The organism is Brevundimonas sp. SGAir0440, from assembly GCF_005484585.1.
Taxonomy (GTDB): domain Bacteria; phylum Pseudomonadota; class Alphaproteobacteria; order Caulobacterales; family Caulobacteraceae; genus Brevundimonas.
On record NZ_CP039435.1, the window covers coordinates 1,234,735 to 1,289,468 of the forward strand.

Consider the following 54,734-nt stretch of genomic DNA (forward strand, 5'->3'; position numbering starts at 1 on the left):
CGCGCGCCCAAATCCGGACGCGACGCATAGTAGCCGCCCTTGGGATCGTGCAGGCAGCGGGTGACGTAGTCGGCGACCGTCATCGGACCCGTCAGGGCGATCTCGCGCGCCAGACGGGCCTTCAGGGTTTCGGCCTCGCTCATGCCTCAGCAGCAGCTGGCGGACGCTTCCACGCCCGCCAGATCAGCCAGGCGCCGACCAGGATCATCGGGATTGACAGCATCATTCCCATGGTCAGGCCGAACGGGAAATCCGGCATGCCGATATCCGGCTCGCGCACATTCTCCAGCGCCGCACGGCAGACGCCATAGCCCACCAGGAACAGGCCGGTGATATAGCCGGGCTTCTTCAGCAGGCCGAACTTCCAGATCGCAACGGAAAGGACGGAGAAGAGGACGATCCCCTCAAGACCCGCCTCATAGAGCTGGCTGGGGTGGCGGGGCGCATCGCCGGCGGGGCAGAAGCCGTACATCTGTTCGATGCGGGCATTGCAGAAGCGCACGGCCCAGGGGACGGTCGTCTCGCGGCCCCACAGCTCGCCATTGATGAAGTTGGCCAGGCGGCCGAACATCAGGCCGATCGGCACGACGGGCGCCACCAGATCACCAAGGCGCAGCATGTCGATCTTCTGCGACCGGGCATAAAGGACGATGGCCAGGCAGACGCCAAGGAAGCCGCCGTGGAAGCTCATGCCGCCGGTCCAAAGCTGGAACAGTTCAAACCGCTCGCCCAGCGTCTTGCCGGTGAACAGTTGGCCATACATGGCCGGCTTGTAGAAGAGGGCATAGCCGAGGCGACCGCCCAGGATGATGCCCAGCACGATCCACAGCACCAGGTCGTCCAGTTGCGTCGTGGTGACGGGCGGCTTGCCCGGCGCCCACAGCCGCTGGGTCTTGGCCAGGCGCGCGGCGTACCACCAGCCCAGAACGATGCCGGCGACATAGGCCAGGGCGTACCAGCGGATCGGAAGCGGTCCGAGGTGGATCAGGACCGGATCGAATTCGGGAAAGGGCAAGGGGCGTTCCTGTGCGGGACTGTCTTTGACAGCGGTTTAGCAAGCGTCGCCGCCGTCGTCGCCTGTGAAGACGCATCACGACGCCTTGATGGCGCCCGCGAAGCAGCAGAAAGAAAGGTTTCGTTCACCATAGTCGGTGAACCTTCGTTAACGACGTTGAGGTCGGAGCCGCCATGCAGACCCGCAATCCCATTCTGGACGAGTTCGCCAAGCTGACGACCGGCGCCATGGGCCTGGCCCAGGCCGCAGGCGAAGAGGCCAAGACCGCCTGGCGCGCCCAGGCCGACCGGATCGCCGCCGAAATGGACCTGGTCCGTCGCGACGAATTCGACGTTCTGAAGGACGAGATCGCCGCATTGCGGGCCGAGATCGCAGAGCTGAAGGTCGCCCAAAAACCGGCTGCAAAGCCCGGGAAGGGAACGTCCACAGATGGAACTCAACCCGGGGACGCAGCCGGTTGAGCCGAATCTGCGAACAGGCTTACCGTTCTGTTAACGCCCGCGATTCTCGCGGACGCAGCGTGAAAGACACTTGATGGACATCGCCCGGCCCGAGGAAGTGGACGTGCCCTTCGACCCGCTTGAGGTCGTCGAGCATGTGCTCACGGCCGAGAACCTTCCCTTCGACCGCACCGACGACGGCGACCTTGCCTTTGCGCTGGCCGGCGACTGGAAGGACTATGAGCTGTGGTTCGCCTGGCGTCCCGAGGGCGACTGTCTTCAGCTGTGCTGCGCGCTGGATTTGAAGGTGGCCAAGAGCCGCAAGACGGCCGCCTATGAACTGGTCGGCCTGATCAACCAGCGCACCTGGATGGGCCATTTCGAGGTCTGGGCCGAGGACGGCGAGATCGTCTTCCGCCATTCGCTGGCCTTGCCGATGGGCGAGCGCCCGACCTTGGCCCAGGCGGCGTCGATGATCGACGCGGCCATCGAGGCTTCGGATCGCTACTATCCCGCCTTCGACTTCATGGTGCGCGGGAACAAGAAGCCGCAGGAGGCGATCGACGCCTGCCTGTTCGAGACCGTCGGCACCGCCTGATGCCAAGCGCGGCATCTGTGCCGGGTCCCGTCGTTCTGGTCGGCTGCGGCCGGCTGGGCTCCGCCATTCTGGAAGGCTGGCTGCTGACCGAGACGGTGGCGGCGCCCGACCTGATCATTCTCAGCCCGTCGGAAAAGCCGGCTGCCGAAACGGCGCGGGCCAAGGGCGCGCGGATCAATCCGCCGCTGGAGGTCCTGACTGAGGCGGGGGTGATCGTTCTGGCGGTGAAACCGGCCATGTGGCGTGACGTGATGGCTCCGCTGGCGCCGTTCCTGAACGATCGAGCCGTCATCCTGTCGGTCATGGCGGGCGTGACGGCGCCGACCCTAGCGGAAGGCCTGGGAGGCTGGCCCATCGTGCGGGTGATGCCGACGACCGGCGTGTCGCGTGGGCGCGGCGTGGCCTCGGTCTGGTCGGCGGACCCGCGCGCCGAGGGCATTGGGCGGGCGTTGTTCGAACCGATGGCCGAGACGGTCGTGCTGGCCGACGAGGCGCTGATGGATGCGGCGACGGCGGTGGCCGGCTCGGGCGCGGCCTATTTCTACGCCTTTACCGAAGCGCTGGCCCGGGCCGGGGAGACGGCGGGTCTGGATGCAGCGACAGCGGATGTGCTGGCGCGCGCGACGCTGAGGTCCGCAGCCGACTCCATGGGTGACGACGCGCTGGAAGCCCTGATCGGGCGCATCGCCTCGCCGGGGGGCTCGACCCGCGCCGGGCTTGACGCCATGGCGAAGGACGGCCGCCTGACGGCGATGCTGGACGAGACGGTCGCGGCGGCGGTCAGACGCAACCGCGAGATGGGCGCCTAGAAGCGTCCGCGCTCGATCTGATCGCCGAAACGCTCGAACGCGCGGTTGGCGTCACGCCAGACGCTGTAGCCCCAGACGTCGTTGATGCTGGGCGTGAAGTAGGAATAGTCCACGGGCCGCGTCACGCCGTCCGCCATCACGATCTCACCCTTGATGGCCGCGCCGCCGACCGACACGCTGCGGATCGGGTCGAGGCCGGGCGTCTGACGGACCTGTTCGAACGTCGGCCGGTTGGGCTTCAGATCGACCAACACCAGATTGGCGGTCGCGCCCGGATAACGCTGGGCCAAGGCCTTGCCGACCTCGGCCTGAAGGCCGGCGATCTGTTCGTTGACCTCGCGGTCGCCGAGCTTTTCGACCTCGCGCTGAAGCTGCGGCCCGACCGTGACGTTCACCGTCGGCGCTTGAGCCTGAGCCATGGCGGCGACGGCGACGGTCGCGGCCAGCGGTGCAAAGAAGGCGAGTTTACGCATCGAAATCATCTCCAAGCCCTGTCGCCTTCAAGATGACCCTTGCAGCGTCGTTTCGCCAGACCCTGCTGACGAAAGGTTCAAAGCCTTAGGCGGACTCGGCGACGGTGACCGCGCCGGGGATGCGGATCGTCGCTTTCAACCCGCCCAGTTCGCTGCGATCCAGGGTGACGTCGCCGCCGTGGCCGCGCGCCACATCGCGCGCGATGGCGAGGCCCAGACCGACGCCCTTGCGGTTCTGATTGCGGGACTCGTCCAGGCGCGAGAAGGGCCGGAAGGCCTCGTCATACATGGCTTCGGGAATGCCGGGTCCGTCGTCCTCGACGATGATCTCCAGCCCGCCTGACGCCAAGGCGCGGCCCGACAGGCGCACGTGCTCGCCGTGGGATGCGGCATTGCCGGCCAGGTTCACCAGGGCGCGCTTGAAGGCGAGGGGGCGAACCGAGGCGGTCAGGCCCTCGGCGACCACCACCTCGACCTCGGCGCCGGCGCGTTTCGCATCTTCGCCGGCCGCCTTCAGCAGGTCGGAGATCGAGACAGGCTTCGGCGGTTCGCCCGCCTCGCCACGGGCGAAGTCGAGGTATTCGTCGATCATATGTTCCATCTCGTCCAGGTCGCCCCGCATGGCGGACTGGCGCTTGAACGGTGGAGCCAGAGCCAGTTCGAGACGCAGACGGGTCAAGGGGGTGCGCAGGTCGTGGCTGACCGAGGCGAGCAGGGCGGTGCGTTGATCGATGTGGCGCTGAATGCGGTCGCGCATGGCCATGAAGGCGACGGCGGCGGCGCGGACCTCGCGCGCGCCATGCGGCTTGAACCGGGGCACGGTTTCGCCGCGCCCGAAGGCCTCTGCTGCGTCGGCCAGACGCTCGATGGCGCGGACCTGATTGCGGATGAACAGGATGGCCACGCCCATCAACAGGACGGTCGCCACCGCCAGCCACAGGACGAAGATATGGGCCTGGGTCGCCACCGCGCGCTCGCGCGGGGCGATGATGCGCAGCACCCCTTGCGGCTCTTGGACCTGGATGTCGACGTAGGCGGGATAGCGGGTGGTGTCGAACCAGTAGGGGCGGTCCAGACGCGCATCCAGGGCCTTGTCCAGCACCCGGTCCACCACGCCGATGGCGCCGCGGCGTTCTTCCGTCGGAAGGGTGCGCCCATCCTGAAGCACGATGGACAGGGACATCGACCGCTCGGCGCGATTGGCCAGCTTGTCCAGGTTCGCCGGGCTGGGGTCGTCCTCATAGCTCTCGACAGCCCAGGCGATGTCGCCGGCCAGGCCTTCGGAAAGGCGTGCGGTCACCGTCTGCCAGTGGGCGTCGAAGAAGACCCAGGTCACCGCCATCTGCATGACCAGCACCGGCAGGACGATGATCAGCAGTGACCGGCCCCACAGCGAGGTCGGCAGACGCCGCTTCAGGAAACGCGGCCACAGATAGGCGGGCAGAAGCCGCATCGGTTCAGTCGGGGGCCAGCATATAGCCGACGCCGCGCACCGTCTGGAGATAGCGCGGATTCTTGGGATCGACCTCCAGCTTGCGGCGCAGGCGCGTCACCTGAACGTCCACGGCGCGGCCGGTGATATCGGCGGTGTCGGGCGACAGGCTCATCCGCTCGACCGGGGCATGGGCGTGGAGCGCCAGGGTCTTGAGCAACTGAGCTTCGGCCTCGGTCAGGCGCTGGGGCGCGCCGTCACGGCTCAACTCCAGCCGTTCCATGTCGAAGACGGCGGTCCCCAACTTGATCTCCTTGGGCCCGATCGGCTTGCCGCCGGTGCGGCGCAGGATGGCGTCGATACGCAGCACCAGTTCGCGCGGCTCGAAGGGCTTGGACATATAGTCATCGGCGCCGCGCGACAGACCCTCGATCCGGTCCTCGGCGTCTCCGCGCGCGGTCAGCAGAAGCACCGGCGTCTTGGACAGCTCGGCCTTGTTGCGGACCCAGCTGGTCAGGTCCAGGCCGCTTTCGCCCGGCATCATGACATCCAGCACGACCAGATCGAACTCGATCAGCTCCATCATCCGCTTGGCGGCGGCCGCGTGCGCGGCGCCGGTCACGCGATAGCCTTCGCGCGCCAGAAATTCCTTCAGCAGTTCGCGGATGCGATCGTCGTCGTCGACAATCAGCAGATGGCGGCCGACGCCGGGGCCGGCGATGGGGCCTGAGCGGCCGTGCGAACGCGATTCCGTCATGCTCATGCGACGTTTCCCCCGCTTGCGGCGTTGACCTGAGCGATTCGTGCGGCTCTAAGACCGTCAGTTTCGCGGGAGACGTATTTCAATGGCCTTCGTTCCTTTCGACGATCGTGACGGCTTCATCTGGGTGAATGGCGATTTCGTCCCTTGGAGGGAAGCGAAAACGCACGTTCTGACCCATGCCCTTCACTATGGCTCGTCGGTCTTTGAGGGTGAGCGTATGTACGGCGGCGAAATCTTCAAGCTGACGCAACATTCCGAGCGCCTGAAGCGGTCCGCCAACCTGCTCGATTTCGAGATACCCTACAGCGTCGCTGAAATCGACGCCTTCTGTAAGGAAACCTGCGCCAAGAACGGTCTGACGGACTGCTATGTGCGTCCCGTCGCCTACCTCGGCCCGGAGCAGACCAGCGTTTCGGCCCTGAACAACAAGGTCCATCTGGCGATCGCCGTCTGGGACTGGCCCAGCTATTTCGACCCCGAGGTCAAGGCGCGCGGCCTGCGTCTGGAGTGGTCCAAGTGGCGTCGTCCCGATCCGGCGACGGCCCCGACGACGGCCAAGGCGGCGGGTCTGTATATGATCTGCACCATGTCCAAGAACGCCGCCGAGCGTCGCGGTTTCGCCGACGCCTTGATGCTGGACTGGCGCGGCTATGTCGCCGAGGCGACCGGCGCCAACGTCTTCTTCGTCAAGGACGGCGTCATCCACACGCCGAATGTCGAGCACATTCTGGACGGCATCACCCGCCAGACCGTGATCGAGATCGCTCGCGAAAAGGGCATCGAGGTGGTGGTGCGCGAGATCAAGCCGGAAGAACTGTCGGACTTCACCGAATGCTTCCTGACCGGCACGGCCGTCGAGGTGACCCCGGTCGCCGAGGTGGGCGAATACCGCTTTACCCCCGGCGCCCTGTCGCTGGACCTGATGGATCACTACGGCAAGCTGGTGCGCGGCCAACTGTAAGCCGAGGCGCGACGACAGGATGGGGGCGGTCCCTTAAGGGGCCGCCCTTTTTCGTTTCGCTTGCCAGCCGCGTCACTTTGTCCTTGAAGCGAATAGAGACCGGCAGACGCGCCGGATGCGGGGATCGTTTTTCATGTTCAGCCTCCTGAACCTCCAGAGCCTTTTGGGTCTGGTCGTCATCGTCGCGGTCTGCTGGGCGATCTCGGAGAACCGCAAGGCCTTTCCCTGGCGGCTGACGATCGGCGCGATCCTGGTGCAGGCCGGGCTGGTGCTGGCCCTGTTCGCCATTCCGGGCTCGCAGGCGGTGCTGGCGGCGGTGACGGGTGCGGTGGATGGTCTGGCGGTCGCCACGACCGAGGGGACCAAGTTCGTCTTCGGCTATCTGGCGGGCGGGGACCAACCCTATACGGTCTCGAACCAGGGCGCGCTGTTCACCTTCGCCTTCCAGGTTCTGCCGCTGATCCTGGTGATTTCCGCCCTGTCGGCCCTGCTTTGGCACTGGAAGATTCTGAAGTGGATCACCCTGGGCTTCGGCTTCCTGTTTCAGAAGACGATGGGTCTGGGCGGCGCCTCGGCCCTGGCGGTCGCGGCCAATATCTTCTTGGGCATGATTGAAAGCCCGATCGTGATCCGCGCCTATCTGGACAAGCTGACGCGGTCCGAGATCTTCCTGATGATGGTGGTGGGCCTGGCGACGGTCGCCGGTTCGACCATGGTGGCCTATGCGACGATCCTGTCGCCGGTGCTGCCCAATGCGGCGGGCCACGTGCTGGTGGCGTCGATCGTGTCGGCGCCGGCCGGCGTGCTGCTGGCGCGGATCATCATCCCCGAGAAAGAAGGGATGGGCGGCGCGGTCGCCGACTATGACTCGGCCCTGAAATACGACAGCGCCATCGACGCCATCGTCAAGGGCACGTCCGACGGCCTGATGGTCGTGCTGAACATCTCGGCCGTGCTGATCGTGTTCGTGGCCCTGGTCGCCCTGGTCAACGTCATGCTGGGCGGGTTCGTCGTGTTCGATGCGCCCCTGACCGTCGAGCGGATGCTGGGCTGGATTTTCGCGCCGGTGGCCTGGCTGATCGGGGTCGAGTGGAAGGACGCCGACGTCGCCGGCTGGCTGCTGGGCGTCAAACTGACCCTGACCGAGTTCGTCGCCTTCATCGACCTGGGCAAGGTGCCGGCCGCCGAGATGACCGAGCGTACGCGCATGCTGATGACCTACGCCCTGTGCGGCTTCGCCAATATCGGCTCGGTCGGCATCACCGTCACCGGCCTGTCGGTCCTGATGCCCGAACGCCGCGAAGAGGTGCTGGGCATGGTCTGGAAGGGCCTGTTTGCCGGTTTCCTGGCCACACTGATGACCGCGGCCATCGTCGGCGCCATGCCCAGCGTCGTCTTCGGCTAGGACACGATCAGCGCGGCGTGAATTTGCGGATGACGCCGGAGAAGGTCATCAGCAGGCGCTCGCCGGTATTGATCTGACCTCGCACGAAGATCAGGCTCTTGCCCGCCTTGGTGACCTGGCCGGTGGCCTCGATCAGTTCGCCGACATAGCCCCCGTCGATGAAGGTGGAGTCCAGTTGGACCGTGACGCCCGAGGCGCCCTCCATCTCCTGATAAGCGATCTGGAACATGGCGATGTCGGCGAAGGTCATCAGGCAGCCGCCATGCATCCGCCCGCCTGCGTTCATATGCTTCTGCTCGGCGCGGAAGGCGCAGCGCATATGTCCATCGGGGTCTGGCTTGCCGTAAAAGGGGCCGACCACCGTGTCGAAGGTGTCGTGCAGATCATAGGTCTGCCAGCCGGCGAACTCGCCTTCGGTGATGGTGATTTTCTTGGGCATGCAGACTCGGCCTTACTTATGGGCGTGCGTTGCAGCATATAGGCGCAATGAGCGACCCGATCGAAACCGCAATCCTGAACAAAATCGCCGCGCTTGAGCCCGGCAAGAGCATTGAGCCGGCGGAAGTGGCCAAAGAGCTACAGCCCGAGCAGTGGCAGCGCATGCTGCCCAAGGTTCGCGCCACCGCTCTGGGCCTGATGCGCCAGGGCAAGCTGACCATCACCAAGAAGGGCAAGGCGGTCGATCCGGACAATTTCCGCGGCGTCACGCGCCTGCGCCAGGCGACCGAGGAAGAAACGGCCCTGGCGTTGAGCCGCCGTCCGCCGGTCGCCGAGGGCGATGACGACTGATCTCCAGGATATCCTGAACGACATCCGCGCCTGTCGCGCCTGCGCGGGCGTCTTTCCGCACACCCCGCGCCCGGTGGTGCGGGTCTTTCCAGAGACGCGGCTGCTGATCTGCGGCCAGGCGCCGGGACGACGGGTCCATGAGAGTGGCCTGCCGTTCACCGATCCCTCAGGTGATCGTCTGCGTGACTGGATGGGCGTGGACTACGAGACCTTCTACGCCGACCCGCGCATCGGGGTGGCGGCTCAGGCCTTCTGCTATCCGGGCACCGCGCCGAAAGGCGGCGACTATCCGCCGCCGACACGCTGCGCGAAACTGTGGCGACCGCAGTTGCTGGATGCCCTGCCGCAGATGGAGCTGACCTTGCTGGTCGGCGGCTATGCGCAGGCGTGGGCTCTGGGCGACAGGGCCAAACGGACCATGACCGAGACGGTGCGGGCGTGGCGTGAGTATGCGCCGGATTTGCTGGTGCTGCCGCATCCGTCGTGGCGCAATACGGCCTGGCTGAAAAAGAATCCGTGGTTCGAGGCGGAGGTGCTTCCCTATCTGCGGGAACGCGTTCGGCGCATTCTGACTTCTGCAAATCCGGCGGCCGTTCGCTCCTGCGAGAAGGGCTTGCCGGTCATATTGTGAGCGCTGCTTGGGACACACGGCCTTGATCGCTTCCAGACTTATGCCGCTGGCCGCCGCGCTCGTTCTCTCCGCCTGCGCCGCACCCCACATTCAGCCGCCGTTGACGCCGCCGCCGGGCTTTGTCGGCGCCCATGTCGAGGATCGCGCCCTGGTCATGTCGGATGGCGCGCGCCTGCCGTATCTGCATTGGGGGCCAAAGGATGGGGCACCCTGGGCGGTGATCGTGGCCCTGCACGGCATGAACGATCACGACGCCAGCTTCCGTCTGGCCGGACCCTGGTGGGCCGAGCAGGGGATCGAGACCTGGTCCTACGACCAGCGTGGCTTCGGCGGGGCGCCGGGGCGGGGCGAATGGGCGGGGCAGCAGCGGATGACCGATGATCTGCGCGAGATCACCGCGATGGCGCGCGCCCGCTATCCCCATGCCGTCATCGCCGTGGTGGGCGAGAGTATGGGAGGGTCGGTGACGGCGGCGGCGTTCGGCTCCGACAATCCGCCGGATGCGGACCGGATCGTCCTGCTGGCGCCCGGCGTCTGGGGCTGGTCGACGCAAGGACCGTTGAACAGCACGGCGCTGAACATCGCAGCGCGGGCGCTGGGCGACGTGGCGCTGGAGCCGCCGGAGTTCATCACGCGCGACATCCACGCCTCTTCGAATACGTTGGAGCTGATCCGCAACGGGCGCGATCCGATGAGCATCCTGGCGACCCGGTTCGACACGGTCTATGGGCTGGTCGATCTGATGGAGACCTCGTCGCGCAGCCTGGGCCGCATCCGGGGCGACGCCATCCTGATGTACGGCGCCCACGACGAGGTGGTGAAGAAGGGGCCGATGAAGGCGGCGCTTGAGCGGGCCGAGCGGGAGGGCGGAACGCTGCGGACCGCCTGGTATCCCAACGGCTGGCATCTGCTGAACCGCGATCTGGACGCCGAGATCGTCTATCGCGACGTCGTCTCGTGGTTGAGAGACCCGAAAGCCCCTCTGCCGTCCGGTGCGCCGGCGGTCTTGCCGCAGCTTCAGGCGGGCGGGGCGCGCCCTTAAGCGGGTCTTAACGCGACGTTTACCATCCAGGCGGCATTTTCTGCCTAGCGGGGCGTTCGTGTCTCCCGCGAGTAGGGGGCGGGGACGCGTGGGCGGCTTCACAGCGGCGTTGCAGAAGTTCGGGATCGGCCGTCTGGCTGCGGTCCTCGGCGTCGCCGCAGGCGTGGCGGCCGTGCTGGTCGCCGTCATGCTGCGCATGGGCCAGGCGCCCGACGCCTTGCTCTACTCCAACCTGGATTTGCGCGAAGCCAGCGAGATCACCGCCGCCCTGGACCAGGCTGGCATCAAATATTCCTCCAAGGGCGATGGCTCGACCATCATGGTTAACCGCGACGAGGTCGGCACGGCGCGGATGCTGGTCGCGGGCAAGGGTTTGGTCACGTCGGGATCGGTCGGCTACGAGCTGTTCGACAGCCAGTCGGTGCTGGGCCAGACCGAGTTCCAGCAGCAGTTGAACGAACAGCGCGCCCTGCAGGGCGAACTGTCGCGCACCATCATGTCCATGCGCGGCATCACGGCCGCCCGCGTCCACATCACCATGCCGCGCCGCGAGATGTTCACCTCGGCCGCCGGCGAACCGACCGCCGCCGTTCTGGTAGGGCTGGGCGGGCGTGACCTGACGAGCGATCAGGTGCGGGCGATCCGCAACCTGGTGGCCTCGTCCGTGCCGAACCTGAAGCCCGACCGCGTCACCGTGGCGGACCAGACGAACCGCACCCTAGCGGCCGGCAGCGACGACGGAACCTTCACCTCTGCGTCCGCCGCCGAGGCCAAGGGCAATACCGAGAGCCAGCTTCAAGCGCGCATCAAGGACATCGTTGAAGGCGTCGTGGGCGCCGGCGCCGCCCGCGTGCAGGTCACAGCCGACATCGACCAAAGCCGCGCCACGACCCAGGAAGAGAAGTTCGATCCCGACGGTCAGGTCGTCCGCTCGACCACGACCAACGGCTCACAATCGGCAGACAACAGCGCCCAGCCCGACGGCGGCGTGACCGCGACGAATAACATTCCTGGCGGGGCTGCGCCTGGCGCGACGCCGGCTGGTTCGACCAACTCGGAAAACGCCGAGACGACCAACTACGAAATCTCCAAGACCACCACGACCACGACCAAGGAGCCGGGCGAGGTGAAGAAATTGGCCGTCGCCGTCGCGGTCGACGGCAAGTGGACGCCGGCCAAGGACGGCAAGGGCGAGCCGACCTATGCGCCGCGCACCGCCGAGGAGATCGCCCAGATCAAATCACTGGTCGCGGCCGCCGCCGGCATCGACGAGGCACGCGGCGACAAGATCGAGGTCATCAACGTCCGCTTCAACCACGACACCGGCATCGAGGGCGGTCTGGACGGCAAGTCGTCGCTGCTGGACTTCTCCAAAAACGACATCATGCGTTTCGTCGAACTGGGCATTCTGACGGTCGTCGCCCTGCTGCTGATATTCTTCGTGCTGCGTCCTCTGCTGAAGACGGCGGCGGGCGGCGGGGGCAATCTGCCGGCGCTGGCGGGCGCCAACGGCGTGCCGGTCACCACCGTGGCGACCACGGTGATCGGCCCGGACGGCCAGCCTCAGCTGGTCCAGCTGCCGGCGCCCAGCGAGATGGAACAGAAGATCGACATCGCCCGCATCGAGGGCCAGGTGAAGGCGTCGTCGGTCAAGAAGGTCGCCGACTTCGTTCAGTCGCATCCCGATGACGCGGCCGGCATTCTGCGATCCTGGGTGGCCGAAGGCTGATGGCGAAGCTGGTTAACAAGAAGGCCTCGATCGACGATCCCAACAAGCTGTCGGGACCGGAGAAGGCCGCCGTCATCCTGCTGGCGCTGGGCGAAGAGCATACCGCCCTGTGGGAGCGGCTAGACGACGACGAGGTCAAGGAAATTTCCCAAGCCATGGCGACCCTGGGCAACGTCAGCGCCGAGGCGGTCGAGGCCCTGATGATCGAGTTCGTGTCGGGCCTGTCCGGCTCGGGCTCGGTCATGGGCAGCTACGAGCAGACGCAAAAGCTGCTGGCCGCCTTCCTGCCCAAGGATCGCGTCGACGGCCTGATGGAAGAGATCCGGGGTCCGGCTGGTCGCACCATGTGGGACAAGCTGGGCAATGTGAACGAGGCCGTTCTCGCCAACTATCTGAAAAACGAATACCCCCAGACCGTCGCTGTCATCCTGTCCAAGGTGCGCTCGGATCACGCCGCCCGCGTCCTGACCAGCCTGCCGGAAGACTTCGCCTTGGAATGCGTCCAGCGGATGCTGCGGATGGAGCCGGTGCAGCGCGAGATCCTGGACAAGATCGAGGCGACGCTGCGCACCGAATTCATGTCGAACCTGGCGCGCACCTCCAAGCGCGACAGCCACGAGATGATGGCCGACATCTTCAACAGCTTTGACCGGCAGACCGAGGCCCGCTTCATCGGTGCCCTGGAAGAGCGCAATCGCGAGTCGGCCGAACGCATCCGCGCCCTGATGTTCGTCTTCGAAGACCTGTCCAAGCTGGATCCGGGCGGGGTGCAGACCCTGCTGCGGGCCGTGGATAAGGATTCGCTGGGTCTGGCGATGAAGGGCGCATCCGAAGGTCTGCGCGAGATGTTCTTCTCCAACATGTCCGAGCGTGCGTCCAAGATCATGCGCGAGGACATGGAGTCGATGGGTCCGGTGCGTCTGAAGGACGTGGACGCCGCTCAGATGGCCATGGTCCAAGTCGCCAAGGATCTGGCCGCCAAGGGCGACATCATGCTGGCCGGTCAGGGCGCCGACGACGAGTTGATCTACTGACATGACCCAGTCCCCTGAAATCCGACGCCTCTTCGCCTTCGACACCGAGTTCGACGCGGACGGCGCGGTCGTGCGCCCTGGCGCCTGGACGCCGGCCAAACGCTCCTATCTGCCGGCGGAGGTTGACGCCCTGGTCGCGCAAGGGCGTCTGGAAGCGCGCGAGCAGGCGCTCAGCGAGGTCGAAAACATCCGCGCCATGGCCCTGAGCAACATCGCCCAGGCTGTGACCTCGGCCATGCCGACCCTGAAGGCTGTGGCCCAAGCGCACCGCGAACAGGCCGCTGACCTAGCCCTGGCTGCTGCGCGCACCATCGCCGGGGCCGCTCTAGACCGGTTTCCGCATGCGCCGCTGAAAGCTGCTTTGGAACTGTTGGCGCAGGAGATCGACGCCTCGCCGCGTCTGGTCGTTCGCGCCTCGGGTCTGGATGACGAGGCGCGCGGCCTGATCGAGCGCGCCTGCGCCGACAGCGGCTTTACCGGCGTGGTCGCCTTCCGCGATGAACCGGGCATGGCTCAGGCCGCCTTCCAGTTGGAATGGGCCGACGGGCGCGCCGATCACGATCCGCAAGGTTCGGCCGACCGTGTCGCCGAGGCCCTGACCGCCGCCCTGGCCGCCGAGGCCGGACACGCCGAAACCCTTCCCGTCGAAAGGAGCATGTTCTGATGGCATCCGACGACCTGGCGCTGGAGGAATTCTCCGGCCTTTCGGGCCTGCCGCCCCTGGACGACAGCGGCGAAAAGAGCGCCGCCGACCTGGCGACCGTCTTCGACGTGCCGGTCAACATCTCGGCCGTTCTGGGCAAGTCGCACATGTCGGTGGCCCAGCTGCTGAAGCTGAACAAGGGCTCGGTGCTGGAGCTGGACCGTAAGGTCGGAGAGGCGATCGACATCTTCGTCAACAACCGCCTGATCGCGCGCGGCGAGGTCGTGGTCGTTGACGACCGGCTGGGCGTGACCATGACGGAAATCATCAAGACCGAGGACTCGGGCGCCTGATTGGCGACCGGCTTTAGAGATTAGAGGAGAAGAACGATGCGTCTTCTGGTGGTAGGCAGACTGAGCGGCCAGCTCGCTTCGGCGGTGAAGATGGCCATGGCGCACGGCGCCAAGGTCAATCACGTCGAGCGCGCCGACCAGGCGACCGAGCAACTGCGCCGGGGGCAGGGCGCCGACCTGCTGATGGTCGACTATCAGCTGGACATCGCCGCCCTGATCGCCGCCAACGAGGCCGAGCGGATCACCATTCCGGTCGTGGCCTTCGGCGTCGACGCCGATGCGCGAGAGGCGGCCGCCGCCATCAAGGCCGGCGCCAAGGAGTTCATTCCGCTTCCGCCCGACGCCGAACTGATCGCCGCTGTCCTGTCGGCCGTCGCCGACGACGAAAAGCCGATGATCTCGGCCGACCCCTCGATGAAGGCGGTGCTGCAGCTGGCCGACCAGGTCGCGCGCTCGGAAGCCTCGATCCTGATCACCGGCGAAAGCGGCGTCGGCAAGGAGGTGATGGCGCGCTATCTGCACGAGCATTCGCGCCGGTCCGAGCGCCCCTTCATCAGCGTCAACTGCGCCGCCATTCCCGACAATCTGCTGGAATCCGAACTGTTCGGTCACGAGAAGGGCGCCTTCACCGGCGCCGTCGCGCGCCGCATCGGCAAGTTTGAAGAGGCCGACGGCGGCACGCTTCTGCTGGACGAAATCTCCGAAATGGACGCCCGGCTTCAGGCCAAGCTGCTGCGCGCCATCCAGGAGCGCGTCATCGATCGCGTCGGCGGCTCCAAGCCGGTCTCGGTCAACATCCGCATCATCGCGACCTCGAACCGCGATCTGGCCAAGGCCGTGGCGGAGAGCGCCTTCCGCGAAGACCTGCTGTATCGCCTGAATGTGGTGAACCTGCGCCTGCCGTCGTTGCGCGAGCGGCCCGGCGACATCGTGGTGCTGGCCGACCACTTCATCAAGAAATACGCCGCCGCCAACGGCGTGCCGGTGCGTCCGATCTCGGCCGCCGCGCGTCAGGCTATTTCGGCCCATCGCTGGCCGGGCAACGTCCGCGAGCTGGAAAACGCCATGCACCGCGCGGTGTTGCTGGCCACCGGCCCGGAGATCGACGTCGACGCCATCCGCCTGCCGGACGGTCAGCCGCTGGGCGGCATGGGCGCGGGCATGATGGCGGGACAGGCCTATGAGGCGCCGCAAGCCGGAGTGGCTGCGCGTGCCGCCCAGGCGGCCGACGCCGTGACCCGCAGCTTCGTGGGTCAGACCGTGGCGGCGATGGAAAAGACGCTGATCCTGGACACCCTGACGCACTGCCTGGGCAATCGCACGCATGCGGCGAACATCCTGGGCATCTCGATCCGGACCCTGCGCAACAAGCTGAACGAATACGCCGATGAGGGCACGGCCATTCCGGCGCCGATGAGCGGCGTCTCCGCCTCGGGCTACGCGGCCTGAACCCATGCGCGCACCCGTGGAGCGCCGACGCGTCCTGACGGGGCTGGCCGCCCTGAGCGCGGTCGGCTGTTCGCCGCGCGCGCAATCACGCCCTGCGGCGCCCGCCCCTGTGTCAGACGAGGTCATTGACCTGTCCGACCTGGAAACGCGCAATGGCGGCCGTCTCGGCTTCGTCGTTCAGGACGCGGCGACGGGCCGTAAACTGGGCTGGCGCGGCGACGAACGCTTCGTCTATTGCTCGACCTTCAAGATGTATCTGGCCGCCGCCACCCTGTTGCGGGCGCAGGCCGGGCAGGAGCGACTGGACCGCCGCATCTCCATAACGGCTGCGGACATGATCAACCACGCGCCGGTCACCGAGCCCGCCGTCGGCGCCAGCCTGACGGTTGAGCAGTTGATGAAGGGCGCGGTGGAGGTCAGCGACAACCCCGCCGCCAATCTGTTGCTGAAGGCCATGGGCGGCCCGTCGGCGATGCAGACCTTCTATCGCGGCATCGGCGACGACAGCACCCGCTCGGACCGTTTCGAGCCGGAGATGAATCGTCTGGACGGCGACAAGGACACCATCCTTCCCAACCAATCGGTCGCCAATCTCCAACGTCTTTTTCTGGATCCCGCCTCGCCCCTGACCGCAGCGTCACGCGCCCTGTTGCTGCAGTGGATGACCGATACGCCTACGGGTCAGAATCGTCTTAGGGCTGGGACGCCTGCGGACTGGCGGGTGGCGCACAAGACGGGGACGGGGGGCTATGGGCCGACTAATGACATCGGCCTGCTGTATCCGTCGAACGGCCAACCCGTGATCGTCGCCGCCTATTACCACGCCAACCGGGCGACGTCTGACGACGCCAATGCGGCCGTGATCGCCGAGGCGACGCGTCGCGCACTGAAGGTCTTGGGTCGTGGCTGATGCGCCGATCCTGATGAGGGACGGCATGGCGCGCCCGACGGGACGCGACGTGATCGGGTGGCTGAACCGCGGCGAAGTCCTGATGGCGGTGGGCGTGATCGGCGTGATCATGCTGCTGATCCTGCCTGTGCCCAAGTTCCTGCTGGACCTGCTGCTGGCCTTCTCGCTGGTGTCCAGCGTGCTGATCCTGATGACCGCCGTGATGATGAAGCGGCCGCTGGACTTCGCCATCTTCCCAACGGTGCTGCTAGTCTCGACCCTGTTCCGGCTGGGCCTGAACCTGGCCTCCACGCGCCTGATCCTGACCCACGGCCAGGAAGGTCACGACGCGGCGGGTCAGGTCATCAACGCCTTCGGTCAGCTGATGATGGGCGGCAACTTCATCATCGGGGTGATCATCTTTGCGATCATTCTGGTGGTGAACTTCGTCGTCATCACCAAGGGTTCGACCCGGATCGCCGAAGTGTCCGCCCGCTTCACCCTGGACTCCATGCCGGGCAAGCAGATGGCCATCGACGCCGATCTGTCGTCGGGTCTGATCACCGAGGATCAGGCCAAGCTGCGCCGCAAGGAGCTGGAGCAGGAATCAACCTTCTTCGGCGCCATGGACGGCGCCTCCAAATTCGTGCGCGGCGACGCCGTCGCCGGTCTGATCATCACCTTCATCAACGCCATCGGCGGCATCCTGATCGGCACGCTGCAACACGGCATGCCGGCGATGGAGGCCGCCAATACCTATGTCCAACTGACCATCGGCGATGGTCTGGTGACGCAGGTGCCAGCCATCATCATCTCGATCGCCGCCGGCTTCCTGGTGTCCAAGGCGGGCGTCGAAGGCACGGCGGACAAGGCGATGGTGACGCAGCTGGCGACCAATCCGGTGTCGCTGGGCGTGGTCTCGGGCGCGGCCGGTCTGATCGGCCTGATCCCCGGCATGCCGCTGATCCCGTTCGCGGCCCTCGCCATCGGCTCGGGCTTCATGGCTTGGCGACTGGGCCGCAATCGCTTGAAGCCTCAGCCGACAGAGGCGGAGATCGCGGCGGCGGCAGCGGCCGCAAAACCCAAGGAAGACGTCGAAGAGCCGATCGCCAACGTCCTCACCATCGACGAGGTCAAGATCGAACTCGGCTATTCGCTGCTCAGCTTGATCAACGATCTTGAGGGACGGCGCCTGACCGACCAAATCCGCGCCCTGCGCCGATCGCTGGCCCAGGAATACGGATTCGTCATTCCCCAGGTGCGCATCCTCGACAACATGCGCCTGCCGACCCAAGGCTACGCCATCCGCATCAAGGAGATGGAGACGGGGGCGGGCGAGGTGCGGCTGGGCCACCTGATGGCGATGGATCCGGCGGGGCGCCAGGTCGAACTTCCGGGCGAGCATATGCGCGAGCCCGCCTTCGGCCTGCCGGCGACCTGGATCGAGGAAGGCCTGCGCGAAGAGGCGACGTTCCGGGGCTATACGCTTGTCGATCCGTCAACGGTCCTGACGACCCATCTGACCGAGATCCTGAAAGACAACATGGCCGATCTGCTGTCCTATGCGGAGGTGCAGAAGCTGCTGAAGGAACTGGGCGCCGAAGAGAAGAAGCTGGTCGAGGAACTGGTGCCCAGCGTGGTCACCGTCACGACGCTGCAGCGGGTGTTGCAGTCGCTGTTGCGGGAAAAGGTGTCGATCCGCGACCTGCCGGCGATCCTGGAAGGCTTGGCCGAGGCCGCGCCGCACAGTTCCAGCGTCACGACCCTGGTCGAACACGTCCGCGCGCGCCTGGGCCGCCAACTGTGCTGGCAGAACAAGGACGGCGAAGGGGCCCTGCCCATCGTCACCCTGTCGCCGGAATGGGAAAACGCTTTCGCCGAAAGCCTGATAGGCAATGGCGAGGACAAGCAACTGGCCATGGCGCCGTCGCGCCTTCAGGACTTCATCCGCGCCGTGCGCGACACCTTCGAGCGGATCGCCATGACGGGCGAGAACCCGGTGCTGCTCACCGGCCCGATGACGCGGCCCTATGTGCGATCGATCATCGAGCGCTTCCGAGGACAGACGGTGGTGATGAGCCAAAACGAGATCCATCCCAAGGCCCGGTTGCGGACCCTGGGCCAAGTCTGATCCCGCCGGCTGGGCAGTTTGACATTTGACGCGGCGACGCGCCCCGCTAAAGCTCCGCCGTCATGAGTCCGAACCCCCGATCCCAATGGTCGCGCCTGCGCGACTTCATGCGTACGCCGTCGTTGGCCCGGTCCATGTCGGCGATGCTGGTCCTGGTGTTCGGGCTGCTGATCCTGGTCAATGCGACGACGTTCGTGATGATCCAGCGCACGGCGTCAGTGAACCAGAGCATTGAACACGCTCAGCAGATGCGCCGGGCGGCGCGCACCACCTTGATCGCCATGCTGAACGCCGAGACGGCCCAGCGGGGTTTTCTGCTGACCGGACGCAGCGACTTTCTCGAACCCTATCGAAACGCGCGGGCGGATATGGCGCCGGCGTTGGCCTTCCTGGACGAGGGGGCGGCGCTGGACCCGACGCTGAAGTCGACCGTCGAACCTATTCATCGACTGGCCGATCGCAAATGGGCCGAGATGGAGCGCACCGTTTCGCTGGCTCAGCAGGGACGGATCGGTCAGTCGATTCAGGCCGTGCGCTCAGGCGAGGGCAAGCGCTACATGGACGAACTGCGCGCGGCCGTGGACACATTCGACGCGCTCAAGTCGAAGCGGATCGAAGATCGACGCGTCGCGTCGGAACGGTTCGGCGTCCTGACCGTGGTCATGAACGCCATCGCAGGACTTCTAGTCATCGTCTTGGCGCTGCTGTCAGCCTGGCTGGTGCGGCGCTACGTGGCCGAGATCCAATCCGCCCGTGCGACCCTGGACGCCGCCAACGCCAGCCTTGAGGACAAGGTCCGCGAGCGCACCGGCGATCTGATGCGCGCCAACGAGGAGATTCAGCGCTTCGCCTACATCGTCAGTCACGACCTGCGTGCGCCGCTGGTCAATGTGATGGGCTACACCTCCGAACTGGAGCAGGCGGGCAAGATCGTCGACAAGGCGATCTATGAGGCCGAGAAGACTCGCGTGGTCGATGCCGAGATCGTCACCGCCGTGCGCGAGGAAATGCCCGAGGCCATCGGCTTTATCCGCGCCTCGACCGAGAAGATGGACCGGCTGATCAACGCCATCCTGAAGCTGTCGCGTGAAGGTCGTCGCAACCTGCTCCCGGAGCCGCTCGATATGACGACGATGGCTCAGAATATCGCCAACAGCGTCCACCACCAGACCGAAGCCTCTGGTGCGCGCATCGAAGTGCAGTCGCTGCCCGAGATTGAAAGCGACCGCATTTCGATGGAGCAGATCGTCGGCAATCTGATCGACAACGCCGTCAAATATCTGGATCACGACCGGCCTGGCGAGATCGTCGTATCGGGCGAGGACGTACCGGGCGGCTGGGTCGTCTACCGGATCGCGGACAACGGCCGGGGCATCGCCCCGCGAGACCACGAGCGGATCTTCGAACTCTTCCGCCGCTCCGGAAAACAGGACCGATCCGGCGAAGGTCTGGGGCTGGCGTTCGTCAGAAACAGCGTGCGCCGCCTGGGCGGCACCATCGACGTGGAGTCCGAGCTCGGTAAAGGCTCGACTTTCCTGCTCAAATTCCCCAAACGACTGATCCTGTCTGAACCCGGAGGCGCGCTGTGACGCAACCCGTCAAAATCATCATGGTCGAAGACGACCACGGCCACGCCAAGCTGATCGAAAAGAACATCCGCCGGGCCAACATCAACAACGAGATCAAGCATTTCGACGACGGCGGTTCGGCGCTCGATTATCTGTTCAGCGATGAAATCCTCACCAATGGTCCGCTGCTGATCCTGCTGGACCTCAACCTGCCGGATATGTCGGGTACGGATATTCTGGAAAAGGTGAAGGCCAACGAGCGCCTTCGCCGCGCGCCGGTGGTGGTGCTGACGACGACCGACGACAAGGTCGAGATCCAGCGCTGCTATGACCTGGGCTGCAACGTCTACATCACCAAGCCGGTGGATTATGAATCCTTCGCCGGCGCCATCCGTCAGCTCGGCTTGTTCCTGTCGGTGATCCAGGCGCCGGAGATCTGACGATCGACGCGTCCCAGCCCATCCGCCTGCTCTACATCGACGACGATCGGGGTCTGTCCCGGCTGGTCGAAAAGGAGCTAGGGCGTCACGGCTACGCCGTCACCTGCGCGCCAGACGGCGATGCGGGTCTGGAGCTGTTGCAGCAGGGCGAGTACGACATCTGTGCGCTGGATCACTACATGCCGACGCGAGACGGGCTGGACGTCCTGCCGGATATCCTCGCCCTGACCACGCCGCCTCCGGTCGTCTATGTGACGGGCGCGCAGGATGGTCGGATCGCCGTCGCGGCCCTTCGCGCGGGCGCGGCGGACTATGTCATCAAGGATGTGACGGAGGACTTCACCTCCCTGTTGCGTTCGGCGCTCGAGGACGCCCTGTCGCGCCGTCGACTAGAGCGCGAGAACCAACTGGCGCAGGAAGAAATCCGCCTGGCGCGGGATCGGGCCGAGGCGATGCTGCGCGAGGTCAACCACCGGGTCGGCAACTCGCTGCAACTGGTGTCCAGCTTCATGTCCTTGCAGATGCGCCACGTCACCGATCAGGGGGCCAAGGACGCGTTGCGCGAATCGCAGGCGAGGATCGAGGCCGTCGCCCATGTTCACCGCCGCCTCTACACGTCCGGCGACATGAGCCACGTGGCGATGGACGAATATCTGGTCGGGCTGATGGACGAACTGTCCAAGTCCATCGGACCGGACGAAGGATCGCCCAAACTGACGCTGGACGCCGAGCCGTTGTCGGTCACGACGGACCAGGCCGTGTCGATCGGCGTCATCGTCACCGAGCTGGTCACCAACGCGGTCAAATATGCCTATGCCCCCGGGCAGGGGGGCGAGATTCGCATTCATATGCGCCGCGAGAGCGAGCATCGCGTGATGCTGACGGTCGAGGACGACGGTCCCGGTATGGGCGACGGCACGCCGAAGGGCACCGGTCTGGGCGCCAAGATCATTTCCGCCATGGCGTCGGGTCTGCGGTCGGCGGTCGAGTTCGACGACGCCCACAAGGGCGTGCGCGCCAGGCTGTCGTTCGACCTTTAGGGTCGGTTTTCATCATGTTGCAGTTCGGCGTTCGCAAACCCGCTTCGGATTATCGTCACCGCGCCACCGCGTTTGGCATCGTCGAGCGCGACGGCCTGATCGCCTGTGTGCGCGTAGAGCGCGAGACCGGTCCCTATTTCGATCTGCCCGGAGGCGGCGTGGATATGGAGGAGACCGAGGTTCAGGCCCTGATCCGCGAATTCGTTGAGGAAACCGGCCTGACGGTCACGCCTCTGAACCGCATCGCTGAGGCCAGCCAGTACTTCGTGCGTTCGACCCGCGAGCCGGTGAACAATGTCGGCGGCTTCTGGACGGCGACCGTGGCGGCCGAAAATCCCGATGCGAAATGCGAGGATGATCACACGCTGGTGTGGCTGGATCCGACCTTCGCCATCTCGCGCTTGCGTCACGATTCCCACGCCTGGGCTGTCGCCGTGTGGCTGCGCCGTCCAAGCTGAGCCGTACGGAACAGCCACTTGGGGAAATCGTTTATTTTGCGAACCGCAACGGCCTGTCGCGGCGAAGAAAACAGGAGATTTCCATGGCTGATCATGACCGTATCGAAGGCGCCGCCAAGAACATCGGCGGCAAGATCAAGGAAGGCGTCGGCAAGATGACCGGCGACACCAAGCTGCAAGCCGAAGGCAAGGCCGATCAGGTCGAAGGCAAGGTTCAGAACGCCGTTGGCGGTGCCAAGGACAGCCTGCGCGACAAGGCCTAAGCCTCACTAGAAATGCGCGAAGATGCGAAACGCCGTCCGCGAAAGCGGGCGGCGCTTTTCTGTCTCGATCAATCCTTGTCGCCCCACAGGGTCAACGACGGACCCTTCTTGTCGGCGCCATCGACTGGGCGGCACTCAGAGCTGAACCCGCCTTGGACCGGACGCGGACGACAATCCATTTCGCGCAGGTTCGAGGGCGCGGCCGCCACGCGCGACTGCGGGCCGCACTGGACCGCGTAGTCCGAACCGCCGGCGCTGGCCCGGATCATCTGGCAGTCGCCGGCCATGCCGCTGGGGCGTAGAGCTTCCGGCAGGTCCGGTCCCATGGCGATGGCCAGTTGTTCGCGCACCTCGGTCTGGCATTCGGCCATGGACGCCTCGCCGCGCACCAGCGGACTGCACCGTGCGCGCTCGAAGCCAAAGGGATCGGCCAGGCCCCAGGCAGGCACATTGTGCGCTGGGGGTGGGGCCGGCGTCTCGACGACCGCCTCCGGCGCGGGCGCATCCCCCACGACGGTCGGCGCAGTCTGTTGGAGGATAAGCAAGGCGAAGGCGGCGGCGTTCATGGTCGGGCCCTTCGTGAAGGTTCAGGCGGTCGCCCGAACGTCCCTTACCTTGTCAGGGCGCGCATCGCCTTGTCGAGGCCTTCGAGCGTCAGCGGGAACATCCGCTGCTCCATCACTTCACGCAATAGGCCGACGGAGGCGGTATAGTCCCAGTACCGCTCCTGAACGGGATTGAGCCAGACCGACTTCTCCCACTGCTGGCGCGCCCGCTTCATCCAGACGGCGCCGGCCTCCTCGTTCCAATGCTCGACGGAGCCGCCGGGCATGGTGATCTCATAGGGGCTCATCGTCGCATCGCCAACGAAGATGGCGCGCCAGTCGCCGGGGTATTTGTGAAGCAGATCCCAGGTCGGGATCCGCTCGGTGTGCCGGCGGCAATTGTCCTTCCAGACGCCTTCGTAGAGGCAGTTGTGGAAGTAGAAAAACTCCAGGTTCTTGAACTCGGTCTTGGCCGCCGAGAACAACTCCTCAACCAGCTTGATGTGCCCGTCCATCGAACCGCCGATGTCGAGGAACAGCAGCACCTTGATCGTATTGCGCCGCTCGGGCCGCATCTGGATGTCCAGCCAGCCCTGACGCGCCGTGCCGTCGATGGTGCCGTCGATATCCAGCTCGTCCGGCGCACCCTGTCGGGCGAACCGGCGCAGACGACGCAGCGCCACCTTGATGTTGCGGGTGCCCAGTTCGACCGTGTCGTCCAGGTTCTTGAACTCGCGCTTCTCCCACACCTTGACCGCCCGGCCATGCTTGCCCGGACCGCCGATGCGAACGCCTTCGGGATTGTAGCCGCCGTGTCCAAAGGGGCTGGTCCCGCCCGTGCCGATCCATTTCGAGCCGCCGGAGTGCCGCTCCTTCTGCTCTTCCAGGCGCTGCTTCAGCGTCTCCATCAGCTTGTCGAATCCGCCCAGCGCCTCGATCTGAGCCTTCTCTTCGTCGGTCAGATATTTTTCGTTCAGCAGCCGCAGCCAGTCCTCGGGAATATCGGTGGTCAGGTCTTCGCCCGCCCCGACCGACTCGACGCCCTTGAACACCGTCCCAAACACCTGATCGAACCGATCATAGTGTTTCTCGTCCTTGACCAGCACCGCGCGCGACAGGTGATAAAAGGCCTCGACCTCCCGCCCCGCCACGTCGCGATCCATGGCCTCCATCAGATGGAGCCATTCCTTCATGGACACCGGAACCTTGGCGTCGCGCAGGGCGGTGAAGAAGGGCAAAAGCATGAGAGGGATGTGAACCCGGATCAGTCGCGCCGCAAGATGAACTCGCGGTCGCGCCAGGCGCCGACGGGATAGTCGTATTCCCCCGCCTTGTCGAAGCCGTAGGCGGCGTAGAGGCGCTGAGCCTTGTCGTTGCCGCTCCAGACGCCGATCCACAGCGGTCCGTCCGTGTGGGTTTGCATCCAGTCCAGAGACAGTTTCAGCAGTCGGGTTCCCAGCCCGAGACCTTGCGCCGCCTTTGACACATAAAGCCGGCGAAGTTCCATGTGCGACGATCGAGCCTCGGGGTGGGGCAGGCCGTTGGGGCCAGCGTTGGCGAAGGCCAGAAGCTCACCCTCGCGGTCAGCCACCCACCAGGCGCAGTCGGGCTCCGCCAACTTCTTCAGCGTCGGCTCCAGATCGAAACTGGCGTCCAGAAACGCGTTCAGGTCCGCCTCGGGATAGGGGATGCCGAACCCTTCGACGAAGGTGTCGATAAAGGTTTGGCGCCCCAGCGCGCCCAGGGCGGCGGCGTCTTCGGGGCGGGCAGGGCGGATCACGATCTCGGTCATGTGTCGGCTCTAGCGCGCGCCTTCATGCGCGTCACGGGCGACAAGTCCGAAAGCCCGGCGTATCGTCGCTTCAATGTCCCTGCCGATCTTCACCCATCCGTCCATGTTGTCCCACACGCCGGGCGCGGGCCATCCCGAAAGTCCCGAGCGGCTCAAGGCGGTGCTGGAGGCTCTGGACGACGCAGGCCTGGCCCGGGACCGGCGCGCCGCGACCCATGCCGAGGTTGCGGATTTGGAGCGAGTGCATCCCGCCGCCTATGTCGCACGCCTGCTGGACGCCTCGCCGGTCGCCGGCATGATCCAGCTGGATGCCGACACCGTCCTTTCACCCGGCAGCGTGCCGGCGGCGCGGCTGGCGGCCGGGGCGGCGATCGATGCGGTGCGAGCCGTGGCGCGGGGCGAGATGGATCGCGCCTTCGCCGCCGTGCGTCCGCCGGGCCACCACGCTGAGCCGGACCGCGCGATGGGATTCTGCCTGTTCTCCTCCGTCGCCGTCGCGGCGCGCGCGGCTCAGGCCGAAGGGATGGCGCGGGTTGCGGTGGTCGATTTCGACGTTCACCACGGCAATGGCACCCAGGCGGCGTTTGAGGACGACGACAGCCTGTTCCTGGCCTCCATCCACCAGATGCCGCTCTATCCCGGCACGGGCGCGGCGTCAGAGACGGGCGTGGGCAATATCGTCAACGCCCCGGTGGCGCCCCATGCAGCGCGCGAGAGCTGGCGCGCCACCTTCGCCGGCGGATTGATGCCGGCGCTGGAATCGTTCCGGCCGGACCTGATACTGATCTCGGCCGGTTTCGACGCTCACCGGCGCGATCCACTGGCGCATCAGTCGCTGGAGGCCGAGGATTTCGCCTGGGCGACGCGTGCGATTCTGGAGGTCGCGCGTCGGACCTGTTCGGGCAAGGTTGTGTCCGCGCTTGAGGGCGGTTACGACCTTGAAGGACTAGGCCGCTCTGCGGTCGCCCACGTCGCTGCGCTCGGGGAGGACTGAGGACGCTTAACGCCTTGAAACCAAAGGCCCGTCCGTTTGTCATGTCAGCCCCCGCCCTGTCCCTCGATTCGCCCGAACCCTCCGTGTCCCCGCCTGACGCCGCGCCATCTGTCGGCGCGCTTGTCGCTGTCCGTCCCGGCGCCATCATCCTGACGCGTCACGGCGAGCCGGCCCTGTCGCGCAAATGCCTGATCTCGGCGCGCCAGTACGGCGACTGGTGGGCGAAGTATGAGATCGGCGGCCTGCTGGCCGGTCAGACCCCGCCGCCCGAACTGGTTGCGGCGGCGCAGGGCGCTGGGGCCATTTACGCCTCGACCCGTCAGCGCGCTCAGGAAACCGCCGCTGCGGTCGCCGCCGGGCGCGAGGTCATGGCCGACGTCATGTTCATCGAGGCGCCCCTGCCGCCGCCGCCGATTCCGGAATGGATCAAGCTGTCGCCCAAATGGTGGGGCGTGGTGTCGCGCTTCTGGTGGCACGCTTTCGATCACCACGGCGGCCAGGAAACCCGCGCCCAGGCCGAGGCGCGCGCCGATCAGGCGGCGCAGAAGCTGATTGCGCGCGCCGAAGGCGGGCAGGACGTGCTGGTCTTCGCCCACGGCTATTTCAACCACATGGTCGGCCGCGCGCTGAAGGCCGACGGCTGGAAACTGGTCCAGAACCAGGGCTTCAAATACTGGTCGCAGCGTCGCTACGAGAAGCGATAGCCGCTTCTGACGTTGATGCGCCACGCGCGCGCCTCTAGGGTCCGCGCCATGACCGACACCGCCGCCGCCATCCCCGCCGATCTCAGCTTCGAAGACGCCCTGAAGCGCCTGGAGACCATCGTTTCTCGTCTCGAATCCGGCCAGGCGCCGCTGGAAGAATCGATCGCCCTCTATGAAGAGGGGGCCAAGCTGAAGGCGCATTGCGAGGCGCGGCTGAAGGCGGCTCAGCTGCGTGTGGAAAAGATCGTTGTCGGCCCCGACGGCCAGGCCAAAGGCGTCGAGGCGGCGTCCTTCGAATGATCCCTGCATCGTCTTCGAGCGTGGTTTGGAGCCGGTTCTCGTGAGCCGCGTCATCGCCGCGAACTCGCCGGAACAGGCGGTGATCGATCGCGTGGCCGAGGTCGCCGATCTGGTCACGGTCGCGCTGGATGAACTGCTGCCGCGCGCCGAGGGCCCGGAATCCCGCCTGACCGAGGCGATGCGTTATGCGGCGCTGGGCCCCGGCAAACGCTTGCGGCCATTCTTCGCGCTGGAGGCCGCGCGCCTGTTCGATATCGATGAGCGATCGGTGCTCCGCGCCGCCTGCGCGCTGGAGTGCGTGCACGCCTACAGCCTGGTGCACGACGACCTGCCCTGCATGGACGACGACGACGTTCGCCGGGGCCGGCCGACCGTTCACCGGGCCTATGATGAGGCGACGGCGGTGCTGGCCGGCGATGCGCTGCAGACGGCCGCGTTCGACATCATCCTGCACGAAGACACCCACGAAGATGCGGCCGTGCGCTGCGAACTGGCGGCGCGGCTGTCGCTGGCGTCCGGCGCGCGGGGCATGGCGGGCGGTCAGATGATCGACCTGCTGGGCGTGCGCGACGACCTGGGCGGCGTGGCGCGGATGCAGCGACTGAAGACCGGCGCCCTGTTCGCCTACGCCTTCGAAATCCCGCTGATCATCGCCGACGCCACGGCCCAGCACCGCCATGCCCTGATCAGCTTCGCCCACGACGTCGGCCTGGCCTATCAGATCGTCGACGACCTGCTGGACGCCGAAGGCTCGGCCGAGGAAATGGGCAAGGCGGCCGGGGGCAAGGACGCAGCATTGGGCAAGACCAACTTCGTCACCCTGCTGGGTCTGGAGGCGGCGCGGCAAAGGGTCGCGCATCTCGCAAACCAGGCCCGGTCGCATCTGGAGCCGTTCGGCGACGAGGCCGAAATCCTCAGGGCCAGCGTGGACTTTGTGCTAAAGCGCCGGTCCTGATACGAAACGTTGAACCGACCTGCGGGTTGATCGACCAGACTTTCCAAGGTTTTACGGCTGATGCCCGACACCCCGCTACTCGACACCGTCAAGACGCCCGCCGACACGCGGGACTTCGATATCGCCCAGTTGAAACAACTGGCGCAGGAGGTGCGGGCCGAGACGATCGACGCCGTGTCCGTCACCGGCGGCCACCTTGGCGCGGGGTTGGGCGTGGTCGAACTGACCACGGCGCTGCACCATGTGTTCGAGACGCCCAAGGACATCCTGATCTGGGACGTCGGGCATCAGTGCTATCCGCACAAGATCCTGACCGGGCGGCGCGACCGCATCCGCACACTGCGTCAGGGCGGCGGCCTGTCAGGCTTCACCAAGCGCAGCGAGAGCGAATACGATCCGTTCGGCGCGGCCCACGCCTCGACCTCGATCAGCGCCGCCCTGGGCTTCGCCGCCGCGCGCGATCAGAAGGGCGAGAAGAACCGCGTCGTGGCCGTCATCGGCGACGGCTCCATGTCGGCCGGCATGGCCTATGAGGCGATGAACAACGCCGCCGAGGCGACCAGCGGCCAACTGATGGTCATCCTGAACGACAACGACATGTCGATCGCGCCGCCGGTCGGCGGGATGAGCGCCTATCTGGCCGGCCTGGTGTCGGGTGGCGCCTATCAGAACGTCCGACGCCTGGGCAAGACGGTGGCCCAGCACTTGCCGCGCCCCTTCCGCAAGGCGGCCAAGAAGGCCGAGGAATACGCTCGCGGCATGGTCACCGGCGGCACCTTCTTCGAGGAGTTGGGCTTCTATTATGTCGGCCCGATCGACGGCCACGACATGGACAATCTGGTGCCGATCCTGAAGAAGGCGGCCGCCATCGAGGACCGTCCGGTGCTGGTCCACGTGGTGACACAGAAGGGCAAGGGCTACGCCCCCGCCGAAAGCAGCGCCGACAAACTCCATGCGGTCGTCAAGTTCGACGTGGTCTCAGGCAAGCAGGCCAAGGCCATCTCCAACGCGCCCAGCTACACCAAGGTGTTTGGGACCGAGCTGATCAAACACGCCAAGGTCGATCCGTCGATCGTGGCGATCACGGCGGCCATGCCGTCGGGCACGGGTCTGGACCTGTTTGGCCAGGCCTTCCCTGAGCGGACCTATGACGTCGGCATCGCCGAGCAGCACGCGGTGACCTTCGCGGCCGGTTTGGCGGCGGACGGCATGAAGCCGGTCTGCGCGATCTATTCGACCTTCCTTCAGCGCGGTTACGACCAGGTGGTCCACGACGTGGCGATCCAGTCGCTCCCGGTGCGCTTCGCCATGGACCGGGCGGGTCTGGTCGGATCGGACGGGGCGACCCACGCCGGTTCGTTCGACATCGGCTTCATGGGCGCGCTGCCCGGCATGGTGCTGATGGCGGCGGCGGATGAGGCCGAACTGGCGGCGATGATCTCGACGTCGCTGGCCATCGATGACCGGCCCAGCGCCTTCCGTTATCCGCGCGGCGACGGCGTGGGTGTGGAGATCCCTGATCTGGCCGCCCCGCTGGAGATCGGCAAGGGCCGGATCGTGCGCGAGGGCACTTCGGTAGCCATCCTCAGCCTGGGCACCCGTCTGCAAGAATCGTTGAAGGCGGCGGACATGCTGGCCGCCAAGGGCGTGTCGGCCACCGTCGCAGACGCCCGCTTCGCCAAGCCGCTGGACGCCGATCTGATCCTGCGTCTGGCGCGCGAGCACGAGGCCCTGATCACGGTCGAAGAAGGTGCCATGGGCGGCTTCGGCGCCTTCGTGCTGCAGCTGCTGGCCGAGAAGGGCGCGCTGGACGGCGGGCTGAAGATCCGCACCCTGAACCTGCCCGACGTCTTCCAGGACCAGGATGCGCCGATGGCCATGTACGCCCAGGCCGGCCTGAACGCCGAACACATCGCCGCCGCCGCGCTTCAGGCCCTGGGCGTGACCGCCGATCAGGCCGTCAGAGCCTAAATTCCGGGCCTAGAGTTGGCCCATCGTATTGTCGTGATCGACGGCCTGTTTCTTCAGCCAGCCGACGAAGGCGGTCGCGCTGGGTGAGGGCGGGCGGTCGCGGGGCTGAACGACATAGTATGCGAAACCGACCGCTTCGGACCCGTCAGGGAACGGCGCCACCAGCCGCCCCGATGCCAGGTCCGCCTGGGCCAGGGTGCGTTTGGCCAGCGCCACGCCGCGCCCCGATATGGCGGCCTCGATCAACAGACCCGACTGGTTGAAACGTGAGCCGCGACGCGGGTCGGGGTGACGAATGCCGCGCGCCTTCAGCCACATGGCCCAGTCCGGTCGGCTGGGATCGCCGTCATTGGACATGTCGTGCAACAGGGTGTGTCCGATCAGATCGGCGGGTTTGCGGATCGGCTTGTCGCCATCCATCAACGATGGAGCGCAGACCGGCAGGACCGTTTCGGTCATCAGCCTATCGACCGTCAGGCCAGGATAGTCGCCGGGACCGTAGCGCACCGCCAGATCGACCTTGCCCTCGCTCAGATCCGCCGGCTCCATGTCGGCCGAGATCCACAGTTCGATCTCGGGATGGGCGGTGTGAAAGTCGTCCATACGCGGCATCAGCCATTTGGAGGCGAAGCCGGGCGCCACGCTGATCGACACCTGTTTGCGACGCGGCGGTTCGCGCAACAGGGCCGAGGCGTCCATCAGCCGCTCGAACCCCTCGCGCAGCAGCGGCACGGAGGAACGGCCCAGGTCGGTCAATTGAAGGCCCCGCGCCTCGCGCACGAACAGCGGTCCGCCGACGATGTCTTCCAACAGGCGGATCTGTTGGCTGACCGCGCCGGGCGTCACCGACAGTTCGTCGGCGGCGCGCGAAAAGTTCAGGTGACGCGCAGCGGCCTCGAAGGCGCGCAGGGCGTTGAGCGGGAGCAGGGATCGGACCATCGCGGATAGAAATCCTATCAGCGAGGCAAAGGCAATCTGGTTTGCGGCTCTGGACGGGGAAGACGAAGGTTCGCGCCCTGCCGTCGCCCTGTTTCCTCTCCCGACGGCCCAGAAAGCAAGACGATGCGTGTATTTCTCGCCTCTATTCCGCTGGAGGCCGCAAAGATCGTGATCATCGGCGGCGGCGAGCCGGCGCTGGCCAAGCTGCGACTGTTCCTCAACACGCCGGCCGAGTTGGTCTGGTTCGCACCCGACGGCGCGCCCCCCAAGATCGAGACGCCGTTGACGGCGCCGGAGCCGGTGCTGCGTTCGCCAGAGGCTGAAGACTTGGCGGGCGCACGGCTGGTGTTCATGGCGCTGGACGACGCGGAAGAACTGACGCGGCTGGGTCATTTCGCGCGCGCAGCGGGCGCCCAGGTCAATGTGGTGGACAAGCCGCATCTGAGCGACTTCCAGACCCCAGCCCTGATCGACCGCGACGAGGTCGTGATCGGCGTGGCGACCGGCGGATCGGCGCCCATCCTGGCGCGGGACATCCGCACGGCCATCGAGGGCGTGCTGCCGGCCGGACTGGCCAATGTGGCGCGGCTGGCGCGCGAGTTGCGCGACACGGTCAAGGCCAGCGTGCCGGACTTCATGGCGCGCCGTCGCTTCTGGGAGAAGGCCTTCCGGGGTCCGGCCGCGACGCTGGCGGCGGAAGGTCGAACCGCCGAGGCGCGGCGCGAGATGCTGCGCCTGCTGAACGTCGCCGCGTCGGAACAGGGCGTCGTCCACATTCTCGGCGCCGGGCCGGGCGACCCGGAACTGCTGACCCTGAAGGCGCTGCGTGTGTTGCAGGACGCCGACGTCATCATCCACGACCGGCTGGTGCCCGAGGCGGTGCTGGAGCGCGCGCGGCGCGACGCCAAGCGGCTTTATGTCGGCAAGGCGCGGGGCGAGCACTCGGTGCCGCAGGATCAGATCGAGGCCCTGATGATCGCGGAGGCTCGTGCTGGACACCGTGTGGTGCGGCTAAAGGGCGGCGATCCCTTCGTCTTCGGGCGCGGCGGCGAGGAGTTGGAGGCCATGCGGGCAGCCGGCGTTCCGGTCTTTGTGGTGCCCGGTGTGACGGCGGCCCTGGCCTGCGCGGCCTCGGCGGGCATCCCCCTGACCCACCGCGACCACGCCCAGGCGGTCACCTTCGTGACGGCTCAGGCCAAGCCGGGCGGTGTCGAGGCCGACTGGACGCGACTGGCCGGCCCCAACCACACCCTGGCCATCTACATGGGGTCGGACCGTGCCGAGGAGACGGCTGCGCGCCTGATCGCGGCGGGGCGTTCGCACTCGACGCCCGTCGCCATTGTCGAGAACGGCAGCCGCCCGGATGAGCGGGTTCTGACCGGCCGACTGGACGGGCTGGGCGCCCTGGTGCGCGGCTCCGATCTCACAGGACCGGCCCTGTTGTTCGTCGGCGAAACGGCGGCCTTCTCGGCGGCCCAGCTGGATGTTCGAGCTGAGGTCGCGGCGTGAAGATCGTCACCGCAAACCGCCTGTCGGACGGCCGCGTCATCTATGTGGGCCTCGACAACGAGCCGGTCGAGCACATCGATAAGGCTTCGGTGCTGGACGATACGGCGGCCGAGGTCGTGCTGGCCGAGGTTGCCGGGCGGCCGGACGTCTTCGTGAACCCCTATCTGTTCGAGGTTCAGGACCACGCGCCGTCAGGCCGCGATCGACTGAAGGAACGCATCCGCTCGGCCGGGCCGACCGTGGGCCACAGCGTGGCGGGAGGCGTCGGCTGATGTATCGCTATGACGAGTTTGACCACGCCCTGGTGCGCGAACGGGTCGAGGAGTTCTCAGATCAGGTGGCGCGCCGCGCTTCCGGCGCCCTGACCGAGGACGAGTTCAAGCCGCTGCGGCTGATGAACGGCGTCTATCTGCAACTGCACGCCTATATGCTGCGCGTCGCCGTTCCTTATGGCGTGATGAGCAGCCGTCAGCTGCGCCGGCTGGCCCATATCGCGCGGACCTACGACAAGGGCTACGGCCACTTCACCACCCGCTGTAACATCCAGTACAACTGGCCGGCCCTGACCGATCTGCCGGCGATCCTGAGCGATCTGGCTGAGGTCGAGATGCACGCCATCCAGACCAGTGGCAACTGCATCCGCAACACCACGACCGACGTCTTCGCCGGCGCCGCCGACGACGAGATCGAGGACCCGCGTCCCTGGTGCGAGATCATCCGTCAGTGGTCGACCATCCACCCCGAGTTCAGCTTCCTGCCGCGCAAGTTCAAGATCGCGGTGATCGGCGCCGAGAAGGATCGGGCGGCGATCCGCACCCACGATGTCGGCCTGCAGATCGTGAAGGGCGAGGACGGCGGAACCGCCTTCCGCGTCTTCGTCGGCGGCGGGCAGGGGCGTTTGCCCCATATCGGCCAGCAGATCGCGGCGGCCATCCCGGCGGTGGAACTGCTGGCCTATCTGACCGCCATTCTGCGAGCCTGGAATCTGCTAGGGCGGCGCGACAACATCCACAAGGCGCGGATCAAGATTCTGGTCGCGTCTCTGGGCATCGAGGCCTTCCGCGAGGAGGTGGACAAGCATTACGCCACCTTGCGCCGTGAGGATCTGCGGATCCCCGACGATGAGGCAGCGCGGATCAAGGCCTATTTCGCTCCGCCGCCGTTCGAGGATTTGCCCAAGGTCAGCGGCCCGTTCGACCGCGCCCTGCTGGCCGATCCGGACTTCGCCCGGTTTGCGCGCAACAACGTCCGTCGTCATCGCCAGCCGGGGTACGCCTCGGTAGTGGTGTCGCTGAAGCCGGTCGGCGGCGTGCCCGGCGACATCACGGCGGACCAGATGGACGCGGTGGCGGACCTGGCCCAGCGCTACTCCTTCGACGAACTGCGCGCCGCCTATCAGCAGAACCTGGTCCTGCCGCATGTGAAGCTGGACGACGTGCCGACGGTCTGGCGGGCGCTGCGAAAGGCGAGGCTGGCGACGGCCAATGCCGATCTGGCGACGGACGTGATCGCCTGCCCCGGCCTGGACTATTGCAGCCTGGCCAACGCCCGCTCGATCCCGGTGGCCCAGGCCCTGTCCAAGCGGCTGGCGGACATGGACTATCAGGAGAAGCTGGGGCCGGTCCGCATCAATATGAGCGGCTGCATCAACGCCTGCGGCCACCACCACGTCGGCCACATCGGCGTACTGGGCGTCGATCGCAAGGGCGAGGAATACTATCAGATCACCGTCGGCGGTTCGCCCGACGAACAGGCGGCGCTGGGCGACATCGTCGGCAAGAGCCTGCCGGCAGACGAGGTCGCGCCTGCCATCCAGCGGACCCTGGACCGCTATCTGCAGATCCGCACGGATGGCGAGCGGTTCATCGACACGGTGCGCCGCGTCGGTCCCGATCCCTTCCGCGACGCCATCTATGAGACGCTCGATGCAACGGCTTGAGGGCATACAGAACGGGCTGCGCCTGTCGGTGACGACCCCGCTGGAGGAGGTCGAGGCCGCCGCCGCGAGCGAAGACACGCTGGTGCTGGAGTTCGACGCCTTCCGCGACGGGCGCGGTTTCTCGTTGGCGGCGGTGTTGCGAGAGCGCGGTTACGCCGGGCGTCTGATCGCGGCGGGCAAGGTCCTGCCGGATCAGGCGCGACACCTGCGGCGTTCGGGTTTCGACGCGGTGGAGCTGGCCGAGGGGGCGGATACAGCGGCCTGGGACCGGATGGACCGGGCGTTCAGCGCCGCCTATCAGCCCGCCGTCGATCCTGCACCGACGATCTGGCAGCAGCGGCGTACGGCGTCCAACGACCGCGACCTGGACGCCCTGGCCGATCGGCTGAACCGCGAGACGGAGGGCAAGGACGCGTCCGAGATCGTGAAGGCGGCGCTGAATCCGGCGCTCGGCCTGCGGGTCGGCGCCATCTCGTCGTTCGGGGCCGAGTCCGCCGCCCTGCTGGACATCATCGCTGGCGAGGACAAGGCCGTGCCGGTGGTCTTTCTGGAGACGGGCCAGCATTTCCTTCAGACCCTGTCCTATCGCACCCAGCTGACCAAGGCGCTGGACCTGACCGACGTGCGGCTGGTCACGCCGGATGCGGGCGAGAAGGCGACGTTGGATGCGCGCGACGACCTGTGGAAGACCGACGCCGACGCCTGCTGCGACCTGCGAAAAGTGCGGCCGCTGGCGCGGGCGACCGTAGAGTTCAATGCGCTCATCACCGGGCGCAAACGCTATCAGGCCGCGACGCGGGCAAAGCTGAAGCCGTTCGAGGTGTTGGACGGGGTGCTGCGGATCAATCCCCTGGCGAACTGGGACACCGACGACGTGGAGGCCTGGCTGGAGGAGAACGATCTGCCGCGTCACCCGCTGGTCGAGCAAGGCTACCGATCCATCGGCTGCTGGCCTTGCACCCGCGCGGTTCAGGACAGCGAAGACGCCCGCGCCGGACGTTGGTCGGGCATAGACAAGGTTGAGTGCGGCATCCACTTAGGGCAACGCCAAGCCGCCGCCTGATCCGCCCTGTTTCGACCTTCGCCTGAAAGCCTGACCTTGTCCGCTACGTCATCCGTCATCGACCTAATCGGCAATACGCCGCTGGTGCGCCTGAACCGTCTGTCCGACGCGACGGGCTGCGAAATCCTGGGCAAGGCCGAATTTCTGAATCCCGGCGGTTCGATCAAGGATCGCGCGGCCCTGTCGATCGTGCAGGGCGCGCGGGCGTCGGGCGCGCTGAAGCCCGGCGGGACGATCGTGGAAGGCACGGCCGGCAACACCGGCATCGGCCTGGCCCTGGTCGGCGCCGCCTTGGGGCATCCGGTCGTCATCGTCATTCCTCGCACCCAGTCGGAAGAGAAGAAATCCGCGATCCGTTCGCTGGGCGCACGGCTGGTCGAGGTGGACGCCGCGCCCTTTTCCAGCCCGAACCATTTCGTCCACTATTCCGGGCGTCTGGCTGCCGAGCTGAACGACAGCGAAGAGGCCGGCGCCATCTGGGCCAATCAGTTCGACAACACCGCCAATCGCGAGGCCCATTACAACACGACCGGCCCCGAAATCTGGACGCAGACAAACGGTCAGGTCGACGCCTTCGTCTCGGCCGTCGGCTCAGGCGGGACCATCGCCGGCGTCGGCGCCCATCTGCGCGAACAGAAGCCGGATGTGACCATCGCCCTGGCCGATCCAGCGGGCGCGGCCATGTTCAACTGGTTCACCAGGGGCGAGATGACGAGCGAGGGATCGTCGATCACCGAGGGGATCGGCGTGGCCCGCATCACCGGCAATCTGGAAGGCTTCAGACCCGACTACGCCTATCGGATCGAGGACGCGGAGTTTCTGCCGATCCTGTTCGACCTGGTGAAGCACGAAGGCCTGTCGCTGGGCGGATCGGCGGGGGTGAATATCGCCGGCGCGGTGCGGCTGGCGCGCGAGCTTGGCCCCGGCAAGACCATCGTCACCTGCCTGTGCGATCCCGGCTCGCGCTATGCGTCCAAGCTGTTCAACCCGGAATTCCTGCGGTCAAAGGGTTTGCCGGAGCCGGACTGGGCGTAAGCCGCACAGCTTATTTCGCCTTCTGCTCCGCGATCCAGGCGTCCATCCGCTGGTCCAGCAGCGCCAGCGGCAGCGGCCCCTCGACCAGCAGGGCGTCGTGGAAGGTGCGGACGTTGAACTTCGACCCCAGCTCCCGCTCGGCCCGCGCGCGGATTTCGCGCAGGCGAATTTCGCCGATCTTGTAGGCCGTGGCCTGGCCGGGCCAGCCGATGTAGCGCTGAAGCTCGGTCTCGATGTTGTGGGGCGCGAGGGCCGAGTTGTCGCGGAAACAGGCGCGGGCCTGTTCTTCGGTCCAGCCCATCCAGTGCAGGCCAGTGTCCGCGACCAGTCGGCAGGCGCGCCACATCTCATAGGACAGGCGGCCGAACCGTTCGTAAGGCGTGCGATAGAAGCCCATCTCCTCGCCCAGATATTCGGCATACAGGCCCCAGCCCTCGGTATAGGCGCTGACATTGGCTTGGCGGCGGAAATAGGGTTGGCCGGGCGCCTCCTGCTGCAAGGCGATCTGGAGGTGGTGGCCCGGCACGGCTTCATGCAGGGTCAGGGCAGGCAACTCGTAAAGCGGGCGCTGATCCAGCTTGGACGTATTGACGATGTAATGGGCCGCGACGCCGTTCTGCATCGAACCGCCGTTGTAGCGGCCGGTGGTGTAGTTTTCCTCGATCTGCGGCGGCACGGGCTGCACGTCGTAGGTCAGGCGGGGCAGGGTGGCGAACAGAGGGGGCAGGCCGCCATCCGCGCGCTTGGCCATCTCCGAGGCCTGCTGCAACAGGGCCTCGCGGCTGGTCGCATAGAACTGAGGATCGGTGCGCAGGAAGTTCAGGAAGCCGGCGAAGTCGCCGGTCCAGCCCGACGCCTTCATTTCCACATCCATGCGGGCGCGGATGCGCGCGACCTCGTCCAGACCGATCTGATGGATCTGGTCCGGCGTCAGGTCGGTCGTGGTGTGGCCGCGCACCAGATAGGCGTAGAGTGCCTTGCCGCCGGGCCGATTGCCGATGCCCGGCTGGACCGGCGCCTTGGGCAGATAGTCGCTTTCGAGGAATTCCAGCCAGGCCTGGCGCGCCGGAAGGATCGTTTCTGAAACTGCTGCCGTCGCCTCTGCAGTCAGGCGATCCTTGTCTGCCTGAGACACGGTCGAGGGCAGGGTCGATAGGGGCTTCAGCAGCGGCTCGGCGTCCGGCTTGATCGCCACATCGTTTCGCGCCAGCGTCAGGGCGCTTTCGGTTACCGATCGGGCCTGGACCAGACCGGTGTCCAGGCCGCGCCGGGCGTTGGCCGTCGTCTGGGCGTAGATTTGACCAAAGCCCCGGATACGCTTGATATAGGCCTCGGCCTCCGCGACGGAGTTCAGGCGCGTGCTGCCGCCAACATAGAGCGCCCAGGTTCCGGGGCCGCCTTCGGAGTCGAACGCCAGGCGGCTGGTGTCGTAGTCCAACCCTTCCAGGCTGCGGTTGAGCGTATAGAGCAGGAAGGCGTGGTTGATGCCGCCGGCGTGGGAAAGATTTGCCGGGTCGATGGCCGTCAGCCGCCGCACGAACCCTTCCAGCGGCGCGCGCTGGGCCAGTTCGAATTCGCGCGACAGGTCGGGCACGCGGCCCATCGCCTCGACATCGCCCTCACCGCTGGCCGAGATGGGATCGACGGACTTCAGATAGGTTTCGTAGTCGGCGATGACGGCGTTCAGCGCGGCGTCTGCCGGCGCAACTGCGACGGCGGCGGGCGGCGTTTGCGCCACAGCCGCGATCGGCGACCCGGCCGCAAGCATGGCTGCAACAGCCAGATAAGAAATCTTCATGACGCCCCTCCTGTCAGGATGGGGCACGCAAGCCGAGCAGAGCCGATGCGTCAACCGCAGACGGTGAAGAACCGCTCGATTTGCACCTTTGCGGCGGGATGGGCGGCGTAGATGTGACGTTCGTCGTCAGCCCAGGCGGCGATCCAGCCCAGACGGCGGAAGCGCTGGAAGACCGGATCCTTGGTCTTGGCCTGAGCCGTCAGCAGTTCGCCGTCATGCACGACGGCCGGCTCGGATGCGGCGCGATAGCGCTCGGTGTCGCCGCCGGATTCCAGATAGATTTCGCGGCCCGGCTTGTCGCTGGCGGCCGTCAGTTCAAGAGCGCTGGACCCGGCCTGACAGGCCAGCTTCAGCTTGACCTCGTCGCTGTTGGCGACGCCGTAGGCCAGCATGGCCTCCTGCCCATCGGTGTTCAGGAACCAGTCGTAACCGGGCGTGGGCGCGGGCGCCGATGCGGTCGCCGCAGAGCCGGCTGCGGGCATCGGGGCCTGGGTCGCGCAAGCCGCAAGGGCCGAGACGGCGATCAAGGCTGATGTCAATCGAAGACGCATGCGTGGGTTCCTCAGCCGGCGCAGCGATCGGCGAAGCGACGCAGCTTGGCCATGTGCGGACGCTCGACGGTGATCGTGCTGGTGTCGTCGCCGACGGCGATCGTCATCCGGCCGTTCGACACGAAGGCGGAAAAGGCGGGGTGATCGACGGGGATGGCCGTCTCCAGCTTGCCGCCACGCCCGACGCGGGCCTCGCTGGTCGCCGTCGACCCGCCTGAGGTGATGCGCGCAAAGCCGGCGGACGCATCCTCGCCATAGACCGCGACCGAGACCGCGCCCGAACCCGGCAGGCATTGCAGCGTGGCGCGCAGGCTGGCGGTGTCGGGGATATCGTTGGCCAGGACCATCGGTCCTTCGCCCTCGTACAGGCTCCAGGTCCAGCCTGCGCCGGGCGCAGTCTGTATCGCGGCCGCCATCAGGGCGGAGAGTATCAGCATCATGTGTCAGCCCCCGCCGACGACGCGCGTCGTCGCGTCGCCTTCAATGTCGTCAGACGCGGCTGTGACCGCAAGGGATCGGACGACCGCATTTCCCTTGAACGCGGTTATCCGTCAGCAGTTCAACCCGCAGGGTCGGCGCGCGTCAGAACGGGCTGAAGCGTTCCGCCAGCGCCTGACCCACGGGCGGGGCCTGGACGCGGCTGACGTCGCCACGACCGCCGTAGGAGATGCGCGCCTCGGCGATCTGGGTGTGGTTGATGGCGTTGGCTGATGAGATGTCCTCGGGACGGACGATGCCGGCGACGGTCAGTTCGCGGACCTCGCGGTTGGTGCGCACTTCCTGCCGACCCTGGATCACCAGATTGCCGTTGGCCAGGACGTCGGTGACGACGGCGGCGATGGTCAGCGACACCTTCTCGGCGCGGGTGACCGAACCATTGCCCGACGACTTCAGATCGCCTTCCATGCCGACCATCTTCGACGGATCGAAGCCGCCGGGGAAGGCCCGGCCCAGGCTGCTTTCCAGGCCGAACAGGTTGCTGACGCCCGCGTTGATCTCGTTGGAGCGCGAGCGCTGGGTCGAGTTCTGGGTCTGGGCGCGATCGTCGATGTCGATCTTGACCGTCAGGATGTCGCCGATGTGGCGCGCGCGCTGGTCGCCGAAGAAGGTGCGGGCGCCCGTGCGCCACAGGCTGTTGGCGCTGGCCGGCGTGGTCTCGCGCGCGGGCAGATAGGCCTGCTGCGCCGGAATCAGGGCGGCGGGATAGCCGATGGGGGCCAGTTCCGGGCCGCGCACCGTCTCGGCGACGGTCGAGCAGGCAGCGAGCGGGGCGAGGGCGGCGAGGATCAGGACGGCTTTACGCATGACTTGGATTCCCTAGCGGGCGGCGAACTGTTGGGGATTGGCGCGGGCCATGTCGGCGCCGGGGCCGGCGATGGCCTGGCCGGGACCGGAGGCGACCGCGTCGATGACACGGTTGGAGGCGGTGTTCATGATGGCGACCGGCTCGCCCAGACCCGCGTTGCGCATGGCCTTGCCCATGACGGCCAGGTTCACGCCGCCGACCTGATAGGTGACGCGCACCATATCGTTGCGGGCGATGACCTGCGGCGCGGCTCCGGGGCGATAGGTGGCGCGGGCGATGGGCTGAGCGGCTAGGACGGTATCCGCCGGCGCGGCCTCGGCTCCGGTCTGAACAGGTCCGGCCGAACGGCGCACGGCGACGCGGCGCAGGCCGTTCGGATTGCTCCAGTCCAGGCCCGCCTGACGCGCCTGGGCCTGAAGTTGACCGGCGTCCAGCACGACCGAGGGACCGACGCGTTCGGCGACGGCGACATTGGCCGCGGCACCCGCTCCCTCGAAGATATCGCCCAGGGTGACGCGGCCGTCGTCGTCCACCGGGTTGGCGCGCAGCACGACCGGGTTGGCGAGCGCGGCGCCGGTAAAGGCGCTGACGGCGGCGGCGAGCAGCAGGGAACGGATCAGGGTCATGGCCCTAGCCCTTCACTTGCGAGGCGACGGACAGCATCTGGTCGGCGGTGCTGATGACCTTGGAGTTCATCTCATAGGCGCGCTGCGCCACGATCAGGGCGCTGATCTCCGCGACCGCATCGACGTTCGACGCCTCGGTGTAGTTCTGCATGATCTGGCCATAACCGGCGTCGCCGGGCGTGCCGACGATCGCCGGGCCGGACGCGGCGGTCTCCAGCAGCAGGTTGTCGCCGATGGCTTCCAGTCCGGCCTCGTTGAAGAAGCTGGCCAGTTCGATCTGACCGACCGTGGTCGGGGCGGGCTGTCCGGCCTGGGTCACCTGGACCAGACCGGTCTTTGAGATCGACACCTTGGTCGCGTCCTGCGGGATGGTGATCGCCGGCTCCAGCAGATAGCCGTCGTCGGTCACCATCTGACCTTCTGGATTGACCTGCAGATTGCCGGCGCGGGTGTAGGCCTTTTCGCCAGACGGCAGGCTGATCTGGAAATAGCCCTTGCCGTCGATGGCCATGTCGTAAGGGTTGCCGGTCATCTGCGGCGTGCCCTGTTCGGTGACGCGGTAGACGGCCCCCGCCTTGACGCCTGCGCCGATCTGGATGCCGGTCGGAACCACGGTGCCGGCGGCCGAGGACTGGGCCCCCATGCGTTCGACGTTCTGGTACAGCAGGTCCTGGAACTCGGCGCGCTGCTTCTTGAAGCCCACCGTGTTCATGTTGGCGATGTTGTTGGAGATGACCTCCACGTTCAGCTGCTGGGCGGCCATGCCTGAAGCTGCGGTTCTCAGAGCGCGCATGTTCCGGCTCTCCCTTAAGCGGCCTTGCCGAGGCGCTCGACGGCGCGACGGCTCAGGTCTGTGGTGTTTTCGATCAGCTTAGAAATGCTCTCGTAGGCGCGGCTGATCTCGACGAGATTGGTGATTTCGATCAACGGATTTACGTTCGAAGATTCCAGCGAGCCCTGATGAACCTGGGCGTCGGCGGCCTCGATCGGCTGGGCGTTGGACTTATTGCGGTAGAGACTGTCGCCGCCCTTTTCGAGCACGCCCAGCGTATCGAAACGCACGACCGACAGCCGGCCGGTGACCTGTCCGTTCTGGGTGATGGTGCCGTCGGCGCCGACGCTGGGCGCGCCGAGCGCCGGGTCCAGAACGATTTCCGCGCCGCCGCCAAGGACGGCCTGACCCTGTTTGGTGGTCAAACGCCCCTCCGGGTCCAGGGTGAAGGCGCCGTCGCGGGTGTAGGCCTCGCCGTTGGCGCCGTCACGCACGGTGAAGAAGGCGCCTTCGCCGGAGATGGCGAAGTCCAGCGAGCGGCCAGTCTGCTGCATCGAGCCCTGGCCGAAGTCGCGGCCGACGCCATTGTCCAGCACGAAGCTGGCCGACGGGCGGATCGAATCGTTGCGCGCCCGCTGCCCGATCTCGGTTCCGAGCATCAGCTGCTCGACCTTGAAGCCGTTGGTGTTGGCGTTGGCGACGTTGTTGGCCACGATGTCCAGTTCGCGACGCAGCGTCATCTGGCGTGACAGTCCGATATAGGCGGCGTTTTCCACGAGAGGCGTGCTCCTTCGCCTCAGCCTCTCGCAACGGCCGTGCCAACAGGGTTAATTCAGGCGCAATGCGGGTTTGAGCGGGATTGGGCCGCTTCCAACCCGGCAAATCCTGCCCATTGTAAACGTCGCGTTAACCAAACCGGACGATCCTCCTCATGAGAGAGTCTCCGGGGCGCGCGCATGTTCAAGTTCGGCAAGAAGAAGGGTGCGCCTGCGGCCGACGCCGACGCCAACCTGCCGGCTGTGACAGAAGGCGAGGCCGCCGAGGGCGACGCCGCCGCGCCCAAGAAAAAGAAAATCCCGCTGTTGTTCATCATCGCGCCGGTCGCCTTGCTGGTGCTGGGCGGCGGGGGGACGGCCGCCTTCTTAATGCTGAAGCCCAAGCCCGCCGAAGCGCACGGCGCCGAGGCCGAAGCCGGCCACGGAGAAGGGAAGGCTGATAAGGCCGAAAAAAAGGAAGAGAAGAAGGAAGGCGGCGGTCACGGCGGCGGCAAGGAAGGCGAGGCCGATCCGGCGCTGGGCGTCATTTCTGAAGGGCCGGATGGCGTCACCTTCTACACCCTGCCCGACATGGTCATGAACATTCAGTCGCCGGACGGCCGTCCGACCTTCCTGAAACTGAAGCTGACGCTGGAGATGCAGGACGCCGAGGTGGCGACCCATCTGCAGGAAGAGATGCCCCGTCTGCAGGACATGTTCACCGGCTTCGTGCGCGAACTGCGCCCTGAGGACCTCAGCGGCTCGGCCGGCACCTATCAGCTGCGCGCTGAGATTCTGCGCCGCGTCAATCTGATCGCCGCTCCGGGCAAGGTCGACGCCGTGCTGATCGAAGAAATGCTGGTGCAATAGGCATGACGGACGCGGCGCAACTCGATCCGTTCGGCGGTCTGGGCGATCCTGGCGACGCCCTGTCCGAACGCGTCCTGAACCAGGATGAAATCGACAGCCTGCTGGGCTTCGATCTGGGCGACGACGACGGTTCCGAACGCTCGGGCATCCGGGCCATCATCAACTCCGCGCTCGTCAGCTACGAGCGTCTGCCGATGCTGGAGATCGTGTTCGACCGCCTGGTGCGGTTGATGACGACCAGCCTTCGCAACTTCACCTCCGACAACGTCGAAGTCAGCCTGGACAATATCTCGTCGATCCGGTTCGGCGACTATCTGAACTCGATCCCGCTGCCGGCCATCCTGGCGGTGTTCCGCGCCGAAGAGCTGGACAACTACGGCCTGCTGACCGTCGATTCCAACCTGATCTATTCGATCGTCGACGTGCTGCTGGGCGGTCGTCGCGGCACGGCGGCGCTGCGCATCGAAGGCCGGCCCTACACCACCATCGAGCGAGTGCTGGTGCAGCGGATGGTCGAGGTGGTGCTGAACGACGCGCGCCAGGCGTTCGAGCCGCTGACCCCGGTCCACTTCAACCTGGACCGGCTGGAGACCAACCCGCGCTTCGCCGCCATCGCGCGTCCCGCCAACGCCGCCATCCTGATCAAACTGCGGATCGACATGGAGGATCGCGGCGGTCGCATCGAGCTGCTGCTGCCCTATGCGACACTGGAGCCGATCCGCAAGATGCTGCTGCAGCAGTTCATGGGCGAGAAGTTCGGCCGCGACAACATTTGGGAAGGCCACCTGGCCACCGAGATCTGGACGACCGAGACCGAAGTCCGCGCGGTCCTGGACGAACAGCAGATGCCGCTGTCCAGCGTGCTGAACCTCAAGGTCGGCGACACGATGATGCTGAACGCCACGCCGGATTCCGAGGTGTCGATCCGCGCCGGCTCCATCCCGCTGACCACTGGCCGCATGGGTCGCAAGGGCCAGCACATCGCCATACGTGTCGAAGGGCCGGTCAATCCGGAAGTCGCCGCCCGCCTGGGAGTGAACGTCTGATGGCCGGAATGATCATGGACGGAGTGCTGATGGTGCTGCTGATCGCGGCGGTCGGTTACGGCATCAAGCTGGAACGCAAGCTGGCCGCCTTGCGCGCCGGACAGCTGGCCTTCGCCCAGGCCGTCACCGAATTGAACGCCGCCGCCGGCCGCGCCGAAAATGCGCTCGCCACCCTTCGCGCCTCGGGTCAGGAAACGGACCTGCTTCACGACCGCATCATCAAGGCGCGAGAGGTGAAGGCCCAGCTGGAAACCTTGATCGCCCGCGCACCGGCCATGGCGCCGGCGCGGATCGTCGAGGACGAACCTGTCCGTCGCGCGACCCCGGCCGCCCTGGCTCCGGCGCCGGCCGAGACCGAAGACGAGGCGCGGGCCGAGCGTATGGCGGCCCTGGCGCAACGCATACAGGGACTGGCCAGTCCCGCTTCGAACCGTCGCAATGAAGCCGTCGCCCCCGCCGGGCGCGACAATGTCGCCGCCATCGTTCAGGCCCTGACGGCCGGACGCTCCGCTAACCATTCCGCCAAACAAAGCCTCAACGCCGCGCGTCGTAATCTTGACGACGACCTGTTCGCCGCCTGAGTTCGGAACCCCATTTCATGGCCCGCCTTCCCCGCATCCTGCCCCTGATCGCCATCGCCATCGGCGGGGTCGTCGCCGTGCGCGCCGTCGGCGTCGCGCCTGGCCTGTTCGACGGGGCCAAGGCCTGGGCCGAGGAGGCGGTTCCCGCTGCGGCCGGCGCGCCGCCCAAGCCGGCTCTGCCCGGAACCTGTTCCGCCCTGTCTCCCGAACAACTGGCCCAGCAGGCGGGGATTTCGCCGGCCGAGCTGAAAATCATTCAGTCGTTGTCGCAGCGCCGCGCGGCGCTGGATGCGCGGGATCAGGACTTCGCCACCACCCTGCCGCTGATGGTGGCCGCCGAGCAGAAGCTGGACGCCAAGGTCAAGGCGCTTGAAGCCTTGAAGGCCGAGATGAAGCAGATGCTCGGCCAGGTCGACGAGCGCGAGAAGGCCGAGATCGACCGTCTGGTTCAGGTCTATTCCGCCATGCGTCCCAAGGAGGCCGCCCCGGTCATGGCGGCGCTGGAGGACCGGGTGCGCCTGCCGGTCGCCGCCGCCATGCGCCCGCGCACCCTGGCCGCCATCATGGCCCAAATGAGCGCTCCGCAGGCCAAGGAGCTGACCGAAAAACTCGCCGCCCGCTTCCAGGCCCAGCAGATGGCCGCCCGCGCCGCCGCCGCCGAGGCCGCGACGCCGCCGGCCGCGACGCCCGCCGCTTCTGCGCCCACCGCCGCGACGCCGCCCGCGACACCGACGGCTCAGCCCGCCACCGCCCCGACGACCCGTCCGACGCCGCGCCCGGCCGCCAGCCGTCCCGCTGCGCGACCGGCGGCTCGCCCGGCTGCGACCCCGGCGCGTCGTCCCGCCGCCACGCCTGCGGCGGCTCCCGCTGCGACCGGCCCGCAGGCCTATCAGCCGTCAGCCGCCCCCAACGCCCAGCCCCGTCAAATTGTGCAGTAACCTTAAGTGTGATCTCGGCGCTGACGTTTCGTCTCGACAGCGCGCGCTGTTCGACCAATGATCTTCGAACGCTCCGTCAGAGAGCGATGACATCGAGGATCCGCGCCATGATCGGCGAACTGCTTTACGTGGCGCACCGCATGCGCCGGGCCATCATACTCGCCGTTCCGGCGGTCGGAACCGTGATGATGGCCGCCGTCGCCCAGCACTATCATCTGCTGCCCTAAAGGTCTTCGAGCCCGGTTTGGCCCGGTTTCGGATTGGCAGGGCGCGCCTGCGCGTCTATCACCGCGCCTTCCCGAGATCTGAACCCGACCAACGCCATGTCCGACACGCCCCCCGATCGCCTTTCGGTCGACCCGTCCAGCCCGTACCACGACGCCGAGGTCCTGCAACGCGGCGTCGGCGTTCGCTTCAAGGGTGAAGAGAAGACCAACGTCGAGGAATATTGCGTCTCCGAAGGCTGGGTCCGTTTGGCGCTCGGCAACCGCGTGGATCGCAAGGGCAAGGCCCTGACCGTGAAACTGCAGGGTCCGGTCGAACCCTATTTCCAGAACGACTGAACCTACATAGGGTCCGGCTCTCATCTGAGTCCGGAGCCTGCCTATGTCCATCCGTCTGCTGACCGCCAGCGCCGTCGCCCTGGGTCTTGTCGCGTTTATTCCGGCGGCCCATGCGCAGGATGCGGCGACGGTGCAGCAGGCGATCGTCGTGCGCGACGCCGCGATGCGCTCGAATATCGCCATGGACTATGTCACCCAGCTGACGACACGGTTCGGCGCACGCCCGGCCGGCTCACGCGCCGAGCAGCAGGCCGCCGCCTGGGCCGCCGACTATCTGCGCGCCAACGGCTTCCAGAACATTCGCATCGAGGAGTTCCCGCTGGTCGGCTGGGAGCGGGGCGAAAGCTCGGCCGCCATCGTCGGCGACAACGCCCAGGCCCTGGTCGCCGCCGCCCTGGGCCACTCGCCGGCCACGCCGAGGGGCGGCGTCGAGGCGGAGATCGTGCGCTTCTCCACCTTCGAAGACCTGCAGGCCGCGCCCGAGGCCGCCGTCCGCGGCAAGATCGTCTATGTCGATCTGGGCCAGATGCGCCCGATGCAGGACGGCTCCGGATATGGCCCCCAGACCCGCGTGCGCGGCGCCGGCCCCGGCGTGGCGGCGGCGAAGGGCGCGGCGGCCTTCGTCATGCGCTCGGTCGGCTCTGACGAGGACCGGATGCCGCACACCGGCACCACACGCTATGTCGACGGCAAGCCGACCATTCCCGCCTTCGCCCTGGCCGCGCCCGACGCCGATCAGGTCAGCCGCCTGGTCGCCCTGGGTCAGCCGGTGCGCATGCGCCTGACCTCGACCGCCCGCACCTATCAGACGCACAGCCAGAACGTCATCGGCGATCTGCCCGGCGCCACGCGCCCCGACGAGATCATCGTCCTGGGGTCGCATATGGACAGTTGGGACCTGGGCACTGGCGCCATCGACGACGGGGCAGGGGGCGCCATCACCGTCGCCGCCGCCAAGGCCATCGCCGACAGCGGCCGCCGCCCGGCCCGCACCCTGCGCGTCATCTTCTACGGTTCGGAAGAAGTGGCCCAGCCGACCGCCCAGACTGGCAACGGCGGCGGCGTCTACGCGCGTGGCCAGGGCGCAGCGCTGGACAAGCATATCATCGCCGGCGAGAGCGATTTCGGCGCCGACCGCGTCTATGCCCTGCGCCTGCCCGCCGGCGCGCAAGGCTCGGACTTTCAGAAGGCCGCGACCCGCGTCCTCTATCCGATCGGCGTCCTGGCCTCCGATCGCGTCGAGACCGAAGGCGGCGTCGACGTCGGACCCATGGGCCCGCTGGGCGTGCCCTTCTTCGGCCTCGCTCAGGACGGAACCCGCTATTTCGACCTGCACCACACCGCCAACGACACGCTGGACAAGATCGACCCGGCGCAACTGAACCAGAACGTCGCCGCCTGGGCGGGCCTGCTGTGGCTGCTCGCCGACTCGGACGTGGACTTCCGGGCGATGAGGCCCGCCACCACGCCGACGACCCCGACACGCTGACGACTTGGAGACCCGGCCCGGTTCCGTCTATAGGAGCCGAACCGGGCCAGACCGGGCTGCGGGCGTGGCGAAACTGGTAGACGCAGCAGACTTAAAATCTGCCGGACGAAAGTCCTTGCCGGTTCGATCCCGGCCGCCCGCACCACTCCGAACGCTACTCGATCAAAACGGGAAGAAGATCGGGATGGCGACCATGGCGGCGATCCAGGTGATCAGATTCAGGGGCAGACCGACGCGGACGAAGTCCATGTAGCTGTAGCCGCCCATGTTGAAGACCAGCACATTGGTCTGATAGCCGAACGGGGTGGCGAAGGCGGCAGAGGCCGCCATCATGACGCACACCAGGAAGGGGCGGGGATCGACGCCCAGGCTTTCGGCCAGGGCTACGGCGATGGGGGTGATCAGGACCGCGACGGTGGCGTTGGACAGCAGTTCGGTGGCGAACAGCGTCACGCCGTAAAGCACGATCAGGGCGCCCAGCGGCCCCAAGGGGCGAATCACGCCGATCAGACGATCTGCGCCGGCGGACGCGAGCCCCGTCACTTCGATCGCCGTGCCGACCACGACCATCCCGGCGATAAGCAGCAGGATTTCGGGGCGCAGTCCGGCATAGGCCTCTTCGGGCGTGATGACGCGCAGCAGGATCAAGCCGACGGCGCCGGCGAAGGCCGAGGCAGCGATCGGCGCCCACCCCAGCGCGGCCGACAGGATCACCAGAACAAACACGCCGAGCGAGATCGCAGCCGGCCTCAGCCGCAGCGGACGGTCGGCGGCGCCATACAGTTCGACGTCGCCGAGATGCGCGTCGCCCGATCCGTCGACCTGGTTTCGTGATCCGCCCAGGCGCGGCAGGCCGAACGGCAGCAGGCGCTTGCGGCGATTGATGGCTTCGGCCTCTGCGCGACGACGCGCCTCTTCCATTTCCGCCAGACGCGCGGCTTCCGCCTCGTCCATGGCGACCGATCGACCCAGTTGGCGCGCGCCCACAAAATAGAGCCATAGGCCGCCGACGACGGCGATGGCCAATCCCACGGGCGTGATTTCGAACAGGCCGAAGACCGGCTGGCCGGCGTTGCGGGCCATATCGTTGACCAGCAGATTGGTCGATGTCCCGATCAGCGTCAGTAGACCGCCCATGACCGTGACGTGGCTGAGCGGCATCAGAAAGCGTTTGGGCGACAGGCGCAGCGACTGGGCCACGTCGCGGATCACCGGCGCGGCCAGAACCACCACAGGGGTGTTGTTCAGAAAGCCGCCGACCGAACCGCACAGGCCGATGACGATCCAGATGCCTCGGGCGCCGATCCGGGCGGAAAGCTGCGTCGCCTGTCGGATCAGCCAGCCTAAAAGGCCGGACAGTTCAATGGCGTAGGCGATAACGAACAGGCCGGCCAGCGCGATGACCGCGGGACTGGCGAACGCGCCCTGCACCTCGACCGGCCGCACGACGCCCAGCAGCAGAAGCACGGCGGCCCCCGTCAGGGCGACGACATCGGCCCGCATCTTGCCATGGATCAGGACGCCCACGACGGCGACGAGCACGGCGAGGGCGGCGATCTGGTCGAAAGTCATGATGCTGTGCAGACCGTCCCCCATCGCTCGCGTCAACCTTTTTCGGGTGAGCGCATCCCCCTCAGCGGTTCGCGTGTTAGGGTGGTTCCATGCTCGATCCGATTGCGTCGCCTCGTCACCAGCTCGTCGTGCTTGCAGTGTCCCTGTTGGCGCTCGCCGGCTGCCAGCGTGAGCCGCAGCCGGCGCCCGCTCCGGACAAAAAATCCGAAACGCCGCCGGTCGTGACGGTCGCGCCAGCGCCGGTCCTGGACCGCGCCGGCCTGCTTCAGGCCATGGACATCGCCGCCTCGGCCTTCGCCGCAGGGCGCGAGGTCGGGGGCGCCTCTCTGGCAGGACGTCGCTTTGTCGTGCGCCAGGCCTTTGGGTGCAGTGAGCCCGGCGACGCCGCCGAGGCTGCGACCGATGGGCTGGCGACAGTCGCTTGGGCGAAGGATCGCCAGAGCTTGAAGTTCAGCCTGGCGCCGACGGATTGGCTGCGGTCCGGCCTGATCGGAAACGACGACACCAGCCTGGAGGCGGTCGAAGGCTTCTGGTTGGCCCGGCCGTGGCTGCGCACCGAGGCCTGCCCGGCGCTGGCGTCCGCAGACTCGGCTTCAAGCCAGGCCTCGCCTCAAACGGCGGGTCTGGCCGCCGTATTCAAGCCAAACGGCGCGCGGACTGGCCGCCGAAACGGCCGCGCCTATGAGTTCACCCTGCGCGGCGAGGATGGCCAGCCGCCTGCGCCATCAGCACAGGGCTATCGTCTCGTGCTGGAAGGCCGGATGACCGCCTTCGCCGACGGCCGCGCTATCCACTGTCGTGCGGCAGCCCCTGATCAACGGCCGGTTTGCATCGGCGCAGTGCAACTCGACCGCGTCGCCTTCGAAGACGCCAACGGCCAAATGCTCAGCGAATGGCGCGACGGTTAGGTCTAGAACAGACTGACCGGAAAACCGATCAACCCTGATGACTGCAGATGCTCGATGCCCTCCATGACGGGGAGGGCGGCGAGGAACACCAGGCCGTCGCGCAGGGTGCGGACGAAGAAGGCGGGACGGATGGTCAGTTCGTCAGCGTCGCGCCAGCGGGCGGGATTGGGCAGGAAGCGCGGCGTGCGGGCGCAGTAGGCGGCGTAGGGCGCGCCGAAATGTTCGGCCAGCCAGGCCTCTTCGCGACCGACCGTGCGCAGGAAGACCAGGAAGGTCGCCACGGCGAAGATCGCGCCGATCGTCACGCTGCCGGTCTGGGCGCCGACTCCGAAGGCGCCGATGAAGCTGAAGACATAGAGCGGGTTGCGCGTGATGGAATAGGGGCCGCGATCGACGATCTCGGCCTTCTTGCGTCCGCCGATATAGAGCGAGCACCAGGCGCGGCCGACGATGGCGACGATGATCGCGGCCAGGCCCAGGCCTTCGACGCCCTCATGCCATTCGCCGTCGAGGGCGGCGACCGAGCGGACGCTGGCGGTCAGGACGATGAGGGCCAGCAGAACAAGACCGGCGAACCATTTGCGACGCCGCTGAACGACGTCGAGAGACAGGGCAGGGGGAACAGGGCTCATGGCGGGTCTGTTCACTGATGCTGCTGGGCGCGGACGAGCAGGGCGCGGGCCTCGGCCTTGCGACCACGGTCGGCGACGGCGCGACCGGGACGGGCGGGGGCGTCGATGGCCTTTTGCAGATAACGGGCGGCGCCGTTCCAGTCGTGTTCGCGCACCAGCAGATCGCCCATGAAGAAATTGGCGTCGACGTCGTTGGGCGCCATGGCCAAACCGCGCTGGAGGTAGTCGCGGGCGCGCTGGCGGTTGCCGAAACCGATCGGGGCGCCCGGCACCTGGGCGTAGAGCGAACCGAGGCTGACATAGACCGAGCCGTTCAGCGCGCGCGGGTTGATCCGCTCGGCCTGTTCCAGTTCGGTGCGCGCTTCACGCACCAGGCCCAAGGCGCCGATGCCGCCCTTCAGTCCGGCTTCCGATGCGGTGATGATGGCGTCCCAGACGAGAGGTTCGGCGCGGTTGGGGCATTGGGCCACGACGGCGTCGGCCTGGGTGTTCAGCCGCGCCATTTCCGCCATTCGTACGCCTTGCGGGACCTCGAAATTCACATGGTCCCACGACTGCTGGAGACCGCGCGCGCGGTCGTCGCAGGCGTCGGCATGAGCGACGGAGGCGACCGTCAGGGGGGCGGCCATCAGGGCCAGGGCGAACAGGGCGGTCTTCATGGCGTGTCTCTCCTTTTGTTCTGTGGTTCAGCCGGCGAACAGGGCGCGGGCCTTCAGGTCGTTTGATTTCAGGGCGCCGTCGATCAGGCCGGGCGCCAGGGCGTTAAGGCGGACGAACAGGCTTTCGGGGAAGCCGAGGTAGACGTCGCGGCGATCGCTGCGGATGGCGGCGACGATGCGGTCGGCGATCGGGTCGGGATCGTCGACAGCCATGCCGGTCAGGCGCGCATATTCGTCGACCTTGGCGGAGTTGAACGGCGTGGCCACCGCGCGGGGCGCGACATAGGTGACGCCGACGCCCGTGCCGGCCAGTTCGCGACGCAACGATTGGCTGAGCGCCCGCATCCCGGCCTTGGCGCTGGAATAGCTGGCGAAGTGGGCGAAGTTGATCGAGCCGAAAATGGAGCCGACGTTGGCGATCTGGCCGTGCTTGCGTGCCTTCATGCCGGGCAGGACGGCTTGGGCCAGACGCGCCGGCGCGACCAGATTGACCATATAGGTCGCCAGCAGATGCTCGGGCGTCTGCTGCTCCAGCGGGCCGAAATGCTGGATGCCGGCGATATTGATCAAAATGTCCCAGGCGCGGCCGCCGGCCAGTTCGGCGACGCTGTCCAGGCCCTGCGGAGTGGACAGGTCGCCCACCAGGGTGTGATGGCCCGCCACCGGCGCGCGGGCGACGATCGTGACCCGACCGCCCTCGCGCTCGATCCGCTCGACCACACGACGCCCCAAGGCGCCGGAGCCGCCGGTGACTAGGATGTTGCGATCCTCAAACTGCATCGACCGTTTCCCGCGCTGCGATGTGGGGGATGGAGGCGAAGACCCCGCCGAACAGGCCGAACATCACCTTGGCCATGTGGACGATGGCGGCGCGGTCGTCGGCGTCCGACACTCCGTCCAGCAGTTGCTTGAGGAACAGGATGTGATCCTGATCCAGAGCCCCGTGGGAAATCAGATAGGTGAACGCGGCGGGCGGGAGGCCGAGGCTCTGTTGCACGGCCTCGGCGCCGACGCTGGCCAGCTGAATGCTGGTGCCCTCCAGCACATAGATCATGCCGAAAAAGGCCATCGGATTGATGCGCTGGATGGTGTCATAAGCATAGGCCACCATCAGTTCGGTCGCGACGTTCGGGCCGTGCTGCACGGTCTGATCGGGGTCGCCGCCGGCGGCGCGGATGTCGTTCAGAATCCACTGCTCGTGGCCGGTTTCCTCGGCGATATAGTCGTCGAGCGCGGCCTTGAAGACGGCGTGATCATCGTCCAGCCGCGCCCGGGCGGCCTGCATCAGCGGCACGGTGTGGCGGACGTGGTGATAGGCCTGGGCCAGATAGGCGACGTAGGTGTCGCGGCTGATGCGGCCGGCCAAGCCGTCCCTGATCTGGGGGATGGCGGCGAAGGCGGCTCGCTCGGTTGCGGTCGCGGCGACCAAGGTTTCAAAAAACGACATGCGAACTCTCAGGCGGCTTGCGAGGGGGAGGGGGCGTAGGTGCGCAGCAGGGTCTTTCGACGCGGCCGACCGTTGGCGGTGACCTGACCGGCGGCGGGATCGAAGGGCGGCACCAGACGCCAGTCGCCGATGCGGGCGTAGTCGGGCAGGCGGGCGTTGGCGCGCGCGACGGCGGCTTCGACCTGGGCCGGTTCGGCGCCCGGCATCGCCACGATCAGGGCCGACAACGCCGCCTGCGCCTCGCCCATCGCCATGGCCTGAAGGATCTGGGGCTCGGCCAGAAGCTCGCTCTCGACCCATTCGGGCGCGACGTTGCGGCCGAAGGCGGTGATCAGGGTGTTGGCCTTGCGGCCTTCGATGGTGAGCCTTCCATCGGCGTCGAAGCGGCCGACGTCGCCGGTGTGCAGACGCTCCGGCGCTGGCGCCTGGCCGACGTAACCGAGGAAGGGATGGGGCGAGACCAGGATTTCGCCGTCGTCGGCCAGATGGACATCAAGGTGAGGCAGAGGCCGGCCGACCGTGCCGGGGCGGGCGTCGTCCGGACTGTTGAGCGCCACGACCGAGGCGCATTCGCTGAGGCCATAGCCCTCGACCACGGGCAGGCCGGCGTTGGCGGCGGCCTCCAGCAGGGCCGGGGACACGCGGGCGCCGCCGACCGCGATCATCTCCAGCCGATGATCCAGCCGCATCACGCTTCGAGCAGCGATCAGGCCGCGCAGCAGTTCGGGAACCAGGATCAGGGTCGTGGCGCCGGTCTGGACAACTGTGGTCAGCAGGCGCGCGAAGTCGGGGCGGAAGGCCTCGCCCATCCCGGCCTCGGCCAGGCTGGCGGCGTGATAGCGGCCGCCGGCCAGAAGCGTCGCATAGAGGCCGGCGACATTCTCCAGCAGCACCGCCAGCGGCAGCACCGGCAGATGCAGCCCGGCGCGGTCTCGGCCCAGGACCTGAACCAGAGAGGCGGCGACCGCCTCCATCTGATCCTGCGACAGGCAGACGCCCTTGGGCGCGCCGGTCGAGCCGGAGGTGTAGGTGATCTTGGCCGTGCCGGGATGCAGATCCCGCACCGGCAGCCCCGTCGGCGTCAGCCGGATCGGCGCGCCGCCCGCCGTCAGTTCGCCCGGAGCGCCCGGCGTGATCAGCAGCCCCGCGCCGGCGTCGGCCAGAGCATGATCGCGTTGAGCGGCCGTGAAGAAGGGCGGGATCGGCACGCTCGGTCGCTGGGCGAGGATCAGCGCCAGATCGACGACGACCCAGGCCGGCCCGTTGTCGAGCAGGACACCGACCGGAGATCGATCATCGGCCAGGGCGGTGGCCAGCTGACCGACCTGCGCCAGCAGTTCGGCCGCGGTCAGCGAACCTTCGGCCCACTGGATCACCACATCATCGGGCGTGGTGCGGGCGCGACGCGACAGGGCGTCCAGAACGGCGCTCATGAGCGATCCTCGTAGTGCAGACGGGTGCGGACGGCCCGTCCGACCGGCGCGGTTTCGGAGAAGTGATCCAGCGGTGCGGTCGCCGCGTCGATCGAGCCGGCCAGCACCACCGGATCGGTCTGATAGTAGGCGCCCCAGCTGCCGCCGCCGTCGTCGAGGCGGCGCGGATCGGCGCGCGCGAGTTGAAGCGCGCCCAGACCGGCCTTGTGGAAGATGCGGCGCAGTTCGTCGGTCGCGGTGGCGACGGCGAACCGGAGACCTTCGGACTGCAGATGATGGGCCATGGCGGCGAACAGGAAGACGGTCGCGCCCTGTCCGCTGGAGGCCAGGCTGCCGATCTCAACCACCTGCGCGCGGTCGATGACGGCGCCGATGGCCTGGCTCAGCACGGTCTCGACGGAACCGTCCAGATATTGTTCCAAGTACAGGGGCGCCTCGGCCGCGTGCCGGAAGCCGACGGCGGCGTAGATGACGCCCGCCTCGTCCTGAACGCTCATCAGGGTCGGGAAATGGGCCTGGATCTGGCCGCCATAGGCCTCGGCATAGGCCGCCTCAATGAACTGCTCCACGCGGCGACGTTCGCCTCGGCAGGGGTCGTCGAACCGGATGATGCGCGACGACAGCGTGCGGCGCACGCGCGGCCGAACCGGATCGGCGTCTTCGGGCAGGCGGAGTGGAAACATGCGG

The 54,734-nt window shown here is 66.9% G+C and carries 62 protein-coding genes and 1 tRNA gene (1 of these 63 running past the window's edge); 39 read left to right on the forward strand and 24 right to left on the reverse strand.

Going from position 1 to position 54,734, the window contains the following annotated elements:
• Both E7T10_RS05940 and lgt read right to left on the reverse strand, forming a co-directional pair.
• On the reverse strand, positions 1-143 hold the beginning of the coding sequence (locus E7T10_RS05940; protein ID WP_137721097.1) for a class I SAM-dependent methyltransferase. 943 nt of this gene lie to the left of the window's left edge; only the first 143 of its 1,086 coding nucleotides appear in the window; it begins with the start codon at positions 141-143; the stop codon falls past the left edge of the window.
• Positions 140-1,015: a prolipoprotein diacylglyceryl transferase gene (gene lgt / locus E7T10_RS05945; RefSeq protein WP_137721098.1), complete on the reverse strand. Its 876-nt coding sequence runs from the start codon at positions 1,013-1,015 to the stop codon at positions 140-142. Before lgt ends, E7T10_RS05940 begins: the two co-directional genes overlap by 4 nt.
• Before the next feature lie 173 nt (positions 1,016-1,188).
• Between lgt and E7T10_RS05950 the strand changes: the two genes are divergently transcribed.
• From E7T10_RS05950 to E7T10_RS05960, 3 genes are all read left to right on the forward strand, one after another.
• Positions 1,189-1,476, forward strand: a complete 288-nt coding sequence (locus E7T10_RS05950) for an accessory factor UbiK family protein (protein ID WP_137721099.1) — start codon at positions 1,189-1,191, stop codon at positions 1,474-1,476.
• 73 nt (positions 1,477-1,549) lie between these two features.
• Positions 1,550-2,053: a YbjN domain-containing protein gene (locus E7T10_RS05955; protein ID WP_017504503.1), complete on the forward strand. Its 504-nt coding sequence runs from the start codon at positions 1,550-1,552 to the stop codon at positions 2,051-2,053.
• A gap of 17 nt (positions 2,054-2,070) precedes the next feature.
• Complete coding sequence (locus E7T10_RS05960; protein WP_246846122.1) at positions 2,071-2,862, forward strand: pyrroline-5-carboxylate reductase; 792 nt, start codon at positions 2,071-2,073, stop codon at positions 2,860-2,862.
• Here the strand turns inward: E7T10_RS05960 and E7T10_RS05965 are convergent.
• From E7T10_RS05965 to E7T10_RS05975, 3 genes are all read right to left on the reverse strand, one after another.
• Positions 2,859-3,335 carry a hypothetical protein gene (locus E7T10_RS05965; protein ID WP_210416166.1) on the reverse strand — a complete coding sequence of 159 codons (477 nt, stop codon included), beginning with the start codon at positions 3,333-3,335 and terminating at the stop codon, positions 2,859-2,861. The two genes, E7T10_RS05960 and E7T10_RS05965, sit on opposite strands and share 4 nt — an antisense overlap.
• A gap of 85 nt (positions 3,336-3,420) precedes the next feature.
• The gene (locus E7T10_RS05970; RefSeq protein ID WP_066626393.1) at positions 3,421-4,788 is read right to left on the reverse strand and encodes an ATP-binding protein; all 1,368 of its coding nucleotides are present in this window, start codon (positions 4,786-4,788) and stop codon (positions 3,421-3,423) included.
• 4 nt (positions 4,789-4,792) lie between these two features.
• A complete protein-coding gene (locus tag E7T10_RS05975) occupies positions 4,793-5,524 on the reverse strand; it encodes a response regulator (protein WP_369796268.1) in 732 nt (243 codons plus the stop codon).
• 88 nt (positions 5,525-5,612) lie between these two features.
• Between E7T10_RS05975 and E7T10_RS05980 the strand changes: the two genes are divergently transcribed.
• Both E7T10_RS05980 and E7T10_RS05985 read left to right on the forward strand, forming a co-directional pair.
• A complete protein-coding gene (locus E7T10_RS05980; RefSeq protein WP_045810405.1) occupies positions 5,613-6,491 on the forward strand; it encodes a branched-chain amino acid aminotransferase in 879 nt (292 codons plus the stop codon).
• 133 nt (positions 6,492-6,624) lie between these two features.
• Positions 6,625-7,896 (forward strand): NupC/NupG family nucleoside CNT transporter, encoded by a 1,272-nt coding sequence (locus E7T10_RS05985; RefSeq protein ID WP_039247069.1) that lies wholly within the window; start codon positions 6,625-6,627, stop codon positions 7,894-7,896.
• Positions 7,897-7,903: 7 nt separating this feature from the next.
• On the opposite strand, the gene E7T10_RS05990 is transcribed toward E7T10_RS05985, so the two are convergent.
• Positions 7,904-8,335 carry a PaaI family thioesterase gene (locus E7T10_RS05990; RefSeq protein ID WP_039246907.1) on the reverse strand — a complete coding sequence of 144 codons (432 nt, stop codon included), beginning with the start codon at positions 8,333-8,335 and terminating at the stop codon, positions 7,904-7,906.
• 47 nt (positions 8,336-8,382) lie between these two features.
• On the opposite strand from E7T10_RS05990, the gene E7T10_RS05995 reads away from it, so the two are divergent.
• The 15 genes from E7T10_RS05995 (at position 8,383) to E7T10_RS06065 (ending at position 22,355) form a co-directional block, all read left to right on the forward strand.
• Positions 8,383-8,685, forward strand: a complete 303-nt coding sequence (locus E7T10_RS05995; protein WP_137721101.1) for a DUF3253 domain-containing protein — start codon at positions 8,383-8,385, stop codon at positions 8,683-8,685.
• Complete coding sequence (locus E7T10_RS06000; protein ID WP_137721102.1) at positions 8,675-9,316, forward strand: uracil-DNA glycosylase family protein; 642 nt, start codon at positions 8,675-8,677, stop codon at positions 9,314-9,316. The genes E7T10_RS05995 and E7T10_RS06000 overlap by 11 nt, the downstream gene beginning before the upstream one ends.
• Before the next feature lie 22 nt (positions 9,317-9,338).
• Positions 9,339-10,358 (forward strand): alpha/beta fold hydrolase, encoded by a 1,020-nt coding sequence (locus E7T10_RS06005; RefSeq protein WP_246846123.1) that lies wholly within the window; start codon positions 9,339-9,341, stop codon positions 10,356-10,358.
• A gap of 88 nt (positions 10,359-10,446) precedes the next feature.
• Positions 10,447-12,087 (forward strand): flagellar basal-body MS-ring/collar protein FliF, encoded by a 1,641-nt coding sequence (gene fliF, locus E7T10_RS06010; RefSeq protein WP_137721103.1) that lies wholly within the window; start codon positions 10,447-10,449, stop codon positions 12,085-12,087.
• Positions 12,087-13,121: a flagellar motor switch protein FliG gene (fliG, locus tag E7T10_RS06015; RefSeq protein WP_039246914.1), complete on the forward strand. Its 1,035-nt coding sequence runs from the start codon at positions 12,087-12,089 to the stop codon at positions 13,119-13,121. The genes fliF and fliG overlap by 1 nt, the downstream gene beginning before the upstream one ends.
• Before the next feature lies 1 nt (position 13,122).
• Positions 13,123-13,785, forward strand: coding sequence for a flagellar assembly protein FlbE (locus E7T10_RS06020; RefSeq protein WP_137721104.1), 663 nt, complete (start codon positions 13,123-13,125; stop codon positions 13,783-13,785).
• Complete coding sequence (gene fliN, locus E7T10_RS06025; RefSeq protein WP_039246916.1) at positions 13,785-14,117, forward strand: flagellar motor switch protein FliN; 333 nt, start codon at positions 13,785-13,787, stop codon at positions 14,115-14,117. Before E7T10_RS06020 ends, fliN begins: the two co-directional genes overlap by 1 nt.
• A 36-nt stretch (positions 14,118-14,153) precedes the next feature.
• Positions 14,154-15,566: a sigma-54-dependent Fis family transcriptional regulator gene (locus E7T10_RS06030; protein ID WP_137721105.1), complete on the forward strand. Its 1,413-nt coding sequence runs from the start codon at positions 14,154-14,156 to the stop codon at positions 15,564-15,566.
• A gap of 4 nt (positions 15,567-15,570) precedes the next feature.
• Positions 15,571-16,476 (forward strand): class A beta-lactamase, encoded by a 906-nt coding sequence (bla, locus tag E7T10_RS06035; RefSeq protein WP_137721106.1) that lies wholly within the window; start codon positions 15,571-15,573, stop codon positions 16,474-16,476.
• A 13-nt stretch (positions 16,477-16,489) separates the two neighbouring features.
• Positions 16,490-18,586, forward strand: coding sequence for a flagellar biosynthesis protein FlhA (flhA, locus tag E7T10_RS06040; RefSeq protein ID WP_137722571.1), 2,097 nt, complete (start codon positions 16,490-16,492; stop codon positions 18,584-18,586).
• Between the two features lie 62 nt (positions 18,587-18,648).
• Positions 18,649-20,175 (forward strand): CHASE3 domain-containing protein, encoded by a 1,527-nt coding sequence (locus E7T10_RS06045; protein ID WP_210416167.1) that lies wholly within the window; start codon positions 18,649-18,651, stop codon positions 20,173-20,175.
• Positions 20,172-20,594 carry a response regulator gene (locus E7T10_RS06050; protein WP_231576585.1) on the forward strand — a complete coding sequence of 141 codons (423 nt, stop codon included), beginning with the start codon at positions 20,172-20,174 and terminating at the stop codon, positions 20,592-20,594. The genes E7T10_RS06045 and E7T10_RS06050 overlap by 4 nt, the downstream gene beginning before the upstream one ends.
• Before the next feature lie 62 nt (positions 20,595-20,656).
• Positions 20,657-21,634: a histidine kinase dimerization/phosphoacceptor domain -containing protein gene (locus E7T10_RS06055; protein ID WP_246846144.1), complete on the forward strand. Its 978-nt coding sequence runs from the start codon at positions 20,657-20,659 to the stop codon at positions 21,632-21,634.
• Between the two features lie 14 nt (positions 21,635-21,648).
• On the forward strand, positions 21,649-22,092 hold the full coding sequence (locus E7T10_RS06060; RefSeq protein WP_137721108.1) for an NUDIX domain-containing protein: 444 nt from the start codon (positions 21,649-21,651) through the stop codon (positions 22,090-22,092).
• Positions 22,093-22,175: 83 nt separating this feature from the next.
• Positions 22,176-22,355: a CsbD family protein gene (locus E7T10_RS06065; protein ID WP_137721109.1), complete on the forward strand. Its 180-nt coding sequence runs from the start codon at positions 22,176-22,178 to the stop codon at positions 22,353-22,355.
• A 68-nt stretch (positions 22,356-22,423) separates the two neighbouring features.
• Here the strand turns inward: E7T10_RS06065 and E7T10_RS06070 are convergent, their stop codons facing one another.
• From E7T10_RS06070 to E7T10_RS06080, 3 genes are read right to left on the reverse strand one after another with little or no spacing between them, the layout of a single operon-like run.
• Positions 22,424-22,921, reverse strand: a complete 498-nt coding sequence (locus E7T10_RS06070) for a hypothetical protein (protein ID WP_137721110.1) — start codon at positions 22,919-22,921, stop codon at positions 22,424-22,426.
• Between the two features lie 44 nt (positions 22,922-22,965).
• On the reverse strand, positions 22,966-24,144 hold the full coding sequence (locus E7T10_RS06075; protein ID WP_137721111.1) for a VWA domain-containing protein: 1,179 nt from the start codon (positions 24,142-24,144) through the stop codon (positions 22,966-22,968).
• 20 nt (positions 24,145-24,164) lie between these two features.
• Positions 24,165-24,692, reverse strand: coding sequence for a GNAT family N-acetyltransferase (locus tag E7T10_RS06080; protein WP_137721112.1), 528 nt, complete (start codon positions 24,690-24,692; stop codon positions 24,165-24,167).
• A 73-nt stretch (positions 24,693-24,765) separates the two neighbouring features.
• Here E7T10_RS06080 and E7T10_RS06085 point away from each other — a divergent pair, with 73 nt between their 5' ends.
• The 5 genes from E7T10_RS06085 (at position 24,766) to dxs (ending at position 29,616) form a co-directional block, all read left to right on the forward strand.
• On the forward strand, positions 24,766-25,686 hold the full coding sequence (locus tag E7T10_RS06085; RefSeq protein WP_137721113.1) for a histone deacetylase family protein: 921 nt from the start codon (positions 24,766-24,768) through the stop codon (positions 25,684-25,686).
• Positions 25,687-25,727: 41 nt separating this feature from the next.
• Positions 25,728-26,390: a histidine phosphatase family protein gene (locus tag E7T10_RS06090; RefSeq protein WP_137721114.1), complete on the forward strand. Its 663-nt coding sequence runs from the start codon at positions 25,728-25,730 to the stop codon at positions 26,388-26,390.
• Between the two features lie 48 nt (positions 26,391-26,438).
• Positions 26,439-26,690, forward strand: coding sequence for an exodeoxyribonuclease VII small subunit (locus E7T10_RS06095; protein ID WP_017504472.1), 252 nt, complete (start codon positions 26,439-26,441; stop codon positions 26,688-26,690).
• A 79-nt stretch (positions 26,691-26,769) separates the two neighbouring features.
• A complete protein-coding gene (locus E7T10_RS06100) occupies positions 26,770-27,645 on the forward strand; it encodes a polyprenyl synthetase family protein (protein WP_137722573.1) in 876 nt (291 codons plus the stop codon).
• Between the two features lie 57 nt (positions 27,646-27,702).
• Positions 27,703-29,616 carry a 1-deoxy-D-xylulose-5-phosphate synthase gene (gene dxs / locus E7T10_RS06105; protein ID WP_137721115.1) on the forward strand — a complete coding sequence of 638 codons (1,914 nt, stop codon included), beginning with the start codon at positions 27,703-27,705 and terminating at the stop codon, positions 29,614-29,616.
• 9 nt (positions 29,617-29,625) lie between these two features.
• On the opposite strand, the gene gcvA is transcribed toward dxs, so the two are convergent.
• Positions 29,626-30,555 carry a transcriptional regulator GcvA gene (gene gcvA / locus E7T10_RS06110; RefSeq protein ID WP_137721116.1) on the reverse strand — a complete coding sequence of 310 codons (930 nt, stop codon included), beginning with the start codon at positions 30,553-30,555 and terminating at the stop codon, positions 29,626-29,628.
• A gap of 123 nt (positions 30,556-30,678) precedes the next feature.
• On the opposite strand from gcvA, the gene cysG reads away from it, so the two are divergent.
• Genes cysG through E7T10_RS06135 form a run of 5 tightly spaced genes read left to right on the forward strand, consistent with a single transcriptional unit; the run spans position 30,679 to position 36,101 of the window.
• Positions 30,679-32,064, forward strand: a complete 1,386-nt coding sequence (gene cysG / locus E7T10_RS06115) for a siroheme synthase CysG (RefSeq protein ID WP_137721117.1) — start codon at positions 30,679-30,681, stop codon at positions 32,062-32,064.
• On the forward strand, positions 32,061-32,336 hold the full coding sequence (locus tag E7T10_RS06120; RefSeq protein ID WP_137721118.1) for a DUF2849 domain-containing protein: 276 nt from the start codon (positions 32,061-32,063) through the stop codon (positions 32,334-32,336). The genes cysG and E7T10_RS06120 overlap by 4 nt, the downstream gene beginning before the upstream one ends.
• Positions 32,336-34,003 (forward strand): nitrite/sulfite reductase, encoded by a 1,668-nt coding sequence (locus E7T10_RS06125; protein WP_137721119.1) that lies wholly within the window; start codon positions 32,336-32,338, stop codon positions 34,001-34,003. Before E7T10_RS06120 ends, E7T10_RS06125 begins: the two co-directional genes overlap by 1 nt.
• Positions 33,990-35,066: a phosphoadenylyl-sulfate reductase gene (locus tag E7T10_RS06130; RefSeq protein WP_137721120.1), complete on the forward strand. Its 1,077-nt coding sequence runs from the start codon at positions 33,990-33,992 to the stop codon at positions 35,064-35,066. Before E7T10_RS06125 ends, E7T10_RS06130 begins: the two co-directional genes overlap by 14 nt.
• Before the next feature lie 36 nt (positions 35,067-35,102).
• Entirely contained in the window at positions 35,103-36,101 is a 999-nt protein-coding gene (locus E7T10_RS06135; protein ID WP_137721121.1) for a cysteine synthase A, read from the forward strand.
• Positions 36,102-36,111: 10 nt separating this feature from the next.
• Here the strand turns inward: E7T10_RS06135 and E7T10_RS06140 are convergent, their stop codons facing one another.
• The 7 genes from E7T10_RS06140 to flgF form a co-directional block, all read right to left on the reverse strand.
• Positions 36,112-37,899, reverse strand: coding sequence for a DUF885 family protein (locus E7T10_RS06140; protein WP_210416168.1), 1,788 nt, complete (start codon positions 37,897-37,899; stop codon positions 36,112-36,114).
• A gap of 50 nt (positions 37,900-37,949) precedes the next feature.
• Positions 37,950-38,450: a hypothetical protein gene (locus tag E7T10_RS06145; RefSeq protein ID WP_210416169.1), complete on the reverse strand. Its 501-nt coding sequence runs from the start codon at positions 38,448-38,450 to the stop codon at positions 37,950-37,952.
• An 11-nt stretch (positions 38,451-38,461) separates the two neighbouring features.
• Positions 38,462-38,890 carry a hypothetical protein gene (locus tag E7T10_RS06150; RefSeq protein ID WP_039246948.1) on the reverse strand — a complete coding sequence of 143 codons (429 nt, stop codon included), beginning with the start codon at positions 38,888-38,890 and terminating at the stop codon, positions 38,462-38,464.
• 142 nt (positions 38,891-39,032) lie between these two features.
• Positions 39,033-39,755, reverse strand: a complete 723-nt coding sequence (gene flgH, locus E7T10_RS06155; protein WP_045810385.1) for a flagellar basal body L-ring protein FlgH — start codon at positions 39,753-39,755, stop codon at positions 39,033-39,035.
• Between the two features lie 12 nt (positions 39,756-39,767).
• Positions 39,768-40,382 (reverse strand): flagella basal body P-ring formation protein FlgA, encoded by a 615-nt coding sequence (locus tag E7T10_RS06160; protein ID WP_137721122.1) that lies wholly within the window; start codon positions 40,380-40,382, stop codon positions 39,768-39,770.
• A gap of 4 nt (positions 40,383-40,386) precedes the next feature.
• Positions 40,387-41,175: a flagellar basal-body rod protein FlgG gene (gene flgG / locus E7T10_RS06165; RefSeq protein WP_137721123.1), complete on the reverse strand. Its 789-nt coding sequence runs from the start codon at positions 41,173-41,175 to the stop codon at positions 40,387-40,389.
• Positions 41,176-41,189: 14 nt separating this feature from the next.
• Complete coding sequence (gene flgF, locus E7T10_RS06170) at positions 41,190-41,930, reverse strand: flagellar basal-body rod protein FlgF (RefSeq protein ID WP_137721124.1); 741 nt, start codon at positions 41,928-41,930, stop codon at positions 41,190-41,192.
• Between the two features lie 180 nt (positions 41,931-42,110).
• On the opposite strand from flgF, the gene E7T10_RS06175 reads away from it, so the two are divergent.
• The 8 genes from E7T10_RS06175 to E7T10_RS06205 all read left to right on the forward strand — a co-directional run bounded on the left by E7T10_RS06175 (position 42,111) and on the right by E7T10_RS06205 (position 47,541).
• Entirely contained in the window at positions 42,111-42,779 is a 669-nt protein-coding gene (locus E7T10_RS06175) for a flagellar basal body-associated FliL family protein (protein WP_137721125.1), read from the forward strand.
• Positions 42,780-42,781: 2 nt separating this feature from the next.
• The gene (gene fliM / locus E7T10_RS06180) at positions 42,782-43,825 is read left to right on the forward strand and encodes a flagellar motor switch protein FliM (RefSeq protein WP_017504455.1); all 1,044 of its coding nucleotides are present in this window, start codon (positions 42,782-42,784) and stop codon (positions 43,823-43,825) included.
• Positions 43,825-44,406: a DUF6468 domain-containing protein gene (locus E7T10_RS06185; protein WP_137721126.1), complete on the forward strand. Its 582-nt coding sequence runs from the start codon at positions 43,825-43,827 to the stop codon at positions 44,404-44,406. Before fliM ends, E7T10_RS06185 begins: the two co-directional genes overlap by 1 nt.
• Positions 44,407-44,423: 17 nt before the next feature.
• Entirely contained in the window at positions 44,424-45,344 is a 921-nt protein-coding gene (locus E7T10_RS06190) for a MotE family protein (protein WP_137721127.1), read from the forward strand.
• A gap of 86 nt (positions 45,345-45,430) precedes the next feature.
• Positions 45,431-45,571 carry a hypothetical protein gene (locus tag E7T10_RS15705; protein ID WP_155965911.1) on the forward strand — a complete coding sequence of 47 codons (141 nt, stop codon included), beginning with the start codon at positions 45,431-45,433 and terminating at the stop codon, positions 45,569-45,571.
• 96 nt (positions 45,572-45,667) lie between these two features.
• Complete coding sequence (locus tag E7T10_RS06195; RefSeq protein WP_137721128.1) at positions 45,668-45,907, forward strand: DUF3297 family protein; 240 nt, start codon at positions 45,668-45,670, stop codon at positions 45,905-45,907.
• 43 nt (positions 45,908-45,950) lie between these two features.
• A complete protein-coding gene (locus tag E7T10_RS06200; RefSeq protein WP_137721129.1) occupies positions 45,951-47,396 on the forward strand; it encodes a M20/M25/M40 family metallo-hydrolase in 1,446 nt (481 codons plus the stop codon).
• Between the two features lie 58 nt (positions 47,397-47,454).
• Positions 47,455-47,541, forward strand: a tRNA-Leu gene (locus E7T10_RS06205).
• A 17-nt stretch (positions 47,542-47,558) separates the two neighbouring features.
• Here the strand turns inward: E7T10_RS06205 and E7T10_RS06210 are convergent.
• Complete coding sequence (locus tag E7T10_RS06210) at positions 47,559-48,968, reverse strand: SLC13 family permease (protein WP_091749145.1); 1,410 nt, start codon at positions 48,966-48,968, stop codon at positions 47,559-47,561.
• Positions 48,969-49,057: 89 nt separating this feature from the next.
• Between E7T10_RS06210 and E7T10_RS06215 the strand changes: the two genes are divergently transcribed.
• Positions 49,058-49,876 (forward strand): hypothetical protein, encoded by an 819-nt coding sequence (locus E7T10_RS06215; RefSeq protein WP_137721130.1) that lies wholly within the window; start codon positions 49,058-49,060, stop codon positions 49,874-49,876.
• A 2-nt stretch (positions 49,877-49,878) separates the two neighbouring features.
• On the opposite strand, the gene E7T10_RS06220 is transcribed toward E7T10_RS06215, so the two are convergent.
• Genes E7T10_RS06220 through E7T10_RS06245 form a run of 6 tightly spaced genes read right to left on the reverse strand, consistent with a single transcriptional unit; the run spans position 49,879 to position 54,730 of the window.
• Positions 49,879-50,508, reverse strand: a complete 630-nt coding sequence (locus E7T10_RS06220; RefSeq protein WP_137721131.1) for an isoprenylcysteine carboxylmethyltransferase family protein — start codon at positions 50,506-50,508, stop codon at positions 49,879-49,881.
• Positions 50,509-50,519: 11 nt separating this feature from the next.
• A complete protein-coding gene (locus E7T10_RS06225) occupies positions 50,520-51,167 on the reverse strand; it encodes a lipopolysaccharide assembly protein LapB (protein WP_137721132.1) in 648 nt (215 codons plus the stop codon).
• 27 nt (positions 51,168-51,194) lie between these two features.
• Positions 51,195-51,947 carry an SDR family NAD(P)-dependent oxidoreductase gene (locus E7T10_RS06230; protein ID WP_137721133.1) on the reverse strand — a complete coding sequence of 251 codons (753 nt, stop codon included), beginning with the start codon at positions 51,945-51,947 and terminating at the stop codon, positions 51,195-51,197.
• Complete coding sequence (locus E7T10_RS06235; RefSeq protein ID WP_137721134.1) at positions 51,937-52,614, reverse strand: TenA family transcriptional regulator; 678 nt, start codon at positions 52,612-52,614, stop codon at positions 51,937-51,939. The genes E7T10_RS06230 and E7T10_RS06235 overlap by 11 nt, the downstream gene beginning before the upstream one ends.
• An 8-nt stretch (positions 52,615-52,622) precedes the next feature.
• The gene (locus tag E7T10_RS06240; protein WP_137721135.1) at positions 52,623-54,047 is read right to left on the reverse strand and encodes an AMP-binding protein; all 1,425 of its coding nucleotides are present in this window, start codon (positions 54,045-54,047) and stop codon (positions 52,623-52,625) included.
• Entirely contained in the window at positions 54,044-54,730 is a 687-nt protein-coding gene (locus tag E7T10_RS06245; protein ID WP_137721136.1) for a thermostable hemolysin, read from the reverse strand. Before E7T10_RS06245 ends, E7T10_RS06240 begins: the two co-directional genes overlap by 4 nt.
• Positions 54,731-54,734: the final 4 nt, after the last annotated feature.

Coding starts and splice junctions, on each gene's coding strand:
- E7T10_RS06080 (WP_137721112.1), bottom strand. CDS start 24,692: ATGACCGAGATCGTGATCCGCCCTGCCCGCCCCGAAGACGCCGCCGCC.
- E7T10_RS05975 (WP_369796268.1), bottom strand. CDS start 5,524: ATGACGGAATCGCGTTCGCACGGCCGCTCAGGCCCCATCGCCGGCCCC.
- E7T10_RS06145 (WP_210416169.1), bottom strand. CDS start 38,450: ATGCGTCTTCGATTGACATCAGCCTTGATCGCCGTCTCGGCCCTTGCG.
- E7T10_RS06185 (WP_137721126.1), top strand. CDS start 43,825: ATGGCCGGAATGATCATGGACGGAGTGCTGATGGTGCTGCTGATCGCG.
- E7T10_RS06175 (WP_137721125.1), top strand. CDS start 42,111: ATGTTCAAGTTCGGCAAGAAGAAGGGTGCGCCTGCGGCCGACGCCGAC.
- E7T10_RS06190 (WP_137721127.1), top strand. CDS start 44,424: ATGGCCCGCCTTCCCCGCATCCTGCCCCTGATCGCCATCGCCATCGGC.
- E7T10_RS06075 (WP_137721111.1), bottom strand. CDS start 24,144: ATGCTTTTGCCCTTCTTCACCGCCCTGCGCGACGCCAAGGTTCCGGTG.
- E7T10_RS06000 (WP_137721102.1), top strand. CDS start 8,675: ATGACGACTGATCTCCAGGATATCCTGAACGACATCCGCGCCTGTCGC.
- E7T10_RS06130 (WP_137721120.1), top strand. CDS start 33,990: ATGCAACGGCTTGAGGGCATACAGAACGGGCTGCGCCTGTCGGTGACG.
- flhA (WP_137722571.1), top strand. CDS start 16,490: ATGAGGGACGGCATGGCGCGCCCGACGGGACGCGACGTGATCGGGTGG.
- E7T10_RS05965 (WP_210416166.1), bottom strand. CDS start 3,335: ATGCGTAAACTCGCCTTCTTTGCACCGCTGGCCGCGACCGTCGCCGTC.
- E7T10_RS06240 (WP_137721135.1), bottom strand. CDS start 54,047: ATGAGCGCCGTTCTGGACGCCCTGTCGCGTCGCGCCCGCACCACGCCC.
- E7T10_RS06235 (WP_137721134.1), bottom strand. CDS start 52,614: ATGTCGTTTTTTGAAACCTTGGTCGCCGCGACCGCAACCGAGCGAGCC.
- fliG (WP_039246914.1), top strand. CDS start 12,087: ATGGCGAAGCTGGTTAACAAGAAGGCCTCGATCGACGATCCCAACAAG.
- E7T10_RS06125 (WP_137721119.1), top strand. CDS start 32,336: ATGTATCGCTATGACGAGTTTGACCACGCCCTGGTGCGCGAACGGGTC.
- E7T10_RS06095 (WP_017504472.1), top strand. CDS start 26,439: ATGACCGACACCGCCGCCGCCATCCCCGCCGATCTCAGCTTCGAAGAC.
- E7T10_RS05995 (WP_137721101.1), top strand. CDS start 8,383: ATGAGCGACCCGATCGAAACCGCAATCCTGAACAAAATCGCCGCGCTT.
- E7T10_RS06140 (WP_210416168.1), bottom strand. CDS start 37,899: ATGAAGATTTCTTATCTGGCTGTTGCAGCCATGCTTGCGGCCGGGTCG.
- E7T10_RS06215 (WP_137721130.1), top strand. CDS start 49,058: ATGCTCGATCCGATTGCGTCGCCTCGTCACCAGCTCGTCGTGCTTGCA.
- E7T10_RS06020 (WP_137721104.1), top strand. CDS start 13,123: ATGACCCAGTCCCCTGAAATCCGACGCCTCTTCGCCTTCGACACCGAG.
- flgH (WP_045810385.1), bottom strand. CDS start 39,755: ATGCGTAAAGCCGTCCTGATCCTCGCCGCCCTCGCCCCGCTCGCTGCC.
- E7T10_RS05980 (WP_045810405.1), top strand. CDS start 5,613: ATGGCCTTCGTTCCTTTCGACGATCGTGACGGCTTCATCTGGGTGAAT.
- E7T10_RS06220 (WP_137721131.1), bottom strand. CDS start 50,508: ATGAGCCCTGTTCCCCCTGCCCTGTCTCTCGACGTCGTTCAGCGGCGT.
- E7T10_RS06060 (WP_137721108.1), top strand. CDS start 21,649: ATGTTGCAGTTCGGCGTTCGCAAACCCGCTTCGGATTATCGTCACCGC.
- E7T10_RS06200 (WP_137721129.1), top strand. CDS start 45,951: ATGTCCATCCGTCTGCTGACCGCCAGCGCCGTCGCCCTGGGTCTTGTC.
- E7T10_RS05970 (WP_066626393.1), bottom strand. CDS start 4,788: ATGCGGCTTCTGCCCGCCTATCTGTGGCCGCGTTTCCTGAAGCGGCGT.
- flgG (WP_137721123.1), bottom strand. CDS start 41,175: ATGCGCGCTCTGAGAACCGCAGCTTCAGGCATGGCCGCCCAGCAGCTG.
- E7T10_RS06070 (WP_137721110.1), bottom strand. CDS start 22,921: ATGAACGCCGCCGCCTTCGCCTTGCTTATCCTCCAACAGACTGCGCCG.
- bla (WP_137721106.1), top strand. CDS start 15,571: ATGCGCGCACCCGTGGAGCGCCGACGCGTCCTGACGGGGCTGGCCGCC.
- E7T10_RS05950 (WP_137721099.1), top strand. CDS start 1,189: ATGCAGACCCGCAATCCCATTCTGGACGAGTTCGCCAAGCTGACGACC.
- E7T10_RS06195 (WP_137721128.1), top strand. CDS start 45,668: ATGTCCGACACGCCCCCCGATCGCCTTTCGGTCGACCCGTCCAGCCCG.
- gcvA (WP_137721116.1), bottom strand. CDS start 30,555: ATGGTCCGATCCCTGCTCCCGCTCAACGCCCTGCGCGCCTTCGAGGCC.
- E7T10_RS06160 (WP_137721122.1), bottom strand. CDS start 40,382: ATGACCCTGATCCGTTCCCTGCTGCTCGCCGCCGCCGTCAGCGCCTTT.
- E7T10_RS05955 (WP_017504503.1), top strand. CDS start 1,550: ATGGACATCGCCCGGCCCGAGGAAGTGGACGTGCCCTTCGACCCGCTT.
- E7T10_RS06230 (WP_137721133.1), bottom strand. CDS start 51,947: ATGCAGTTTGAGGATCGCAACATCCTAGTCACCGGCGGCTCCGGCGCC.
- E7T10_RS06065 (WP_137721109.1), top strand. CDS start 22,176: ATGGCTGATCATGACCGTATCGAAGGCGCCGCCAAGAACATCGGCGGC.
- E7T10_RS06030 (WP_137721105.1), top strand. CDS start 14,154: ATGCGTCTTCTGGTGGTAGGCAGACTGAGCGGCCAGCTCGCTTCGGCG.
- E7T10_RS06245 (WP_137721136.1), bottom strand. CDS start 54,730: ATGTTTCCACTCCGCCTGCCCGAAGACGCCGATCCGGTTCGGCCGCGC.
- E7T10_RS15705 (WP_155965911.1), top strand. CDS start 45,431: ATGACATCGAGGATCCGCGCCATGATCGGCGAACTGCTTTACGTGGCG.
- fliM (WP_017504455.1), top strand. CDS start 42,782: ATGACGGACGCGGCGCAACTCGATCCGTTCGGCGGTCTGGGCGATCCT.
- E7T10_RS06045 (WP_210416167.1), top strand. CDS start 18,649: ATGAGTCCGAACCCCCGATCCCAATGGTCGCGCCTGCGCGACTTCATG.
- fliN (WP_039246916.1), top strand. CDS start 13,785: ATGGCATCCGACGACCTGGCGCTGGAGGAATTCTCCGGCCTTTCGGGC.
- E7T10_RS05985 (WP_039247069.1), top strand. CDS start 6,625: ATGTTCAGCCTCCTGAACCTCCAGAGCCTTTTGGGTCTGGTCGTCATC.
- E7T10_RS06225 (WP_137721132.1), bottom strand. CDS start 51,167: ATGAAGACCGCCCTGTTCGCCCTGGCCCTGATGGCCGCCCCCCTGACG.
- E7T10_RS06090 (WP_137721114.1), top strand. CDS start 25,728: ATGTCAGCCCCCGCCCTGTCCCTCGATTCGCCCGAACCCTCCGTGTCC.
- E7T10_RS05990 (WP_039246907.1), bottom strand. CDS start 8,335: ATGCCCAAGAAAATCACCATCACCGAAGGCGAGTTCGCCGGCTGGCAG.
- E7T10_RS06210 (WP_091749145.1), bottom strand. CDS start 48,968: ATGACTTTCGACCAGATCGCCGCCCTCGCCGTGCTCGTCGCCGTCGTG.
- E7T10_RS06150 (WP_039246948.1), bottom strand. CDS start 38,890: ATGATGCTGATACTCTCCGCCCTGATGGCGGCCGCGATACAGACTGCG.
- cysG (WP_137721117.1), top strand. CDS start 30,679: ATGCGTGTATTTCTCGCCTCTATTCCGCTGGAGGCCGCAAAGATCGTG.
- E7T10_RS06085 (WP_137721113.1), top strand. CDS start 24,766: ATGTCCCTGCCGATCTTCACCCATCCGTCCATGTTGTCCCACACGCCG.